The following is a 57,671-nucleotide window of genomic DNA, read 5'->3' as shown; positions in this document are numbered from 1 at the left end:
GCTTAAAGGCGGGGGTGCCTGTGGCCAATCCGTCCAGGGTACACGCTACGGTGCCTGCAAGCCGACTAGATGCGATACACAGCATCCGCGGCAAGATCGATATTCACGGAGCTGCGGAGACCATCGTCCGGGAAGTGAAGCTGGAAGCTTATGATGCGTCAGGCAAGCTGCTGGAGGATGTGGCGATCAGTCCGTCGATCGTCAGCGTAGAGGTTCCAATCACGCCGCCGATACGCTCTGTGCCGCTGCAAGTGAGCTATATCGGCCGACCGCCGCAGGGGCTCAGCGTTGCCGGTGTCAGTCAGGACGTTGAATTCGTCACGATCACCGGACCGCAGGAAGTGATCGATGCCATCGATTTCTATGAAGGGGTCGTGGTGGACCTGTCGCGGATTACAGCGGACCAGACGCTGACCCTCGAGATTCCGCTGATGAATCAGATCACGAGTGTAGAACCTAGAGAGGTCCGCGTCGCCATCGATGTGGAACCGACGGTGCAGCGCACCTTCGAGGCGGTGCCGATCCGGTTGTTCGGGGAACAGGGTGATTATGAGATAGCGATCACTTCTCCGGAGAGCGGAACGATCTCGCTCACCGTTGAGGGGGCGGAGGCGCTCGTCAGCCGTTTGACAGCAGGAGATGTGCAAGTGATCCTGGATGTCAGCAATATCGCGCCGGGAAGCTATGTACTGCCTCTGAGAGTGAATCTCCCGCGTTTTATCGAATTGGCAGCAGCTGATGATCTGCGGGTGAGCGTCACGGTAACGGAGGCTTCTGAGCAAACTTCCGGTCCTGTTCATGAAGAACCTGAATCGGTTGTTACGAAGCCTGAGCAGCCGCCGGAGGATAGACGGACCGACGATCCAGACAGCGATCGAGGCGGGAACCAGGACACCGGGAATCAGCCCAGTGAAGAGACGACTGATGATGAAAGGACGGCAGGTGAGCCGAGAAGCACGGCCAACACCGGCTGACTTGCCGCATACAAGCACAGAGCCCCCGTTCTGAGCATAGATAATATCTATACTTACGCATGATATGAAGACTAGACTTTAACGCAGAGGAGAGCGAAATATGGGGAAGTATTTCGGCACTGACGGCGTGCGCGGCGTCGCAAACCAAGAACTAACACCTGAATTGGCTTATCGAATAGGCCGCTGCGGAGGTTATGTATTAACGAGGCGGGCAGAGAAACCCACGGTGCTGATCGGCATGGATACCCGCATCTCCGGTCCTATGCTGGAGGCGGCATTAACAGCGGGGCTGCTCTCGATCGGTGCGCACGTCGTCCGCCTGGGGGTCGTAACCACTCCTTGCGTCGCCTATCTGACGCGCGTGATGAGGGCTGATGCAGGGGTCATGATCTCAGCTTCCCATAATCCAGTGGAGGACAATGGGATCAAAATTTTCGGCAGCGATGGATTTAAACTGTCCGATGAAACAGAGTTCGAGATTGAGCGCCTGCTGGATGAGGAAGAAGATCAGCTGCCTCGCCCGATCGGCGCCGGCCTCGGTACGGTGACCAATCATGAACATGCCAAGTTTCGATATCTGGAATATCTGAAGACAACGGTGAAGCATTCCTTCAAAGGCACGAAGATCGTCATGGACTGTGCGAACGGCGCTGCATATGAATTAGCGCCGCTGGTCTTCAGAGAATTAGGCGCTGAGGTCATCACGATTCATCATGAGCCCGATGGACTGAACATCAACCTGAACTGCGGCAGCACGCATCCGGAGCAGCTTAAGCAGGAAGTGCTGCGTCATAAGGCGGACTTCGGACTATCCTATGACGGGGATGCGGACCGGCTCATCGCCGTCGATGAGATGGGCGAAGAGGTCGATGGGGATTACATCTTGAGCATATGCGGCGCGGCTATGGATCGGGAAGGCCGCTTAAAGCATCGTACGATCGTGTCCACCGTGATGAGTAACCTCGGATTCTACAAAGCCCTCGAAGGTCTGGGGATCAGATCTGCTCAGACGGCCGTCGGCGACCGATATGTGATGGAAGAGATGCGAAAAGGCGGTTATAATCTCGGCGGCGAGCAATCGGGGCATGTGATCTTCTTGGACTACAGCACGACAGGAGACGGCATCTTGACGTCCCTGCAGCTGGCTGATACCATCATTGGCTCCGGCAAGCCGCTCAGTGAGTTGAAGAAGGTGATGACCAAATATCCGCAAGTTCTGGTGAACGTGCGCGTGGCGGATAAGAGCAAGTACGAAGGCAATGAAAGAATCGCGAAAGCCGTCCAACAAGCGGAAGCTAAGTTAGAAGGCAACGGACGCGTGCTGGTCCGGCCTTCGGGGACGGAGTCGCTCATTCGCGTCATGGTCGAGGGACCGGAGAAGGAATTGATCGAACAGTATGCGAATGAGATCGCCGAAGTGATTCGCGAAGAGCTGCAATAGCAATAGATTGACGGATTCGATGTTGATGGGAGGACGCCTCTCAAACACGGCACAGCTGATGTTTGAGGGGCGTCTTAATTTGTTTGAGGATGGAGTATGACTATAAATGACAGTTGCGAAAGTTCCCGGCTAAGCATAAAATGGGAATGACTAAAGAATAGAAAGGAGGATCGCAGAAACTTCATTCTTAAGCGCCAGAACTTATGACGGGCTTCGCCTATTAAGCAGACTGTGTAGATCGCACGGATCTAGAGAGCCTGAAGCAGCGCGGACGATCGGACGGTGGAAGCCGCGCTTCATAAGTTGACGAGGTGAAGGTGTTCGGATGTTTCGGCGGGGACCTTCCAGCCCAGGCATCGGGCTGTGAGTTAGAGACCAAAACGGCAGGGCGACTTGCCGGCCAAAGCTCTGACAGATGCAGAGATCTGTGTATGTAGATCGATGAATCGATAGAACCAGCATGCATGAATGGGACGGAACATGCTGGGCGCCGTTTAAAGACATAGAATATAGAATTAGGGGGAAATGAGAGTCGGAAACCGTCAGAAACGGTTAATAGAGATTAGATTAGATCGGAGGCTGCGGGTCACCTGCTCACGATAAGGTGACCCAGCTTTATCATTGCGAGATCGGTTGAACGGATTCTATGGTTTAAGCGGCTTACTGCAACTTAATCAACAGCAACTTAATCAACAGAAATCTTCAAAATGTTTATTGTTAATATGGTTATGAAAAAAAGCATCCAGATCGGATGCCTGGTTTCGTGTTGTCAATTTAGCATATAGGAGTTGGAGGGATTCAATCGATGTGCGGCATCATAGGATATATCGGTCATCGCAATGCGCAAGACATTCTATTGAACGGTCTCAGGAAGCTGGAATATCGCGGCTATGACTCAACAGGGATCGCAGTGGTTACGGATCAGGGCATGCAAGTGGAGAAAGCACAGGGGCGATTAGCGGTCCTGGAAGGCAGACTGCGATCACGGCCGCTGCATGGACGGATCGGGATCGGCCATACGCGCTGGGCAACCCATGGCGGACCTTCGGAGGTGAATGCTCATCCGCATAAGGACAGGGAGGGGAAGATCTCGGTTGTGCATAACGGCATCATCGAGAATTATCTCCCGCTTAAGGAAGAGCTGCAGTCAAAGGGGTACTCCTTCGTCTCGGAGACGGATACGGAAGTGATCGCCCATCTGCTTGCGGATCTGTATGACGGGGATATCGTGTCGACGGTACGCCGTGCGGTGAAACGGATGCGCGGCGCCTATGCACTGGCGGTATTGTGCAGTGAAGAACCGGATAAGCTGATCGCTGTGCGCTTAGCGAGTCCGCTGATCATCGGCATCGGTCGAGGGGAAAATTTTATCGGTTCCGATATTCCAGCGATTCTCGAATATACGCGGGATGTGTATATTCTGAACGACGGTGAGATGGCGGTGCTGACGAATGACGGTGTCGATTTGATGACGATCGAGGGGAATCTAATTACCCGGGAAATGGTTTATGTCGACTGGGATGTGCAAACGGCAGAAAAGGCCGGATATGATCATTTTATGTTGAAGGAAATCCATGAACAGCCGAAGGCATATCGCGATACGATGGGTGCAAGAATCAACGAATCCGATTCACGAGTGATTCTCGATGAGGTACGCCTGACCGCGGAGCAGCTGCGCAGGATTCAGCATATCCAGATCGTCGCTTGCGGAACGGCTTATCATGCGGGATTGGTCGGCAGGCAGGTGATGGAACAGATGGTGCGGGTCCCGACGACGGTAGAAGTGGCTTCGGAATATCGCTACCGCAATCCGATTATCAATGAGCATACGCTCGTCATCGTCGTCAGCCAATCGGGGGAGACGGCGGATACGCTGGCTGCGCTGCGGGAAGCGAAGCGGCAGGGCGCCCGCGTGATCGCCATTACGAATGTTGTCGGCAGTTCGGCGGCCCGGGAAGCGGACGATTGTATCATCACCTGGGCAGGGCCGGAGATCGCCGTCGCTTCGACGAAGGCCTATACTACTCAGCTCATCGTCTTCTATCTGCTGGGGATGCACTTCGCACAGCTGATGGGGACGATGGACCGCTCCAGCATCGTTGAGATCCTGAAGCATATGCGGCAACTGCCTGAGCAGGTACAAGCACTCCTCGACCAGTCGGAGCGGGTCAGAGCGACCGCTGAGCGGCTCGCAGAGCATGAGCATCTGTTCTACATCGGGCGGGGTCTGGACTATGCCGCAGCGCAGGAGGGGTCGCTGAAACTGAAGGAGATCTCTTATATTCATTCTGAAGCCTATGCCGCCGGTGAGATGAAGCACGGCACACTAGCGCTGATCGAGCAGGGGACGCCGGTCATCGCTTTGGCGACACAGACCGAGGTGATGGAGAAGACGATCAGCAATATCATCGAGGTGCGCGCTCGCGGGGCTTACGTGATCGGCATCGCTGCTCAAGGCAACGAGGAGCTGGAGAAGTCCGTGGATGAGGTATTCTATATCCCGCGAACGCTCGATCTCTTGACGCCTGCCCTGGCTATTGTGCCGCTGCAGCTGTTGGCGTACTATGCAGCGCTGGCAAGAGGCAACGATGTGGATAAACCGCGCAATCTGGCGAAGAGCGTGACGGTGGAGTGAGGTTGAGGCAAAACGGATCTTATAATCCCCGTCTTATCCACGTTAAATAAATCCTATAGAGGGAAAATATAAAATGTTCAAGAAGCCGAGGAGTGTCAGGAGTGATCCTTGATTACCTGCTCGGCTTCTTTTTTTCGTTTTCCTGCAAATGTATGCGAGAAATGGGTGAATTTGATCCATGGTAAAGATTAAAAACTGATATACATCGTTTGGAACGGGTCCTGTAATATATTCCTTTTTTATTTGCGATCGTTTCTGTTGCCATTTCAATATATTCTATTCTCTCCTTCTGTCATATACTTTTTCCATTAAACATGACTTGAGCAACATATTATTTATTCAATGCAGGATTCTTATATCCTTACTGTCTCAGCTGCGAGGGGGTTCTTATATAAAACTTGAAAATAAACATTTTATTTAATAAAATTAAAATAAAGTTGAATATTATTAAATATAATGTTATCATTTGTTTAACAATATAAAAGGGTGGGAGGCATATGGACAACAATCATATACCAAACTGGATTTTATCTTTGGACAGCGAGGATCTAGAATTTATCAAAAACTTTGTTCTTAATTCAGGTTCTTTGAAAGAAATTGCAAAACTTTATGGAGTCTCTTATCCAACCGTTAGGTTAAGGCTGGATCGTTTAATCGAGAAAATTAAAATCAATGATTCGATGGAAAACGAGGAATTTATTAAGTTTATCAGACGTTTGGCCATTGATGATCGAATCAGTATGGAAGATGCAAAATTGATCATAGAAAAATATAAAAATGAAAGGGTTGAGAAGTAAAATGGATCTTGGTTTTTATGGCGTTTTTATTGCTGCAGGTGTGTTGGGTGCACAATATTTCTTCTCAACAAGGAACCATGCACTTTGGGGAGCGATTATTCCTGCGGCCTATGCAGTCTTCATAACTTGGCTGTTTGTCACAAACCAAATCGATCATGTCATGAAATATGTGCTGATTCTACTGCTGGGACTTCTTTTTCTGTTGGGAGAATGGAAGAGCGGGCGAACCTATCTTCGTGAGAAAAGAAAAAAAGAGCTGGATAAAATGAGAGCCATGGATATGAACTAACATTAAGGTGCGCACAAAAGAGCGATGGCAGGCGTATGCCTTGTCATTCGCTTTTTGTTTCCGGCTTTTGATTCATAACGGCACGCCGCTCGTCGATGCATTTATGATCAAGCATAAGCCAAGGTCCATCTCGGTGCCGGCGGTTGGCGAGGTGCAGATTCGCGGCATTAGGGACGGCGGCGGAGGCGGCATTAGCTATGCGGTATGGTACGAATTGAACGGGACGGTACTTCAACGCCGCGCCGTTAGGTGAACATAATACCTATACGTTGATTAGGGAATAGCTTGCGGGATTCATCATGATCTGAACGAAACTGCATGCGAGCAGGATGCAGGAGGGCTTCATTCCTTATACCCTCGGGCAGGTGTTTAATCGACCCATTTTACCAAAAAATGGATGGGTCTATGTCCTTTACTTCTATTCACACGCAGAGCACGTGTGAATTTTATTTTTGCTAAAGGAAGTGAAGGCATGACCAAATTGTAAAATGAACTCTAGTACCAATTTGTCTCCTCCTGCATCATCAAAAAATTAAAACATCTTGGAGAAAGGAGCGGCCATTCGGTTCACATCGACCCAATGGAACAAGGACCCTTATGTCATCGGTACTCGCCGTAGAGTATGATCACGCATTGGTCCAGTTCATGCAAGGAAAATTTCAGCACACTGCGGGCAAAACGGACGACGCGTGCCGCTGGTGACGCTCAAGTCTTTGCTAAAACCTGCGGCTTTGGCGACGCTTGAACCTGACCGTGATTACGCCTTTTGCCCTAACCCGTGAAAAGTGATGATCAAGGCGATCATTTTGTTTCTGGCGGCAGGATTGGCGGAAATCGGTGGCGGGTATCTGGTTTGGCTATGGCTGAGGGAATCCAAACCGATATGGGTCGGCGTGCTGGGAGGGATAATCCTTGTGCTGTACGGGATCATTCCCACCCTGCAAAGCTTCCCGAACTTTGGCCGAGTATATGCCGCCTACGGCGGGGTCTTTATTATTTTGGCGGTCTTCTGGGGATGGTTCGTGGACAGGAAAACGCCCGATCTCTACGACTGGATCGGAGCGGTGATTTGCCTGGCGGGAGTTTCCGTCATGTTGTGGGGTCCGCGGTCTTGATCCGAAGGGAACAATTCGCATTTCCAAACAAGTTTATTTTGTATAACCATATAGTTATATGGTAAATTTATTATGAAGGAAGGTGAAAGGATGTGGACATCGTAAAATTGGCGGAGATGCTGAAAGCGTTGGCCGATCCCACCCGTTTGAAAATGCTCGCAATACTCCAGCATCGGGATTGTTGCGTATGCGAATTCGTTCCTGTGTTCAAGATCTCCCAGCCAGCGGTTTCCAAACATTTAAGCCGATTGAAAACGGCGGGGTTAGTCAAGGAGAGCCGCAAAGGGCAATGGGTGTTTTACTCTCTGAACCGTGAAGTTCTTGAACAGGTTGGATTGGCGTTGAGGCAGTTGCCCGACATGTCGGATGAATTGAAAGAGCTAGAAAAACAGGGACTATTGGTTAATGTTTGCTGTGAATAAGAAGGAGTGTATCACATGGGCAGTCAAAACATCAAAAGGTTGTCGTTTCTGGATCGGTATTTAACGGTGTGGATTTTTCTGGCCATGGTTGTTGGCATCGGTTGCGGCTACCTGTTTCCCAACATGGTGGACAACTTGAATGCTTTACAGGTCGGCACCACCTCCATTCCCATTGCCATCGGTTTGATCCTGATGATGTACCCGCCGCTGGCGAAAGTGCGATACGAGGAACTGGGCCATGTGTTCCGCAACGTGAAAGTGCTGGGTTTGTCCCTGGTGCAGAACTGGGTCATCGGGCCGCTCCTCATGTTCGTGTTGGCGATCATTTTCCTGCGGGGCTATCCCGAGTACATGGTTGGCTTGATTCTGATCGGTCTTGCCCGTTGCATCGCCATGGTCATCGTCTGGAACGATCTTTCCAAAGGGGACACTGAGTATGCGGCGGGCCTGGTTGCGTTCAATTCCATCTTTCAGGTTTTGTTTTATTCGTTCTACGCGTTCGTGTTCGTCACGATTTTGCCGCAGTGGCTCGGATTGGAAAGCATGGTCATCGAGATCACGATGGCCGAGGTCGCCAAAAGCGTGTTTATCTACCTGGGCATTCCCTTCCTTGCGGGGATGATCACCCGATATGCACTGGTGAAAACAAAGGGGAAAGCATGGTACGAGCGGGTGTTCATTCCGAAGATCAGCCCGCTCACCTTGGTCGCCCTGCTGTTCACCATCGTGGTCATGTTCTCCCTCAAAGGGGAGGTCATCCTTGAGTTGCCCATGGATGTGCTCAGGGTCGCGATCCCGCTTCTCATCTACTTTGTCGTCATGTTTGTGGTATCGTTTCTGCTCAGCAAAAAAGCGGGAGCAGGCTACCCCGTCTGCACGACGCTTTCCTTTACCGCCGCCGGCAACAATTTTGAACTGGCAATTGCAGTGGCAGTCGGGGTGTTCGGCATTCATTCGGGAGTGGCTTTTGTGGCGGTCATCGGCCCGCTGGTGGAAGTGCCCGTAATGCTGGCTTTGGTGAAGCTGTCGCTCTATTTCCAACGCAAATTTTTTTCCACGCAAGGAGGCTGACGAAATGGCGGAGAAACCGATCATCTATTTCCTTTGCACAGGCAATTCCTGCCGCAGTCAAATGGCGGAAGGGTTCGGGAAAAAATATCTCGGTGACCGTTTTGATGTGTACAGTGCTGGAATCGAGGCCCACGGTCTCAATCCGTATGCCGTTCGGGTCATGCGGGAGGTGGGCATCGACATCTCCAATCAGACATCCGATGTGATCGATCCCGAGCTGTTAAACAAAGCGGATTATGTGATTACGCTCTGTGGCGATGCCAACGACCGATGCCCGATGACACCTCCGCACGTGACACGCTGGCATTGGGGCTTTGACGATCCTGCCAAGGCAACGGGGACGGAGGAAGAAAAACTGGCGGTATTCCGCCGCGTGCGGGACGAGATTGGCGAACGAATCAAGCGGTTTCGCGACACGGGAGAATAGATACCAGAATACAGGCTGTTGGGATTGATTTTCGATGAAATAGGGAATATGATAGTGTCAACGCGAAATAGGCGATGGAGTTCGCCATAACCGCCTGACGGCTGATGACTCCTACCGATACGAGTGTATGGGTAGGGGTCTGTTTTTTTATCCAGCATTTCGGGAGGAATCAGCATGTCATATTTTTTGGTCGGAATTGCGGGGATCATCGGCACTTTGCTTCGGTATGTTTTAGGATTGTGGGTTCAACAATTGGTTCCGCAAACCTCGTTTCCCGTTGGCACGTTGGCGGTCAATCTGGTCGGTTGTTTCGCCCTGGGATGGTTTTTCCAATGGGTCATGGACAAAAACCGCATTTCACCTCGTGTTCGCACCAGCATCAGCACGGGTTTGATCGGCTCCTTTACCACGTTTTCGACGTTCAGTGTGGAAACCGTCCAATTGTTCCGTCAGGGACTATGGGGGAGCGGGATTGCGTATGTAGGGATAAGTATGATCGGCGGATTGTGTCTGGTTTGGATGGGAACGGCGGTTGCCGACAGGAGAAGGGAGAGGGTTCGACATGGCTGAGATCGGTTGGATAGCGGCGGGCGGCTTTTTGGGAGCGATGGCTCGTTACGCGATGGTTGCATTTGTTTCCGCCCGTTGGCCGACCAGGTTGCCTCTTGGAACGCTGTTGATGAATCTGATCGGTTCCTTTTTGCTCGGATGGATCGCAAGCAGTGGATTAAATGAACAGATAGCGTTTTTTCTGGGAACGGGATTCATGGGGGCGTTTACGACGTTCTCCACGTTCAAGCTGGAGAGCGTGAACCTGTTTCGATGGGGCGAAGGGAAAACAAGCCTTCTGTACATGGGGATGACGTACCTTCTCGGCATCGGAGCGGCATGGCTGGGATTTGGTGTGGGAATGTGACTTATTGACACATGAAAAATGGAGACCATTTGGCGGAGTTGGTCCGACAGGTGGGAAAGGTCTAAGCTGTTCAGGTTTCATGGCGACGAATGGCCACCGCTTTTTGTGGGTTTCTCCTCCTCACGATGCTTCCGTTTGCCCATGGATGTGCCCTTGTCACGCCTTACTGGGCAATTGCATAAAATAGTCGCAGATTCCGTTAATTCCAATCGAAGGAGAGTGAACACGGGATTGAATCCTTATTACGCCCACCAGTATTACAGCACACAGTGGTTCTATCCCATGCCCTCTTACTGTCCCCCACATCATGACTGGAGGAACTGGCATCCGTATGTTTGTGGTTATTCCAACAACTTGCTGAATGACGGGAACCCTCAAATCGAATTGAAAGATTATGGCGGAAAACCGTTCGTTGTCGATATTGAGAGGGCCGCCAAGCAAAATAAAAATTACCGAACCGCATTATGGACAGGAAAACATTTGCAAGTGACTTTGATGAGCATCGAGGTAGGAGGAGATATCGGATTAGAAGTTCATCCTGATGTTGACCAGTTTATCCGTATTGAACAAGGACAGGGACTTGTGCGAATGGGGGAACGAAAAGACCGTCTGGATTTTGAAAGAAGAGTGTCCGAAGATGACGCGATCATGATTCCAGCTGGGACGTGGCATAATGTAACCAATACAGGGCATGTTCCCTTGAAGCTGTATTCCATTTATGCTCCGCCCGAGCATCCGTTTGGCACGGTTCACAGGACGAAAGCCGAGGCCATGGCTGTTCATCGGTGATGGACAGCGTCGTTCTGATACCAAAGCACAAAAAAGCTGACGTGAACCCACGTGTTTGTCGCAGATCACCCGAACTGGGTTGTTCTGCGGCTTTTTGCTTTAAAACAGGATAGAGATGGAAGAAGCTCCGTTTGCATCAAAACCTTGCTACAGAGGCTTCTTCGATGAAACAGGGGAATGTCAGCGAATGCCTGTGACATAGATTTGCCCGATTACCTTTCGCCTTGCCCCTCTAAAATAAAAAAGATGATTCCTTCCAAAACACAGTTCCGAGACAGTTTCAAAATCAGTTTGGATAGAGCACCATTCGTTCTCACAAGCGATGGTCTTGGAGAGGGCTAGTGAGGTTCTAGGAAAAACTCTACAAGAGGCGTTTCATTAGCACGTTATGTTGACGGCTATAGGGAAAAACCTTTCACAACCGAAGCGAAAGCATTTATTCATAAAGAAATTGGGTTGCTCGACGAGTTGAATGTCAACGATAATTCCGATGCGAACGAGATCATCGGATATTTTAAAGAAATCAACGATTTAATTACGGAGGGCAGGAGTCTAGGAGAACGATCGAAAGGTGCTGTAAAATTGATTAAGGAAAAAGTTGTGAAGATGGCTGTTGAGCAGGATTTGCTGAAGATGATTGATTTGTAGACTATGGCGATAAGGATGTATGAAAATATATTTTTATTCGCTTTTTCCGATTGGGAATATTGATAACCAGTAGTTTTTTAAGTAAAATTCAAATTAGTGCAGGATAAATTCAGACAATTTTCGACAATCGTTTTTGGGTATGAAAGCACAATGAAAAGAAGTCACCGATTTGTATTCAATTGATTACATCCACCAATTATTACGGCAACTTACTTTACTGTATGTTCTATGCATTGCAACAAAGGAGGTAGCCCATCATGAAGCTTAACGTGAAAAATGTTAATCTAGAAAGAATATTTTTAGCCATGTTTCTGATCGTGGGAACAATCCCTGCTTTAGTAAGCAATTTTTTTGACTTGTTTATAATCGAATTTGTCTTTGTTATTTCTTTGCCTCTCATTGGTTTTTTTATTTTGAGGAAAATCGTGGTACGACCCATCAAGGAATTGATTGCCCGATCTCAGGCTGTGTTAGAAGGAGATTTAACAGAAGAAATCGCCGTTAAAGCAATCGGTGAAATTGGGGTACTTGGAAACACAGTTAACGAAATGACCAGAAGTTTACGAAATATGGCGATCAAAATAAAAAACGATGCGAAGAATTTAACAGAGGTGGCCATCTCATTATCGGCAGCGGCAAATCAATCGGAAAAGGCTATCCAAGAGCTTGCCGCAACCTTGGAGGAAGCTTCAGCAAGCACCCAGGAGCAAAACGCGAACACAGAAGAACTCCAGGCCACGTTTGAAGAAATGGGGGCAGCGATTGAGGAAATTTCGGCTTCGGCAGAACAAGCAAGTTCTGTTGCCAACAAAGCGATTCAAACTTCGCAAGATGGCGTCGACGCGGTTGAAAATGTGGTCCAACGTTTAGTTTTGGTGGATGAAAATACAGAAATAATGAAAGGGGTCATCTCAAAACTTGAGGAAAGTTCGCAACAAATATCCAAGATGGTGCAATTGATAACGCATATAGCGGAACAAACGAATCTGCTAGCCTTAAATGCGACTATTGAAGCCGCCAGGGCTGGCGAATATGGAAGAGGCTTTTCCGTTGTAGCAAATGAAATTCGAAAGCTGGCAGATGAAAGTGCAGATGCGGCCAAGGGCATTATTCAAATCGTGAATAATAACCTGAAAGAAACGCAACAAGCAGTGAACAGCGTGATTAAAGTGAAAGAGGAGATAATGATAAGTCGAGAATTGGCGGATAAAGCGAAAAGTGCTTTGTCTGTCATCATGACAGTACCCTTGAAATTAATCAAAATTCGGCAAGCATTGCATCCGCAGTCGAGCAACAATCTGTTGCGATTCAAGCCATGATGCAAGCCATAGAGACAATTGCGTCTGCCGCCCAGCAGATTGCCAGCGGATCGCAACAGGCAAGTGCAACAATAGAAGAACAATTAGCCACGGCTAACCTGATCAATGAATCGTCATCGAGCCTTCAAAACCTGGCAGAAGAGTTGGAAAAACTAATTGGTACTTTTAAAACTGAGTGAATCAATAAGATCGATTTGGATCAAGAGGAGGTATTGCAAGACTCCTCTTTTTCTTTTTGCTCGAATGGTATACTGGAAATAAAGAGAACAAGGTAATTGTTTGATGTCGAATCCAAACCATCATGACAATCTGCTGGGCAAAAAGAAGGATACGTATGCCAGATGTGCGGTTCCTGAGTATTGGGTTGCGGATCCATTTGAAAAAGCGATTAGGAAGTATGTACTGGTTGGTGGGACCTATCAGGAAACAGACAACTCGCGGTTGTTTCCCGACCTGCAGGTACAGTTGCTTGATAGTGATAAGGGTTGAAGGTTGTACAGGGATGAAATTAAGCACGCACAAGTGCCTCTGCAAGAAAAGAAACAGGACATTCCCCGCAAGGAATGCCCTGTCCGATGTTTCATCGTAAACAGAAGGGCAACCCTTGGCCTATTCCCCTTTAGAATTATGAAAGTGGTTCATAAAACCCGCATATGATTTATGAAAAGATCAGGCATCCAGGAACTCAACCTAAACGAAAAGAGGGGTCTCGCCATTGTATGACAAGGAAATCACGCCACAAGATATAGAAAAAATATTAAAACTTTATGCAAGTTTAAAGGAATTAGTGGGTGCGGATCAAATTGACGGAAGATTGCAAGAATTGACCCATGAACTACTTCAAACACTGTTTGAGACAGGTTTTCTGATGGTGTTTAACTGGCATGAGTGGCTTGACAGGAATGAAGTTTTTAAGGATTTAAACAAGGATATTCACGAAGAGATCGAGTCTGCGGATTTGGAAACCTTACGAAGGTTGATGACTTGCTACGTAAGAGGCGACAGATTTAACGAAGGATTGTTGGAGCGTATTGTAGCGGACGGCAAACTGCAATGCATTCTCGAAAGATTGCAGGAGATAAGAGATCAGTTGGAAGAAAGCAAGTAACCAGCCAATTGTTCACATATTCACAAGTTCATTTGAAAGAAAAAATCATGCCCATTCTGAAGAGTTTGCAAGAAGGCATTGTCATTTGGACAGCTCTTCGGTTTGACAAACAACATTTGTCGGCGGTGAAAGCATTTCTAAAGGAGAACCCGCATAAATACATCAATTTTATGGATTGGAGTTACATCCTGACGCGATGCAGGAGCTTGAAATATTGGATGAAATCGAAGCATTGGATATATGGCCGAATTTATGGCGAATTAACAAGATTGTGCAGCCGCTGAAACTGGTTTATCGGTATGAGCAAATGCCCAGCATGCACGTCGGGAGAGTGTATGTGGGCGAATATCGTTATGATTTTAATCGCATTGAGGTGTGAAAAGTGCCTGATGGAGTTTTCGCGAAAGCACCTTGCCTATTTCCCGAACGTACATATAAGCAAGAAACATTTGGCACACAGTTTGACGATTAGTCTGGGTGCGGGCATCAGCGGTGCAGTTTATCAGCTCTCATGCCGAAATCAGCAAGGCAAGGCGTTTGTGGGTATTCACTTTGATCAAAGTCGTGAGGACATGTATCGAAGTTTTTGCCTTCACAAGTCCCTCATCACGAAAAAAGTGCATCCAAACATCGTGATGGAGAACCGCTCACTCAGGGTATACTTCGAACTCTACGCGTATTTGTTTGACACGATGGCGGAAATCAAGGATGTGCTGGAGAAATTCATCCAATTTTTCTCGCCATACTTGGATGGTTCGGTTGAGAGGCTTCCAGAGGATTTGCCTGGCGAGGCTGGGGAAGAGAGAAACAATAAAGGCTTGCAGGGAAAAGTCGTTGAAGGAATCATGCAAATCGACAAAGAATGGTTGAGGTCTTCGATGATTGATCCAAGATTGGCAGAGATCTTGTTGGAAGAAGTCACGGATGAAAGGGAGTTTTTAGCCAAATAGGAACGATTATCGGAGTATCTAATCCACCGTTTCAAAACCCTTCTAAACCCGTCCATTAAACCGCCTTTGTGGCGGTTTTGTTGTGACTCTAGGGCGAAGGAAAAAGTTTGTAAAAAATAATTCTGTTGGGAGAATGGAAGAGCGGGCGGACCTATCTTCGAGAGAAAAGAAAAAAAGAGCTGGATAAAATGAGAGCCATGGATATGAACGTTCATTAAGGGGAGCAAATGAGAGCGATGGCAGGCGTATGCCTTGTCATTCGCTTTTTTGTTCCCGTTTTTGTCGATAGAGGATTTATCAATATTTCGTTGAATTAGAACCAATAGTTAATCGCTGACGGGCTTGTGCGAGTGTTAAAATGCAGCATAAGGTTACCGGATAAATCGCTGCAGCTGGCGTTTATGCACTGTCCGGTTTAGCCATCACGATGAATATCTGCAAGGAGATTAAAACATGGATTGGAGAAAACTGCTTAAAATTCTATTTCCCGAATACCAGATTATCCAAACAGCAAAGGAGCAGAGTTTCTACGTCAAACCAGAAAAAGGGAAAAACTAGAAACCAACGACATCTGGGTGCCGTCATAGCCTTCAGCAGGTAAAGCAATACGTGTTTGAACTCGAATAGAAGCGGACGATCTTGATGGTTCCTGCCGATGTAATGTGTATGGGCAGGAGTTTGTTTTTATATAGGAGTGACTTTCATGAACTATGTATGGATCGGCATAGCGGGGATCGCTTGTTAGCAGCAGGATTCATGGGCCGATTTCTTTGTTATTGGGAACAGGGTTTATGGGCGCTTTTACGACGTTTTCTACGTTTAAGATGGAGAACTTCAATATGATAAATTCGGGTGAAGGAAAAACAAGTGTGATCTATATGGGATTGTCGTATCTATTAGGTATAGGATCTGCTTGGCTTGGATTTTATATTGGGATATGAATGGAAGATGAAAAGCTGCGGAGTGATTCATTTAGAATCAAACCGCAGCTTACCTTTGGATAACCTTTGGATAACCTTGGCCATCGAAAGCGCGGTACATGTCTTGTCATCGCATCGAAGATGCCGCTCCATTGGACTTCTGACAATGAGTCGACGGGCGGATCGTGTTTCAGAGCAAGGTCTCTTCTCAGCATGGGCATCTGCATCATTCCTTGAACTGCATGGAACGGGTGGAAGTTTACAATGCCTATCAAAGCCGCTATAATATTGGAGGGCATGATCAATCGAATAGCCTGATTGGAATTAAGGAGGAGTCTGTCAAATCAGGCTCCTTTTTGCATTTTTTGGGTTTTGGGTTGATAGGAGGGGGGATGCATTTTAACAGATTTAGCAGGGGTATAGAACATGAAAGATGACGACTATATGATTTACAGCGACAGCATGCAAGATGATTTAATTTTTAGATGATGCAGGAGGAGACAAATTGGTACTAGAGTTCATTATACAATTGATTTTGGTCTTATTTGCAGTAAAAGTTGCCGGAGATCTCAGCGTTCGCTTAGGTCAGCCTTCCGTATTAGGCAAGATCATCATCGGGATCATCATCGGCCCTGCGGTGCTGGGTTGGGTGCAGGGTTCGGATGTCTTTGATGTCTTCAGCCAGATTGGGGTTCTGCTGCTGATGTTCTTGGCAGGCTTGGAGACGGATCTCAAAGATCTCAATCAGAACATGAAGGCAGCCGTACTAATTGCTGTCGGCGGGGTTCTTATGCCGATTGTTTTAACTTATGCTGCGGCTCAGTTCTTCGATTTCACGACGGCCGAAGCGATCTTCATGGGTTTGCTGCTGTCAGCTACCTCTGTCAGCATCTCCGTACAGACGCTGAGAGAGCTTGGCTGGCTGAATACGAAGGAAGGCTCTGCATTGCTGGGAGCAGCCGTGCTGGACGATATCTTAGTCGTGATCTTGATCGCCATAGCGATGAGTGTCTTCGGCACAGGAACGGAAGCGGACACCAACATCGGGCTGATGCTTGCTATGATGGCGGGATTCTTCTTTGTTCTATTTGGAGTATCCAGATGGCTTGTACCGGTGTTTATTAAGATCTTCTCGAAGCTCAAAGTGACGGCAGCAGTTCTCAGCGGGGGCTTGATCATCGCCTTTGGTCTGGCTTACTTCGCGGAGTCTCTCGGTGTAGCCGGGATCATCGGTACATTCTTCGCTGGGATCGCCATTGGGCAGACGAAGTTCAGAGAAGAGATCGAACACAAGGTGGATCCTATCGCCAATGGGATCTTCGTTCCTTTCTTCTTCGTCAGTATCGGTCTGGCCGTATCCTTTGAAGGGATCGGCTATCAAGCGGGATTCCTTATTGTATTCTCGTTGATCGCTGTCCTGTCCAAATTCATCGGCAGCGGATTGGGTGCTAAGCTGTCAGGCTTTAATAACCGTTCTTCCATGGGCATCGGTTCGGGGATGGTATCACGGGGCGAAGTTGCCTTGATCTTGGCTGCGATGGGCCTGGAGAGCGGATTGCTGCACCCGGAATACTACACTTCGGCGATCATCGTGGTGATCTTAACGACCGTTGTTACCCCGCCGATGCTGAAGGTGTTCTTCGGGGTACGGAAGGAGAGAAGTACATCCCAGGCTTAGGTTGTATATCGCTGAACGGCTGGTGCATGGGTGATGCAGCGGCAGGCGCGGCAGGCGTAAGGTAGAAGGTAGAAGCTAGAAGGCGTAAGAATGTATTTGGGTAAGGCAGATTCATGGGGGTCAGGAGGCGAAAAAGGATGCATTTGGCGGCAGTCAGGAACAAGATCCGCTCTCTTAGTGAATCGGAAGCCAAGAGCATACTTATGCTGATCGCAGCGAATGTGGATATGGTGTGCAGCGGGGATGGCGGTATGACCAGCGAACAGTGCTTGGAAGAGATCCACGGGATCTTCGAGCGGCTGCCGGAATTCGCGCGTATACCCGAAGTTGATCATCAGACGGGGGATTGATGGGAAGTTTGGCGTGCGGATTCATGCGATTATGAGGATAGCATTGGCCGGCAGCTGCTGGGGTGTGCGGCATTTTATACGATTTTTAGGACAAAGAGCGCCCGGGTGACGGCCAATCCGATGGAGTTATCCCGATTTTAGGATAAAATCAATGAATCGGACGTTTGCCCTTCCGGTTTTATCCTAAATCTCGGACAAAAACCCGATTATTAAACTGAAGCGCGAGGTTTTGAGCTATTTTTCGTACAAAAACAGTACTCAGTTGTGTCGCATCGCTTCTAACGCATCACTTCCGTCGAAACACCCGCATCGTATCGTATACTCCAATTGCAAACTTGATCCCGCAGCGCCAGTTATACAGCCTTCAACACATTGCGATGCGACAAACGGCGCCATGTCAGCCATGATGAGCAATACAAAGAAGCCGCCCCAGGGGCGGCTTTCATTATTCTTCGATCGGGCAGTGCATCATCGCTTCGGCTTCGTACCAGGGGACGGAGAAGCTTTGGCCCTTGGTGCAGAAGATTGAGGAGGAGGTATACTCCGGATCGGCATCCTTGTCATAACCTATGCGAGCGATGACCTCCACTTCGTTATGGCAGCGCTCATAACCAGCGTAAGCCATGCTGATCCGTCCCTTGCCCTTGGTGAGGGAAGCGAGAGTCGTCCCGTAGTCCATGAAGGTTGCCACAGGCACGACGGCATGGATGATCGCCTGGTCACCTTCCGTGATCGGCGGTTCGAAGCGGCCGCTGGCCGCTTGGATATCGCTCAGCACCCGTCCCATGTGATCGAGCTGGACTTGAATCTTCACTTCATAAACTGGTTCCAGCAGGATGTTGCGCGCCTTCTCCAATCCTTGGCGGAGCGCTCGGAAGGTAGCCTCGCGGAAATCCCCGCCATGGGTATGTTTGTTATGGGCACGGCCCTTTACGAGGGTGATCTTCACATCGGTCAAAGGGGAACCGGTAAGCAGACCGTGATGCTCCCGTTCAAAGATATGTTGCTTGACCAAGTTCTGCATGCCGACGGGCAGGTCATCGGGGCGGCATTCGTTTGCGAAGGTAATCCCGCTGTTCCTGGGTGCCGGCTCGATCCGCAGATGTACCTCTGCATAGTGGCGCAGCGGTTCGAAGTGACCGTATCCCATGACCGGCTGTTCGATCGTCTCCCGGTAGAGGATCTCCGGGGGCTCGAAGTCCACTTGCAGCCGGAAACGGTCGGCGACGATATGTTTCAGCACTTCCAACTGAATCTTCCCCATCACATGGATATGGATCTGCTGCAATCGTTCTTCCCAAGTAACATGCAGCGAGGGATCTTCTGCATCCAGCATGCGAAAGAGCGCATAGACTTCCTTCATATTTACTCCGGGTTCCGCGACAACCTTAGAACGCAAGGTCGGGACCAGTTCGAATGAAGCCTGTTCACGGCAGGTGCCAACGCCGTCGCCGACGCGGACGGCCGTCAGCCCGGTCACGGCAAACAATTCACCGGCAGTGACGCGGTCAACTTGCTGCACCTGATGACCGTTGACCTTGCGAATCTGGGTTACTTTTTCCATGATCCCATCCCCATAGGGGAGATCGTCCCGCACATGGAGCGCGCCGCTGATCGCTTTGATATAGGTGAGGCGTACGCCTTGTTCATCATGGCGGATCTTATAGACCCTTCCGGCGAAGGGCTGGCTCTCATCATATTCGGTCTCGGTAAGCAAGGTGAACAGGTCGAGGAACTCCCGCACACCGAGATCATGCAGAGCAGAGCCGCTTAAGCACGGCACCACGCGGCCGCCCCGGACCATCTGGCGCAGTTTCGTCAGCCACAGATCGGCATGATATCCCTGCTCCATATAGTGCTCCAGCAGCTCCTCATCCCGTTCGGCGAGGAATTCGATCACTTCTTCCGGCATCTGCCCTTCAGCGACTCCTGACAGATCACATACATCAGCGGTCAGATGGGTGCGAATCTCTTCAAGCACCCGTGCAGCGTCGGCACCGGTGCGGTCCATTTTGTTGATGAAGATAAATGCCGGCACCCGGTGCTTCCGCAGAAGCCGCCACACCGTCTCCGTATGCCCTTCGATGCCCTCCACTCCGCTGATGATCACGACGGCATAATCCATGACTTGAACGGCTCGCTCCATCTCCGGCGAGAAGTCTACGTGGCCCGGAGTATCGATGAGATAGTAGGTATCGTCCCCGATGGTGAAGAAGGCTTGATCGGAGAAAATCGTAATGCCTCGCTGCTTCTCTAACTCATGACTGTCCAAGAAAGCATCCTGATGGTCAACACGGCCGCGCCGCTTAATGCTGCGTGTATGATACAGCAGCGCTTCGGAGAACGTCGTCTTCCCCGCATCGACATGAGCCAAGATCCCAAAGGTGATGTTCATCTGAGTAAACTCCTATCCCTGAATGTCAATCAGATGTTTCTTTCATTATATCATCAGACCCAATGATGGAGTCCACGATGGGGATAATGAATGATGCAACATCATGGGACTATGTTGGGAACAAAAAAAGAGTTGATCCTCACGCTGCGTGATACCCTATAGTAGACAGCGAAGGGAGGTACACGAACCGATGCACGTAAAAGAAGCGGCTGAACTAGCCGGCATCAGTGTGCGGACGCTCCATTACTACGATGAGATCGGTTTACTTATCCCGGACGAGGTCACCGAAGCCGGTTACCGGGTATACTCGGAGCGCAATCTGGAAACCTTGCAAGAGATCTTGTTCTTCAGGGAACTCGGCTTCTCATTGAAGCAGATCAAAGAGATCATGAGCGATCCAGCCTATGACCGGCAGGCGGCGCTGGAGCTGCATCGGAAGATGCTGATCGAGAAGCGGGATCGGCTTGACCAATTGATCACAACCATCGACAAAACGATCCAACATATGAAAGGGGAAATCAAGATGACTGTTGAAGAAAAATTCCAAGGCTTCGACTTCAGCCGCAATCCTTATGAACAGGAAGCGCGGGAGCGGTGGGGCGATCAGGCAGTGGATGAATCGAAAGCGAAACTCGGCAAGATGTCAGAGGCGGAGATGAAGGCTCTGCAGGACGAGATCCATGCGATCTACTCGAAGCTGGCTCAGCTGCGTCACGGATCGCCGGAATCGGAGGAAGCACAGGCGGCGATCGAGGAGTGGTACCGAGCGTTGAACCGGTTCGGACACTATTCCCTGGAAGCGTTCAAAGGACTCGGACAGCTGTATGTCGACGATGAGCGGTTCACGAAGAATATCGACCAGTTCGGGGAAGGACTCGCCGCATTCATGCGCGACGCGATGGCGGTGTATGCGGATCGCCGTATGGAAAGTTGATGGAACAGAGCATGGGAAGCATGGTGCATATGAAGCAAATTGTATAGGGAGCAAGTGCATGAGGATCAAGATGCACAGGAATCCAAGATGCAGGGATTAATGATACGCGAACAAAAGATAGGGGGCTTGCCATCGAGGCAGGCCCCTTATTAAGTATGTTCATCTATTCATCCAAATGCTTAATGATCTTAGCCGGGTTGCCGCCAACGACGATGTTGTCTGGAACATCCTTCGTCACCACGGCGCCGGAAGCGATGACCACATTGTTCCCGATGCGCACACCGGGGTTGATGATCGCCTTCCCGCCGATCCACACGTTATGGCCGATGGTGACGGGTTTGCCGTATTCGGCGCCGGAGATTCTCGCATGCGCATCCAACGGGTGAGCGGTTAACCATAGTATAATAAATAATAGTAGTTAAAGTAGTTCAGGAGGAGATGTTAAAGGGAGATTTTACTTTAAATAAAAATTAACAAGGTTTATAATTTGTAGTACTTAAAGTGTTTAAAGAGGGGGGCGCGTGTGAGGGTTCAAAGGATAGAAGTGGAGAATAAGCCGAATCCATTGTATTTATTACTAGATAAAGAATACCAGCTAATTGAACCAGTAATGAAATTTATTAAATACTTAGATAACACTGGTAAGTCTCCAAATACCATTAAAGCATACTGCTATCATTTAAAGTTGCTGTATGAGTTCATGGAACAGAGAGGCGTTATTCTTAATGATATTAACTTTGAGTTGTTAGCAGACTTCGTAGGTTGGTTGAGATATCCAACAGCAAATAATGTAATTGATCTTCAGTCAAAAGAAGCCATAAGAGAAGAAACGACAGTGAATACAATTTTAAATGCCGTTATGAGTTTTCTTGATTATTTAAGTAGATTAGGAGAATTTAAATCAATTGATGTATTTAAACAAGCAAAGGGAAGAAACTTCAAAGGATTTTTACATCATGTTAATAAGGGTAGATACCAAAAGAATGTCTTAAAGTTAAGGGTTAAAAAGAAACAGATAAGAACATTGACAGCAGAGGAAGTTAAGCAAATTATTGACGCTTGTCATACGAAGAAATGACAAGTGGTTATATGAAGAAGCGATTTGGGATAACAATTTATCTAATAATTATTTTATATGGTTTCATACCTTTGAAGATGAAATCAATCATAGAGGACAAATTAGGATATTAAGAAAGATGCTTCCTCTTAACTTAAATTGAATGGTAATACATTGTTATTTTTCAACTATTGGGTGTAATAATTCAAGAAAAATTTATGCTTATTTTGTTACGTTGTTGGACTAAATGATAGATTATTTACTTTCTAATAAGGCTATTGTAATAAAACTTCAATAATACTAAAATTAGTTTGTATTGGCAAAGGGTGAGAGGTATGAATACTAATTCTGTATCAATTAGAAAGATGAAACATACTGATTATGAGGTAATGACTCAATGGCTAAGTACTAAAGAAGTTTTAGAGTTTTATGGAGATGTGAATTCTCCATTTACATTGCAACAAGTTAAGGATAAATACGAACCAAGAATAAATGGTGACATACCTGTAATTCCTTATATTGTTGAATTAGAAAGCACTCCGATTGGTTTTATGCAACAATATAAATTAAATGAGGAAAAACACCAAGAATTTGGATACTCTACAAATTTAACTGTATATGGAATTGATCAATTTATTGGTTTTCCTAACCTCTTTAATAAAGGTATTGGAACAAAAATGATAAGAATATTTATTGAATATATTTCTCAAGACAAAGATGTAGATATAATTATTGTAGATCCTGTAGTTTCCAATATTAGGGCAATAAGGTGTTACGAAAAATGTGGATTCAAAAAGGTGAAAAAAATTAGCGACGGTACAAGTTGGTTAATGGAATATAGAATTAGCCAGAGATAATCTTTTTCTTGTTCTACTATCGGGTGCTTTAGTTAAATATCAATGAATAAAAATCAGCCTGTATCTTATGTTACTATTAAGTAATTTAAGATACAGGTTTTACTATTTTTTGAAATAATTACCTTTCACTTCAAATACATGTATTCAAAGTGAAAGTATTGATTTAAATGATTCTTTTGTAATTTACTCTTGATAAGATCCGCCGTGTAGATGTGGACGCCCGGCCCCAGCAAGCAGTTGTCGCCGATGCGAATCTCGCAGACATCGAGCATCACGCAGTCAAAGTTCGCATAGAAATTCTCGCCGACATGGATGTTATAGCCGTAATCACAGCGGAAGTCCGGTTCGATGTAATAATGTTTCCCGGTAGATCCCAGGAGTTCTTGCAGCAGTTCCTTTCGCTTCGCATCTTCGGTTTCAAAGGTCTGATTGTACAGCCTCGTCAAGCGGCGGGCACGCAGTCGATCTTGAACTAATTCCGGATCAGCCGCGATGTAGAGTTCGCCGCTCAGCATTTTCTCCTTCTCTGTTTTGTTCGTCATCGTTCGATTCCTTCCTTGTGCAGTGTAGTATCTGATCCTTAATAACTTATACCCTGTTTATACTCCCAATTGTAAAGCAATTCTCACCAAGCTGCCATGTTCTGACGCTTCTTGATCCTGCTTCTTTTCCTAAAGTTGTCACAGTTGTGTCGAAACCAAGGTGGACGTATCCTGTCGATTGAGTTATGTTATTGTTATTTTGATATCATAAATGTTAGATGGAGAGTGAATTCATGGGGGCATATGTCCTCAAGCCGCTGCAACGACGGATGTACCGAGGAAGCAATGAAGTGCTGGTATGCAAACATAATACATCATGGCTAACTAAAGGCAGGTATGAACGATGATGAAATTGGATCGTGATCTGATCAGCTTGTTGTTAGAGCATGGACTTCAAGAGGACCTATTCCAGGGGAACTTCGGATTAGAGAAGGAGCATATCCGCGTCGATGCGGAGGGAAGGATCGCGCGAACGCCTCATCCCGCAGTCTTCGGAAATCGCTTGGAGCATCCTTATATTCGAACAGACTTCGCAGAAAGTCAGATCGAGTTGATTACGCCCGCCCTGCCCAGCATCGAAGAAGCCTATCAATTTCTGGGCGCACTGCATGATCTGGTAGCACTTGAGTTGAAAGATGAATATCTGTGGCCGAGCAGCAATCCGCCGATCTTGCCGGCGGATGAAGAGATTCACATCGCTGCGATGAAGGACCTTGTCGAAGATGGCTATCGACAGCATCTTGCTGCAAGGTATGGGAAGAGGAAGCAGCTGCTGAGCGGGATTCATTATAATTTTTCCTTCCGAGAGGAATTTCTAAAGCGGCTCTATGAAGGAAGCGGGGAGACGTACAGCTATCAGGAATTCATAAATAACCTCTACTTGAGAATCGCCCGCAATACCTTAAAACACCGCTGGCTGCTGATCTATCTGACCGGTGCGAGCCCGGTCTTTCATAAGACTTATCTGGAGCGATGCGTTGAACTGAACGAACGGATCAGTGAAGACAGTTATTCCTTCCCGAAGATGAACTCGCTGCGCAACAGTGTATACGGCTATCGGAATCACAAGCCGCTGTATGTATCCCTTGAATCGCTGGAAGCCTACGTACAGGATCTCTTCGCATTGGTAAAGTCGGGTGAACTCATCGATGTCAGAGAGTATTACAGCTGCGTGAGGCTGAAGACCGTGCGCGGGCATGATCTCCGTTCTTTGCTGCAAGAAGGCGTCGATTATCTGGAACTGCGCATGATCGACCTGAATCCCCTCGATAAGTATGGGATCAGCCTGGAGATGATGCAGCTTATTCATCTGTTCTTGGTCAGCATGATGTTACTGGAGGACGATTCTTTGGATCGGAATGAGCAGCAGCTTGCCGATCTCAATCATGACAGCTTGGTGATGAATGGCATCATGGGAACGTGGTACGGAGCAGAGGGGGAGCAGGCGGTTCTGCAGGATAAGGCGCTGGAACTGTTGGAGGGGATGGATAGGCTGCTGCAGATAATTCGGCCCCGTGAGGAGGAGAGACTTCGCCGCTTGCTCTCACAAGCAAGGCTCACGGTCCAACAACCTGAGCAGAGTATCGCCGAGGTCCTAAGATCCCAGATGCAGGAAACCCCTTATGCTGATTATCATATGGAGCTGGCCAAGCAATATGCGGAACAAAGCAGGTCGAGGAGCTACAATCTCAGCGGTTATGAAGATCTCGAGTTGTCGACGCAACTGCTCCTCAAGGCGGCGATCAAGCGGGGCATCAGCATCGACATCCTGGATCGCCGGGATAACTTCGTCATGCTGCGCAAAGGGGACCGAATCGAATATGTGAAGCAGGCGACCAAGACCTCCCTTGACTCCTACAGCACGGTACTGATGATGGAGAATAAGGTGGTTACTAAGAAGGTGCTGGGCAGGCAGGGGATCCGGGTGCCCGCAGGTCAGGAATACCGCAGTATCGACGAGGCCGCAGCCGACTATGGGAAGTATCGGGGAAGGCCGATCGTGATCAAACCCAAGTCAACCAACTTCGGCATTGGCATCACGATATTCAAGGATGAATATTCGGCGGATGATTACCGGAAGGCCTTGGAACTTGCCTTCGAATATGATGCCTCGGTGCTGTTGGAGGAGTACATCGCCGGCAAGGAATACCGCTTCCTCGTCATGGGCGGGGAAGTGGTCGGCGTGCTGCACCGCGTGCCCGCAAATGTGACAGGTGACGGCAAGCACACCATCGCTGAGCTGATCGATCAGAAGAACCGCGATCCGCGGCGGGGAACCGGGCATCGCACGCCGCTGGAACGCATTCAGCTTGGAGAGGTGGAGCGGATGTTCCTGCAGCAGCAGGGCAGGACGCCGGAGGATGTGCCGGCGGCAGGAGAAGTCGTCTACTTGCGGGAGAACTCCAATATCAGCACCGGCGGGGACAGCATCGATTATACCGATGAGATGCCTAGCAGCTACAAGGAGATCGCAGTCCGAGCCGTTGAGGCAGTCGGGGCGGTGTTCTGCGGCGTGGATATGATTATCGAAGACATCGCCAAGGATGCGAATGAGCGGAATTATTGCATTATTGAATTGAATTTTAATCCGGCGATTCATATGCATTGTTATCCATACAAGGGCAAGAATCGGCGGGCCGAGGAGAGAATCCTTGATCTGTTGTTTGGCTGACCGCTTGTGCAGCGGATGTAAGAATAACGAATGAAGAAGGGGCTGTCCAGTAAGTCAGCGAATACTGACTGTTGGACAGCCCCATGTGCATTTTGAGCAGTGCCTTGCCTGCAGTATTGTGTTGAGTCGTCAATAATTGTCGTCCCAGTACTTTGCTTGGTCGGTTCTGCGCTGAGTCGTCAATATTTGTTGTCTCGGGGTTCTGCAAGGTGAATTGCGAGCTGAGTCAACAATAAGTGTCGTCTCGGGGGTTTGCATGACGCAGTTCTGCGCTGAGTCGTCAATATTTGTTGTCTCAGTACTTTACCTGCACAGTTCCGTGCTGAGTCAATATGATTTGTCGTTTCGCACGCTAGTCCCGCCTCCACGCACCTTGAATCAACAATATTTGGTGTCTCACCTACCGAATCGCATCAAACGCATGCTAAAACGATCGTTTCTGTCGTCTCACCCACCGGATCGGCTTGTCATCTGTTTTCTTGGTCGTCTGCTTCTTTGCTTACATATTCATTGGGCACCTCGCCGCCGAAGGGGTTATTGTTCTTATAAGGGCTGAGGCGTCCGTTGCGGTATTCCCCGCCGTGCACCTCGCTTTGGCGTTGATCATTGTTGTCCGTATGGTCATGTTGATTGCGGTTATAGTTCGCGTTATTGTTTGCGTTGTAATTCGTGTTGTCGGCCATACCGAGCTGTCATCCTTTCCTGTAGATCATATCCTTACAAGAATGTGCCGGCGAGGGTTGTTTTATGCATGATTGCATAGCCTTGCTGCATGCTCACTCATGATCGGCTGATCCATGGGTTGGTTCATCGGCGGGTACGGCGTCGGCAGCGTCCAGCGCTTCTTTCTCGGCTCTAGTTAATTTCTTGTAGACGAGTTCGTAGGAATGGTCGATCATGCTCTTAAGTTCCTCTTCAGAGATGGTGCCGTCGATGTGGATGGTGTTCCAATGTGTCTTGTTCAGATAATAGCCGGGTTTGACGGCGGGATATTGCTGGCGCAGGCTCTCCGCAAGGAAGGGATCGCACTTCAAGCTGATGAAGGCGACACCGTTTGAGATGCCGAGCAGGGCGAACATCTTCGAGCCCACCTTGATGACGAGCGGCTGAGGACCGAAGGGATGGTCGGGGCGTGCTCCTTTTTTGGCCAGGCAGTATTCTTTTAAAGCGGTTAAGACAGCTATATGCATGGGTTTCCCCTCCATGACAAGATGAATCCCCGAATACCAAATTGAAGGCATTCAGGTATAGTATACCATTTCGTCTCGCGAAAGCCATCCTTGAATACCATCCTTTGGTGGGATTGATTGACAGGAATTGTGCAGCATGCTAAGATAATAATCAAACAATTGTTAGATTATTAATTTGATGACGGATGGAATAGAGATGGTGCGGGAATCGCGGTTGTTTACATGGTTGTGACGGTTATTGCAACGCTTATAACGAGGGTGATGCACGTGGCAGAGGCCATGGAGAGAATAGATACGTGTGAGATTTTCTGCTATAACGCGGATCAGGTGAAGCGGGTGAGGGAGCGGCAGGCCGAGCATGACTTTCAAGAGATGGCGCAGATGTTCAAGGCGTTATCCGATGAGACACGGCTTAAGGCGGCTTATGCGCTGTGTGTCGAAGATGAGCTGTGCGTATGTGATATAGCCAACATCATCGGATCCACGATGGCTACAGCCTCTCATCACTTGCGGCTGCTGCGCAATATGGGTATCGCTAAGTTCCGCAAGGAAGGCAAGCTCGTTTTCTATTCTTTAAGGGATGAACGGATGAAGCCTTTGATCCAACTGGCGAGCGAGTATCAGAAGGATGTGGTTAAATGACGGATTTTAGACAGCCTTCAGGAGCAAAAGCCGTATACCGTGTAGAAGGGTTTAGCTGCGCGAATTGTGCGGGCAAGTTCGAGCGCAATGTCAAACAGCTTCCCGGCGTGCGGGATGCGAAGGTGAATTTCGCTGCGGCGAAGATCACCGTTATCGGCCAAGCGACGATCGAAGAACTAGAGAAGGCCGGTGAGTTTGAGAAGTTGAAGGTGATCCCGGAGAGGCCGCTTAGGGGCTCAGGAGAGGCAGCACCGACTGTGCAGGAGTTCTCGCAGCAACCTTTCTATAAGAGGCATGCCGCGCTGCTGGTGTCGGCTTTGTTCATCGTGCTCGGCTATGTCTCGTTCTTCACATTGGGGGAGCGCCATCTGCTGACCGTCACTGCTTATCTGTTGGCGATCCTGATCGGCGGCTATTCCTTGTTCAAGACAGGGCTTCAGAATTTGCTGCGCCTGGACTTTGACATGAGGACCTTGATGACCGTCGCCATCATCGGCGCTGCGATCATCGGCGAATGGGCGGAGGGGGCCGTTGTTGTCATCCTGTTCGCGATCAGCGAAGCGCTGGAGCGCTACTCGATGGACAGGGCGCGCCGCTCGATTCGCTCGCTGATGGACATCGCGCCTAAGGAAGCATTGGTGCGGCGGGACGGACAGGAGCAGGTGATGCGCGTCGAAGAGATCGCCGCTGGTGATGTTATCATCGTCAAGCCAGGGGAGAAGATCGCCATGGACGGGGTCGTCATCGGCGGTCATTCGACGGTGGATCAAGCGCCGATTACCGGCGAATCGGTGCCCGTTGAGAAGGCGGCGGGGGATGAGGTGTACGCCGGCACATTGAACGGGGAAGGCTCTTTAGAGATCAAGGTTACGAAACTGGTCGAAGATACGACGATCGCGAAGATCATCCATCTGGTAGAAGAGGCGCAGGCGGAGCGGGCGCCGGCACAGGCCTTCGTCGACCGCTTCGCAAAGGTGTATACGCCGATCATCATGGCCATCGCAGCATTCGTCGCCGTGGTGCCGCCTCTGATCGACGGCAGATGGGAGATGTGGGTGTACCAGGGGTTGTCCGTGCTGGTGGTCGGCTGCCCATGTGCGCTGGTCATCTCCACGCCGATCTCGATCGTCTCCGCGATCGGCAACGCCGCAAGGCACGGCGTGCTCTTCAAAGGGGGCATCTACCTGGAGGAGATGGGAAGGCTTAAAGCGATCGCCTTCGATAAGACGGGAACGCTGACCAAGGGGGTTCCAGCGGTCACCGACGTTGTGATGTTCGGTGATGGGGATGAACGGCAGCTGCTGACGGATGTTGCTGCTCTGGAATATCGCTCGCAGCATCCCATTGCCGCCGCGATTGTCCGCGAAGCGGAGCAGCAAGGACTTCCTTACCAGGAGACAGAGGCTTTGCATTTCAGCTCCCATACGGGATTGGGGATCGAAGGTGTGGTTGGCGGACGCAGATATCTTATCGGCCGCGTGAAGCTGTTCCGCGAGATGGGGATAGAGCTGGGTGAGGAACATCTTGCCGTTGTGGGCAAATTGCAGGCGGAGGGCAAGACTGTCGTCCTCGCAGGTACGAATCAGCGAATCTTGGCAGCGATCGCCGTCGCTGATGAGGTTAGGGAATCCAGCCAAGCGGTGATCCGCGAGCTGCATCAACTGGGCGTCGATAAGACCGTGATGCTAACGGGGGACAACCCGGTGACCGCACAAGCGATCGCTGGACAGCTGGGTGTTGCCGAGGTGCGGGCGGAACTGATGCCCCAGGAGAAGCTGGAATATATCGAACAATTGAAGAGAGAATATCAACGCGCAGCGATGGTAGGCGACGGAGTGAACGATGCACCCGCTCTGGCGGCTGCTTCCGTCGGCATCGCCATGGGCGGAGCGGGTACGGACACGGCGCTTGAGACCGCACATGTGGCGCTGATGGCCGATGATCTGAGCAAGCTGCCCTTTGCGATCCGTTTGAGCCGCCGTACTTTGCGGATCATTAAGCAGAACATCTCCTTCTCGCTGGGAATCAAACTCCTCGCTCTGCTCTTAGTCATCCCCGGCTGGCTCACGCTCTGGATCGCCATTGCCAGCGATATGGGAGCTGCCCTGCTGGTGGCGTTGAACGGGATGCGCTTGATGAAGGTTCGGGCCGAGAGAGAGTAGGCGGGAGGAATAAGCGGTCTGCTTCGGTGTCGGAATATGAATGTCCGGAGGATGAAGGGGCGAGAGGAAGGTATAAGAAAATCCTGTCGGCAATTGAAGTGATCTTCGCCTCGGCCCGGCCGATCAAGGATATGCTGCCCGTACTCGATAAGCGGTTCCAGCGATGCCCCTGGATCGGGGGGAACGGCTCGCTGATCGCGGTTGATGGACAGATCAAGTACCGGCATGCGTTCTCCGATGCGATGCGGTCGCAGTTTATGCATCTTATCCAAGAACAGGAAGTGACTTATCTCATCGACGGCGATTGGGATTATGCCTACACCGGCCCGCCGGATCATCCGATCTTGCTGAACGTGAACGGGGCTCGGGCAGCGAGGAATGTTCCCGTGGAGGCGCTTCGTTCCATCGTGATGCCTATGATCTCGCGATGTTCGAGCATGCGAAGCATTCCGTGATGAACGGTGAGCATGAGCTGCTCGCCCCTGCTGCGAAGGAACGCATCCCGCTGAACAGCGATACAGAGTTGAAGATCGCGCAGCGGATCAGGCAGCTGGCAGAACAGTATACCGCATGAATACGCCTGTATTGGCAGTGCAAGAAGCTTGTAAGCCATCCTCAATGGCTGGTGCCGGGAGGATGGCTTACTTATTGGTCAGGTATTCATGGACGGATGGTTACCCTTGTGCCTACAGGCGCCATCGCGGACAGCTGCAGGACATCTTCATTGTACATGCGGATACAGCCGGCGGATACTTCGTGGCCGATCGAGGAAGGATCATTCGTCCCATGGATGCCGTAATGGGGCTTAGACAATCCCATCCACAGCACGCCGAAAGGGCCCCCCGGGTTTTCCTGTTTGTTCACGATCGTAAACTCCCCCACCGGTGTCTGAGAGACCATCCTCCCGATGCCGACGGGAAAAGCGCGCACTACAGTATCTCCTTCCAGTACATATAACTGACGATCGGACAGATCCACGATGATGCGGTATCTCGGCAATGCGATCAACTCCTTCCGCTATTACCATATGTCAGAAGCGGAACAGGGGATTGATGGAATCGCCCGGACGGCGGATGGGTTGGGCGAAGAAGATTGCAGGATTACAGGAGGCTTATTGTGCATGTGGAATGCTTGTCTGGCATTCTGTACCTGGTCATATTAGAATAAAATTAAAGCGCTTCAATCGTCGAAAGTTGCGAATAATGGGGAGAAGCAAGCGAATGGGGATGCTGGTAAAGAAGTGGACAGCGAGGAATACGCTGCGCAAGCAGATCTTCCTCGGCTTCATGCTCGCGATGGTCATCGTCTTATCCGCGGTGGGCGTGTTCGTCTATCACCAAGTCTCGAATATGCTGCTGGACAATGCGGAGCGGCATATTCAGCAGACGGCAGCGCAGGCGATGGGGAAACTGGAGGTGCTGCTCAATCAGGTGAGCACCTTCACGACCCAGGTCGTGACGAATGCGGTGGTGCAGGATGCCTTCGAGCAGGAAGCCGACGGCCGCCGGCTCAGCTTCGAAGGAAGGCAGACGCTGCAGCAGGTCGTTCGCAGTATTGAGGCTTATATGAGCGGGGTTCGCTCGGTGGAGCTGTATACCGAGGATTATCGAAGGTTAATGCCGTTAACGGATGATCAACTGGACAGCAGGGTTCCCAAAGCGTGGATTCGCCGGGTGGATGAAGCGAAGGGTCAGCTCGTCTGGCTGGATCTTGATCCTCGCTATCCCGATGTCGTGCTGGCCATGCGCAGAGTGCGTTTGATGGACCGCTCTTTCTCCTACTCGGGTTATGTGCTCGTGCAGATGGAGAAGCGGTATTTTCAACTGAAGGATGTGGAGATGGCAGGAGATTACGGAGGCAGGGAATATATGGCGTTGATGAATGAACAGGGACAGGTCATCACGGCGGACTTTCCGCTTAGCGATGACGAAGCCCGTCGGTTGCTTAGCGAACAGGAGACGATCTCCTTAGCGGACGGAGAGTACTTGGCCGTCAGGCAGCGATCGCCGGCAACGGGATGGAACATCGTCATCCTGACCCCCGTTGCGTATTCGACGGAGAGCTTGTCAGTGCTGCGCACGGTGGTGATCGTGTCTGTCGTCGTGGGAACGGTGATCTTCTTCATCGTCACCTATATCTTATCCGGCATGATCTCCCGTCCCATCCTGGATCTGATCAAAGCGATGCGGACGGCGAGATTCGGAGCGCTGCGGCAGATCTCCGTCTCCTCTTCGATGATGGAGATTAACGAGCTTAACTATACATACAATGAAATGGTTCGTTCGCTGAAGGAATTGAACGAGAAGGTGTATCAGAAGGAAATCCTGCAAAGCCGAACGGAATTGAAAGCGCTGCAAGCGCAGATCAATCCTCATTTTCTGTTCAATACCTTGGAGGCTTTCTACTGGGCTTTGGAAGACAAGGGAGAGGAAGAACTGGCGAAGATCGTCGTCGCGATGTCCGGCCTGTTCCGCTATGTGATCAGCCGCAAGGACGAGGATGTGTGGGTGACAATCGGCGATGAGCTGGATCATGCGGAGCGCTATCTGACAATTATGAAGATGCGCATGATGGATAAGCTCAGCTGGCAGATCGAAGTCGATGAGCCGATCCGGCGGGTGCCGATCCCGAAGCTGCTTATCCAGCCTCTGGTCGAGAACGCCATCCTGCACGGTGTGGAGCAGCGGCTGGAACCGGGAACCGTCATCTTGCGGGTGAAGGCGGATCAGCGTCCGGGATGTTCGAGGATCGAGGTGCTCGATGATGGACCGGGCATGGATGAAGAAGCGATTAAGCGGCTGGATGAGGCAATGGATAGAGGGGCGCTGAGCGATCAGCCGGGCAAAGGGACGGGCATGGGCCTGGTGAATGTGGAACGGCGATTGAAGCTGTACTACGGCTCGTCAACGGACGGGCTGACCATTCAGAGTCAGCCGGGCAAGGGAACGAAGGTCGCCTTTGTCATACCGAATCAGAGAGGAGGGGGAACGGATGAGGACGATTCTGATCGTGGATGATGAACCGAGGACGAGGGAGGGTGTGCGGCGGGTGCTGGAAGCTTGGTCGGCCGGACGCCATCGCATCTTGACCGCGGCCCATGCCATGGAAGCCCGCCGCTGGCTGCAGGAAGAAGGGCTGCAGATCAACGTGCTGATCACTGACATCCGCATGCCGAGAATCAGCGGCCTTGATCTGATCGAGGAAGCTGTTCACATGCCGCATCCGCCCGTCGTCATCCTGATCTCCGGTTATGCGGAGTTTGAGTATGCACAGAAGGCACTTAAGTTTGGCGTGATCGAGTATTTGCTGAAACCTCTGGACAAGGAGAAATTGCTTCAGGCGGTGGACGAAGCATTGGAAGAAGATGCGGAGAGATCGCGGATCGAGCTGATGGACCGGCTCATTGATCGCAAATTGATGGAGACTGCGGTTGACGAGCAAACCTATAACCCTGCGGTACAGGAAGTGGTTCGTTATGTGGAAGAGCATCTGCATGAGCCGCTGCATTTGAAGGATCTCGCAGAACATCTGCATATGAATGCAAGCTACCTCAGTGCGTTATTCAAGGAGCAGACGGGTCTGACCTTCTCGGAGTATCTCATGCGCAGGCGGGTGCAGCGGGCGAAGGAACTGCTCTCCAGCACGCAGATGACGATTCAGGAGATTGCCGATGCGACGGGGTACCAGACGGACAAATATTTCGTGAAAGTGTTCCGTTCATTGGAAGGGATCAGTCCAGGCCAATATCGGAAGCAATTGGCTCAAATCGACAGCCATATCGAATGAGAAGTTGTTGGATTGTAATGAGATATACTCAATGAAGCACTAAGAATGGGGCAATACGAAGGGCAGCATCCAACATGTTGCAGCCCAGGGGCAGAATACTCGGGCTAAAATCCAAAAAAAGTGGTATGAATCCTAATCTCCGTTACCTTATAGCGCCGCCGGCACGCTGATATGATGAATATGATCCCGATCTCTCGGGATTCACAAGTATCATAAGGGGGATGTAAGCGTGTACAAGAAGAGGAGAACACTCATACTCTTGCTGTCGTTATGTCTCATGCTGCTTGTAGCAGTTGGATGCGCCGGCGGCAAAAACAACACGGCTGCTGATGGAAATGGAGGCAATGATCCCGGACCTGCGCCCGTGAACAACGAAGGGGGCTCGCAGCCGGAAGAAGTGACGATTACGTTCATGCATCTGTGGCCGGAAGGCATCTCAGCGGGACAGAACCGCATCGTTAATCAGATCATCTCAGAATACGAGAGTCTGAATCCTCATGTGACGATCAAACCGGACGTTCTGGAGAACGAGCAGTATAAGAACAAGCTCAAGATTCTGTCCACATCCAATGAACTGCCGGATGTTGGAGTTACTTGGGCTGCGGGCTTCCTGGCGCCTTACGTAGAAGGTGAGCTCTTCACGCCGCTGGATGATCTGCTCGACAGCGGGCTGAGAGACAAGTTCGTAGCTGGTACGACGGAAGCGTACGCTATCGACGGGAAGACATATGCTCTGCCTTTGGAGTTCAATATTGCTCCGATCTATTACAACAAGGCGATCTTCGAACAATATGAACTGGAAGTACCTAAGACTTATGCGGAATTTAAGCAAATCGTCGAGACGTTAACGAGCAATGGCATCGCTCCGATCGCGCTCGGCAACAAGGATCGCTGGACGGGTTCTCTTTGGTACATGTATCTGGCTGACCGTTATGCCGGCCAAGAAACCTTGGCGAAGGCGATCTTGGGCGAGGCTTCCTTCATGGATGAAGGGTTGCTGCAAGCAGCCCGCGAAGTGCAAGCGCTGGTTGACAGCGAGGCCTTCGTCAGAGGCTTCAACGGACTGTCCAATGAGGAAGCGAAGTCTGAGTTCTTGAACAGCACGGCAGCGATGTATCTGATGGGATCTTGGGATCTGCCGAACTTCACGACCAATACGGATATTCCTCAGGAGTTCCGCGACAGCGTCGGTTTCTTCAAGTTCCCTGTGGTTGAAGGCGGAAAAGGGGATATTGACAGCTGGGTCGGCGGACCGGGTGTTGGTCTGTTCGTAGCGGAGAACTCGCCGGTCAAGGAAGAGGCGAAGAAGTTCGTGCAGTTCTTCATCGAGAAGTGGGGCGAACAATCGGTAACCGGCGCAGGTGTCATCCCGGCGACGAAAGTCGATACTTCTTCCCTCGATCTGCCGCAGCTGTATCTTGATCTGTTCAATGAGATGAACAATGCCAGCAGCATCACGCTGTTCGCAGACGTACAGATGGATCCGGCAGCAGCAGAAGTGCACCTGACCCAGATTCAGGCGCTGTTCGGCAAGGCCGTCACCCCGGAAGAATTCTCCGCAGCGCATGATGAAGCTGTACAGATTGAAGAAGTTCCGGAAGAATAAAGCTGGTTAAGGTTATTCACGCCCAGGTTAATTGATACAGTCTCCTCATAAGTTCTAGAAGTGAGGCTTATCCGGTGTCTGTCTCGGATAGGCCTCTCATCCTTCATGGCTCCACGTACTTGAGAGAAGGGGTTGTAGAAGCGAAATGGATCGAGTCATGTCCAACAAATGGGTGATCGCAGCCTATGTGCTGCCTGCGCTGCTGTTAATTCTCGTTGTTGTCTACATTCCGATCATCTTGACGGGATACTTTGGGCTGCATGAATGGAACGGCATCGGCGCGATGAAGTTCATCGGCCTGGAACAGTACAAGACACTGATCCAAGACGGGAAGTTCTGGGACAGTGCCTTGCATTCCTTCTTGCTCGCGGTGTTTTCCACTCTGAGTCTGATCCTCTATATGATCGTGGCGATGGTATTGGCATCGCGCATCAAGGGGGCCAACACGTTCCGCAAGATCTATCTCATCCCGATGCTGCTGTCCTCTGTTGCAATCGCACAGCTGTGGTTGAAAGTCTATCATCCCACGAACGGGATCCTGAACAGCTTACTCGTCTCGCTGGGGGTCCCCAATCCGCCTGCATGGCTCTCTGACAGTTCCATCGTGCTCTATGCCATCTTCATTCCGATTCTGTGGCAGTATGCGGGCTTTTATATTCTGATCTACTATGCTGCCCTTAAGAATATTCCGGAGACCTTGATTGAAGCGGCGCGGATCGACGGCGCGAATGCTTTGCAGATCGCATGGAAGATCAAACTGCCGCTGGTCATGGAAGTGTTCAAGGTGACGATCGTTCTAGCGGTGATCGGTTCGCTCAAATATTTTGATCTGATCTATATCATGACGGGCGGGGGACCGAACGGTGCCAGTGAAGTGATGGCTTCTTATATGTATCGCATCGCCTTTAATATCTATGACTTCGGATATGCCAGCGCTGTAGGCTTCTTCTTGCTGGTGATCAGCCTGGTCGCGACTTTCATCATTCGGAAATTAACGGCGACGAAGGAGAAGATTGAATATGCTTAAGGCTATGCTGCAGACGATGGTATCCGCCGAAGGGACTGTACAGCAAGGGAGGCTGCGGCCGCAGCAGGAAGGTGATAAGAAGAATATCTTGGACCGGATCGGGTATCTATGTTTATATCTGATCTTGATCCTGGCAGCGGCTTTTCAGATCTTCCCCTTGGTGTGGCTGTTCTTCTTCTCATTAAAGAGCAATCATGAGGTTTTCCACCTGCCGCCGCTGGCCTTGCCGACGAATCCGCGTTGGGAGAACTACGTCAAGGTATGGAATGTTGGGAAGATCGATGTGTACTTTATGAACAGTGTGATCGTCACCGTCAGCGCAACGGTCGCCACGCTGATCTTGGGAAGTCTGGTTACCTATGCGATCACCAGAATGCGCTGGCGGGGAAGTTCCTTCGTCCTGGGCTTGTTCATGGTGGCGATGATGATCCCGGTGCATTCGACGCTGATCCCGCTGTTCAGCATGTACAACCAGGCGGGGCTGATCGATCGTCATCTATCGTTGATCATCTCTTATATTGCTTTCAATATGCCGGTGACGATCATGATCCTGCTTGGATTCTATTATGCGCTGCCGAGGGAGATCGAGGAAGCGGCGGTCATCGATGGCTGCTCAGTGAATCGCATGTTCTTCCGCATCATCCTGCCGATGACGACCTCGGTGCTGATGACGACGGCAATTATCAATATGATCTATAACTGGAATGAGTTCATCTTCGTTAACACCTTCATCAGCACGAACGAGCTCAAGACCCTTACCGTTGGTGTCCAGAACTTCATCGGACAGTATATGACGGACTGGGGTGCGATCGGCGCGACGCTGATGATCAGCGTACTGCCCGTGCTCGTCGCCTATCTCTTCCTCAGCGACCGCATCGTCGAAGGGATTGCGGCCGGCTCGATTAAAGGATGACGGCAGAGCCATCAGCGCTCAGTTGGCGTTTGTTTAGTCGGAGTTTGGGGAACAGTTGACGGCAAGATAGGTTAGTGATGTATCAGAGACGGATGGCGATCCGTCTCTTTTTGCTGTGAACCTAGGTTTGAATCTGGGAGAAATTTCAGAAGGGAATTTGATTGATTAGGAAAACTTTTACTAGAAATTTATGATATATTAGAGAGGGATTTTTGCGGAATATGTTCATGAATCGGACAAAATCCAGGGATATATTCGAACCAAGGTGAATAAAGCGAATATAGAGGTATCAATATCAGGAGTTAGGAGTCGGAAACCATGAACTTTATTGAATTGATCAAAGCAGTGATTCTGGGATTTGTTGAAGGGATGACGGAATTTGCTCCGGTGTCATCCACAGGTCATATGATCCTCGTCGATGATATGTGGCTGAAATCAGAGGAGTTTCTGGGCAAATACCCAGCCAATACGTTCAAGGTCGTCATCCAGTTGGGGTCCATCCTGGCAGTCGTCGTCGTGTTCTGGAGACGGTTCATCGATCTCTTAGGTTTGAATCGGTTGTTTAAGAGCAGCGCCGGAGTTCATGTTCAAAGTGATGGATCTCAGAGCAGTCAAGGCAGGCTGAAGTTAACCCATGTGATCGTCGGTCTCTTGCCGGCTGGCGTGTTGGGTGTACTTTTTGAAGATTATATCGATGAATACCTGTTCACGACGGAGACGGTTCTCATCGGTTTGTTGGCCGGAGCGGTATTCATGATCGCTTCTGATCTCTTCCGTCCGCAGCAGCCGAAGATTGAATCGGTGGATCAGATGACGTATAAGCAAGCGCTCATCGTCGGACTTGTCCAATGCTTATCCCTGTGGCCGGGCTTCTCCCGCTCGGGCGCGACGATCTCCGGCGGTGTCCTGTTCGGCATGAGCCACCGCTCAGCATCGGATTTTACTTTCATCATGGCGGTGCCGATCATGGCGGGCGCCAGTTTCTTGTCCCTGGTGAAGAATTGGCAGTATTTCAGCATGGACGCGCTGCCATTTTTTATCGTTGGGTTTATCAGCGCCTTTGTCTTCGCCCTGTTGTCCATCCGCTTCTTCCTGAAGCTGATCAACCGGATTAAGTTGATTCCCTTTGCGATTTATCGCATCGTGTTGGTCGCCGTCATTTTCATCTTCTTGTATTTCTGATGGAGGATCGATTCGGCAGGCAAGAGATTGTTCATCACCATCCCGCCAGGGATGGTTTTTTACTGGATGCTGCGATGTTAATACGGATCTTACAGCACCGGGGGTCTTATCGCTGGGAAGAGAAGCGGTTCGCTGCGGGAGTTGTTTTCTACAAATAATAAATTATTTGGACAAAGTGGCAAGTTAAGTAATTTTGATCACGGTGGTTCTATGGCGGATCACTATAATGATGGGGGAGGAGGGGTTGCATATGGAGAAACGAGTCATAGCATGCGTATTGGGGATGTTGATCATCCTGGCGGGATGCGCCGGCGGGACACATGCGAACGACCTTGGGCATCAGAACCATGCAGACAATTCAAGCCATGCGGGGAACACAGACCATGCTGACAATGGAGCCCTTACAGACAACACAAGCAATACAGCTAATCCATCAGGTACAGAAAGCGAAGATGAGGCCGGGGATCCTTTTCGTCTTAGTGAACAGCCCTTTATAGGGGATGAGGATGCGCCTGTTACCGTCATCGAGTTTTCGGATTTTAAATGCCCGTATTGTGCGATTTGGTCGAATGAGTATATGGATGAATTCGTAGAGGAGTTTGTGGAGACGGGCAAAGCGAAGTATTACTTCGTCAACTTCCCGTTCTTGGCGGATGATTCGTTTACGTTGGCAGCGGCGGGAGAGGTGATTGCAGAACAGGGATCGGAGTATTTTTTTGCTTACAAAAAAGCACTCTTAGCCAGACAAGGCGAGAAAGGCACGGAATGGGGGACGACGGAATGGATCGCGGCGATTATCGAAGACCACTTGGACGGCATCGATGCGGACAGCGTCATACAGTCGCTGGACGATGATCGTATTGCGGCTAAATTGGCTGCAGATATCGATATTGGGGTTCAGGCAGGGATCAGGGCTGTGCCGAGCTTCGTGCTGAATGGTGAAATCGTCCATATGAAAGAGTTCACGGATCTGGCGAAAGCAGTCAGGGATATCATCGATTAAGCAGGATATAAGGAGTAAGCATGGTTAATCAAGGTGGAGTCAAGCTGGCGCATCGCGTCTGTTCCGCGTTATGAAAGAGGCGGATCCAAAGAAGCGTGCGCCAGCTTGCTTCTTTGGATCCTGGATAAGGGGTGTCGAACCAGAAGGTGGACTGAGTGCTTAAAATCCGCTCTGCAACTGACGTTTCTCCGCGAGCAGGCGTTGGAATTCCTGTTCGAGCTCCTCTGATGGCTCCAGGCTAAGCCGGCTCAACACATCGGAGATCTTCGTCTCCAGCAGGAGCAGCTGCTGCTTGCGGTCCAGTTCGGCCGGCTGCGGCTGGGATTGCAGCGCAGATGTCTGATACTGCGCGTATGTGCCGTCGAAGAGCCGCAGCGTGCCATCTTCGAACAGTAGAAGCCGGTTCGCGAGATGCTCGACGAAGCGCCGATCGTGGGAGACGAACAGGACGGTGCCTTCGTAATCCTTAAGCAGCTGTTCAAGGGCTTCGATCGTCTCGATATCGAGGAAATTGGTCGGCTCGTCAAGCACCAGAACGTTCACATCGCTGACGAAGATCTTGGCGAGGGCGACCTTGACCCGTTCGCCGCCGCTCAGCACGCCGACGGGTTTGTACACGGCTTCGCGGAAGAAGTGCAGACGGGCGAGCACCGTGCGGATCAGCGTTTCATCCTGAGAAGAGGTGTCGCGAACATTGTCCAAGATAGACCGGTGCTCATCCAGGATGTCGATGTTCTGGCTGAAATAGCCGAACCGGACAGATGGAGAGACGTAGATCCGGTCATTCGGTTGTATCAGCGTCTTGATCAACGTGGTCTTGCCGCAGCCGTTCGGTCCAAGGATGGCGAGTTTGTCGCCGCTGTGGATGTGGAAGCTGACCGGCTGCCACAGCGTGCGCTCGCCGACGGAACCTGCAAGCTGCTCGATGCGCATGATCACATTGCCGTGCGGCAGGTCTTCGCCATGCAGGATATTCATCTTGATCGGCGGCAGTTCGATGCGCTTCTCGACCTTTTCGAGTTTTTCCAAGCGGCTTTCCAGGGCTTTGGCCGTTTGCTGCAGTTTTTTCTGTTTTTTGGCGAAGTAAGGCTTGGCGCCGGTGATCTTCGCCTCGGAACTGCTGACGTTGCGCGGTTTTTTGGTGGCACGCGCGGCTTTATCTTTCTTTTTGCGGATGGCGAGTTCGAGGCGTTTTTTCTCTTGGATATATTGTTCGTAAGCTTGATCCTGCTGCCGCAGCTGCAGATCCCGCTGGGCTGCAAAGTCGGAATAGTTCCCTTTGTACGTATGCAGTTTCCCATCACGAATCTCCCAGATCGAGGTGCAGAGCGCATCCAGGAATGTGCGATCATGGGAGATCAGGATGAAGGCGCCTTGATAGTCCTTGAGTCTCTTCTCCAACCAATCGAGATGCGAGGTATCGAGATTCGTCGTCGGTTCGTCCGCAAGCAATAGTTCGGGTTCCTGCATCAATGCTTGCAGAATCGCTTCCTGCGTCTTCTCGCCGCCGCTTCGCGGATCATCCTGGGTGAGGCTGTGCAATTGCGGGATGAGCTCGCATCGGGCACGGCGGGTGATCGTCCCTTCATCGGGCTGGCGCAAGCCGGCCAGCGTTTCGATTAGGGTCGTCTTGCCGGAACCGTTGCGCCCTACGAGGCCAATCCTGGCTCCCGGCTCTATATATAATCGCGGGATATCGATCAGGAGTCTGACCTGAATATATAACTTGATCTGTTGTGCTTCGATCAGCATGTATCATCACTTCCTTACAGGGAATTGCCGTAATCATGGATGTTCATTCGTACAGGACATCTTGTAGAATCTGTTCATGGGAACGGGGCGGGAGTACGGTTCTGCAAGGATGGAGAGAAGCAGTGGAAGTGATGATGTGAGTATGCGATATTCGGATGCCGCTCTTATCTATGGAAAAAGCGCCCCCTAATCCGAATATCAGAATAGGAGACGCTTAAGAGAGCAGCGTGATCATACACAGCCGCACACTGATCTTCAGCCGTTCAAGGATGATCTGTTCACACCATCAGATCTCACTAATCCTATTCTGAGAACCGTATGAAGGCATGACGGACTGAGCCAGGCGGGAATGGCAGCTATTCACAATGGTGATTCAGAGGAATCCCTCACCTGAGGAGGTTCCCGCAGATCCATTGTTTCACCTGGTCATGTCTCATGGAGGAGCCTGATGCCCCGGGCCCATGAAGCCTTCGATCTTCGGTTGCTGCGAAATAGGATTAGTTATGCATGGCTTTCAAACATTCACCCTTTCTTCGAATTACCTTCACCTTAAACGATGACAGAGGATTTGTCAAATCGAATATGCAGCGGGTTGCGTTATCCTGCCTGCCGGAAGCTTATTGAATCTCCAGCTTCAAGGCGTCGATGATGTTCTCCTTCTTCAGCTTGGAACTAGCGTGCAGCATGGTCAAGAAGACGATGATGAATACCGCTGCCACGCAGATGCCGACCTCCAGCCAAGGAATGGCGTAGTTAAAGCTGAACGCCGTCGAGATTGATCGATACATCATGATGCTGATCAAGATTCCGACCGGGAGGCCGTACAGCAAGGCCTTGATCCCATAGAACAGGCATTCATAGTTCAACATGCGGTTAAATCCCTGCGGCGTCATTCCGATCGACTTCAACATCGCAAACTCGCGTCGGCGAAGCGCGACGTTCGTACTGATCGTGTTGAAGATATTCGTCACGCCGATCAGAGCGATCAAGGATACGAAGCCGTAGAGGAAGATCGCGATGATCGTGTTTGAACGTTTCGTATTCTCATTGATCTCTATAAAGTCTAAGACGCTTAGATAAGAGCCGGGATTGATCCTGGCAGCAAGGGCTTCAACTTCCTTGACCCAAAGGCTGCGCTCCACACCTTCATCAAGATCCAGATACATGGTTGCTTGCGCAGCCAGCTTCTGGTCCGATTCATGGATCTGACTGAGGAGGTGATCATAGACTTCATCGGAGACGACGATCGTCACATGACCGAGTCCTCCCGGTTGGACGGCATAGGGCTGCTTGTCAGTTACCATGCCGATCTCCAGATCAAGTTCCATGAGATCGTCTGTGCGATCGTCCTCCATAGGTTCGCCGCTGAGCGGCTCTTCGCGGATGGTGAAACGATGTCCCGCGGTGATGTTGAGCGGCTGGAACTCCTTCAGCACCGGATACTGGATCTTGGAGCGATTGAACAGGATCCCCCGCGGCGCGTCAGGATCTTGATAGGCAGCAAGGTCAAGGCCTAATTGCTCTGCGTAATCCCGGAAAGGCTGCTTGCCCATCGAGACGATATAAGCGTGCAGCTGGTTCTGGTCATGCGCATCATCATAGATCAACGATTGGGTCTCTGCATCGGATGATCCAAGAATCTCATCGCGGAGATCACTTGCAAGGATGGATTCATCCACTCCATCGATGAGTCTTACGTAGAGCAGGCGGACCGAAGCGAATCGGGACACGCCGTCCATCGCCGCGACTTGCTGGTGAAACTCCCTTTGTTCCTCAGGTTCGACCTCATCCTGCAGCAAAGCCATCTCATAACCAAGGTCGGAATAGTACAACGCAGTGCTTTCGAAACCAAGGTTCATAAAAGATGAGATCGAAAGGTACAGGACGATGCTGATAAACAGAGAGAATACCGTGGTGCGGTACCGCTTGCGATGACGCTTGAGATTCTTGAGCGCAAGTTCCCCTTCAATCCCAAACAGCCAGCGGGATAAGCGGGAGGTACGCAGTTTCTTGCCCTTGATGTTGATATCCGTGGTGAGCCGGATCGCATCGATCGGCGAGATACGGGCAGCACGCTGCGCCGGAATATAGGCGGACAAGAAGATCGTCAGCGCCATGATGATGATGGAGATGATCACCGTTTCCGGCATCACGATCAGGCGCAGGAAGACATCCCCGCTGGAATGGATCATCCCCTCGGACAGCTGATTGATCACTTCGAGGGTCACGTCGATGCCGGCAATGCCCGATAAGATGCCGAGCGGTATGCCGATCAGTGCAAGGGCGAAGGCTTCCATGAAGACCATGCGTCGGATCTGCCGGCTGGCGGCGCCGACGCTTAACAGCATGCCGAACTGCTTCTTGCGCTCGCTGACCGAGATCGCAAAGGCGTTGTAGATCACCGAGATGGATCCAACCATGATGAGCAGGATGAGGATCGCTCCAACGGTTATGAACAGGTCCTTGATAACCTCATTGTTGGAGATCCCCATCCAGCGGAGCAATTCATTGTTGTAGGAAACCTTCCGGGCTTCCGATACTTCTGCCAGTGCCGCGGCCGTGTCATAGATCTTCCGGGGCTGTTTGGCAGTAATCGCTGCATTGACAAGATCCTCAGCTGCCAGGGCGTTCTCGTCCAGATAGATGATCGCCGTATATCCCGGGAATCTGTAGGAATAGAGGTTGGGTTGTTTGATCATCCCGGTTACCGTATAGGTTTCAGTCATCTGAATGTCCAAGGTTTCGCTGGGCGATAGAGCCTCATCCAGCAGGATCGCCCCTTGATCAGTCCGCCGGCCGATCGCAAGCTGCAGCTGATCGCCGACCCGGATCTCCACGCCGCCGTTGTAGAACACATCCTCTGAGACGACGATCTCGCCGGCTTGCTGAGGAAAGCGTCCTTCGGTTAATCTCACCGGCAGATGCTCAAAGGCAGCCGCATCGAAGGCTTCGATGCGCAGATAGGGTTTGTTCGGATTGTGTGAACCTTCGAGATGCGCCACGCCGATATGCCGGAACAGCATGTATTCATCGGTATTGGCATGTTCGGCGATGTATCGGAGGCTGTCCCTTCTCACGTCATGCAGTACAGCATGATGGCTGCCATCGGTGATGTGCGCAGTTCGGATGAGCGCATCTTGGAAACTCGCAACTAAGGTTGCCACGCCGCAGATCATCGCACCGGAGAGGATGATGCCGATGATCGTCACGATTGTCCGCTTGCGGTTCAGTTTCAGATTGCGAAGCGTCAGCTGCCAGAGCACATTCATGAGCGAATCACCTCATCCTTCATGATGCGCCCGTCCTGAATGGTGATCACGCGATCTGCCTGCAGGGCAATATTCGGGTCATGGGTGATCACGATCAGGGTTTGGTTGAATTGTTTGTTGGAGTATTTGAGCAGATCGATGATCTCGCGGGAATTCTTACTGTCGAGATTCCCCGTCGGTTCATCGGCAAGGACGATCGCCGGCTGGTTGATCAGCGCCCGGCCGATCGACACCCGCTGCTGCTGTCCGCCGGACAATTGATTCGGCAGATGACGGGTGCGTTCAGCAAGTCCCAGCGTATCGATGATGCTGTGCAGCCGCTGTTTGTCGACTTTTCGGTGATCGAGCAGAAGGGGCAGGGTGATGTTCTCCTCCACGTTCAAGATCGGGATGAGATTGTAGAACTGATAGATCAGCCCGATCTGCCGCCGCCGGAAAATCGCAAGCTGCGATTCATTCAAGGAATAAATATCCGTGCCGTCGATGAACACTTTGCCGCTGGTCGGCCGATCAACACCGCCGATGATGTGCAGCAGGGTGGACTTACCCGACCCGGATGCACCGACGATGGCGACAAACTCCCCCTTCTCCACGCTGAAGGATATATCATTCAGCGCCTTCACCTGGGATTCCCCTTTGCCGTAGATTTTGGTCAGGTTATGGACTTCCAGTATGGCCATCATGTGTTCACTCCTATGTCATTCATCTCGTCCCCATCAGCGGGTCGTCAGCTCCTATCTTATCCGTGCAAGATGACGGCACTGTGACAGGCAAGGTGACAATATTGTCACTTAACGCTGGATGGCGGGGCGGGAAGGCGGCGGCACGCAGGGCGCGGCATCGCGAAGTTCCGTTAGATTCGCTGTTTGTAGAAGGTGATGGTAAAAGTTGTGCCTTCGCCGGCTTCGCTGCTGACGGTGATGTCGCCGCTTTGCTGCTGGATGATCGCGTGGGCCATAGCCAGGCCGATTCCGATGCTGTCATCGCGGGCATTGCTGCCTTTGTAGAAGCGGTTAAAAATATAGGGCAGATCTTTGGCGGGGATGCCTTCTCCGTTATCGGCAATCGTCAGCCGATCGTAGATCGGATTGGTTTCCCACGAGATGTGGATACGGCCTTGTTCCGGCGTGTGTTCGATGCAGTTTTTTAGGATATTAACCAAAGCCTCCGTCGTCCATCCCTTGTCGCACTGAATCTTCACATGCGGATCGCCGCTGATGACCACCTGGTGTTGTTTGAGTTCCAGCGGGAGGTTGAGGGACTCAAGCGCGCTCTGGACCAGTTGATTTACAGGATGAAGGCGGCGTTCCAAGGTGATCGTACCGGCATCGAGTTTGGCCAATTTCAGCAGGGAGGCGGTGAGCCACTCCATGCGATCCAGCTGCGAACGGATGCGCTCCAGGAACTGCTTGCGCATCTCCGGCGCCGGCTCCTCCATGAGCAGATCGGTCATCACGGAGAGGGAGGTCAGCGGGGTCTTCAACTGGTGGGAGATATCGGCGATCGAATCGGAGAGGGCCAGCTTCTCGCGTTTGAGAACGGCTGCTTGTTCCTTGAGCATGGTGGTGATCGTGTAGATCTGATTCTTCAGGATGCTGAATTCGCCTTCCCCGTTATCACGGATATCCATCGTCCTCTGGCCGTTGGCGACTAAACCGGCGTAATCATGCAGTTCGGCAACGATCCGGTAACGCCGGCGGAGGAAGAGGTAGAAGATCGTGATCAGCGTGACGAACAGCAGGATGACAAGCGACAGGATCAGCCAAGCCTGATCGCGGGCATAATCCTGCAGGTGATGCGTGTTGTACAGCAAGGCATCCGCATCATAGCCGTAGCGGGCAAGCAAGGCTCGTCCGGCTTGGAGAGCGGCAGGATCCACTTCGTCCAGCTGATGCAGGATGCTCCGTTCCGCTTCCGGGAATTGTTCGACAAGGGTGCCGATGATCGCCGCTTGGTAATCCAGGATCGGCTGCATATGGTGCTGCAGGCTCAGGTTGGCGGCAGCGGCTGCAAGTAGGATGAAAAGGATGAAGACCAGAACCAAACCCTGCGTTAATCTGAGGACTTCTGGATTACGCAAGAGGTGCATGCGGTTCACCTGCCTCTGCCTTGTAGCCCAAACCGCGTACGGTGTGGATGAGCTTCGGATGCTGCGGATGATCTTCGATCTTATCTCTTAAGCGTTTGATGTATACCGTTAATGTGTTGTCATTTACAAATTCTCCGCCAAGATCCCACAGCTGTTCGAGGATCTGGCTGCGGGTCAGCACTTGTCCCATATGACTGGCAAGGGTAAGCAGCAATTTGTATTCCATCGCTGTCAGCATCACGTCTTCGCCGCGCTTCGTGACGCGTGCTTGGTCTGGATAGATCGAGACATCGCCAAGCACATAGATCGCCGGCCGACGGGGGTCCTGCGGCTGACTGCGGCGGAGGACGCTCTTGATGCGAGAGATGAGCTCGCGGACGCGGAAGGGCTTGGTTACATAATCATCTGCGCCCATATCCAGCCCCATGACGACATTGACTTCATCATCGCGGGCGGTAAGGAAGATGATGGGCGTATCACCCTTGCTGCGAATAGCGCGGCATAGATCGAAGCCCGTGCCGTCCGGCAGAGATATATCCAGAAGCACCAGGCTGTAGTCGATGCTGCGGATCGTCTCCATAGCTGTCGCCATATCATAGCGGACATCGACATCGAAGCCTTCCTGCTGCAGGCTGTATTCGATGCCCATGGCGATCGTCTTGTCATCTTCGACGACTAAGATTCGTTGATTCATATCGACACCTCACAGTGGTAGGGACGTACCCAGAACTAACCAGGCTTATTATATACCAATCAAAAGAGGATATCTTCAGCGCATTTCACAATACTGATGCTGCTGAGGATATCCTTTTAGCCAAAAAGTACCGACCGTACATCCGATCAGATGTCACTGTCGATATCTTCGTATATGCGGAGTTCGCGGCCGGCAAGTTTCTTGATTCGTTCTATGCAACCTTCAGCGGTTGGGGCCGTCGCCGTCTTGCCATTGACATAGGCGAAGGGCCGCAGTGCGCATAACTCGCAATTGTTTAAGCACTCTTCGTACATCACCGCGATTTCCGGATGCTCGGCTTCAAATTGCTCAAGCGCCGGCGTGTTCACGGCATTGCGGCTGCAGACTTCTACGATCACCAAACCGAGATTCAAGATGATCCCTCTCCTTGTGCCGCCGTTTGGCCGGTTGGCTTGCGTTTGATATGGTAGACGCATTTCTGATCGCCCTCTGCCAAACAGTCGCTGCGAGTCACTTCCGCATCGAGTAAGGATTCGAATAAGTTCTGTTCACAGGCGCAGGCATGGTTGTATCTGCCGGCGACTTGGAAGATTGGACAGTTGTATTCCGTAAGGATATATTCATCTTCGCCGGTGGCTTGCCACTGTACCATGTAGCCGTTCTCGTTCTGAATCTCGGAGAGTTCGGCGACTCGCTCCTTCAGCGTCTTCCCCGTGATCTTCTCCCGGTAACGCTGAAGAAGCGACTGCTGCCGAAGTTCGAACAGCCGATTCACCGTGGCGATCCCGGCATCCTGCTCTAATTCCGAGAGGAGGTCGAGGGCGATCGTGTGGTAGTTCTTCGGGAAGAAATCCTCCGCTTGTTCCGTCAACCGGTAGACTGCGGCGGGCCGTCCCATCGGCTGGCGAACGGTGGTCGATTCAATCAAGTTATCCCGCTCTAAGGTCGCGATATGACGACGCACGGCCATGCTTGTGATGCCGAGCTGTTCGCTGAGATCCTTCGCACTCAGTTCACCGTGGATCTTGAGCAAGTGCATGATCCTGTTACGGGTCGACATCTCTGTCTCATGCATAGGATCACCCCCTGTCTTCAAAAATAATCAAAACGCCGTCTGCAAACATCGGCTGATATGCTTGCACGGTCTTACTTATGCTTGGTACCTTATGTTGTCTGCATACTGTTCCTCAGCGGTTCATCAGCTGCTGATGGTCATGGTCTTCACAAGCTGTCGAGCAGTATCCGTGTTTGGTTTCCAAACAGTCATCGCAGACGAGATGCTGATGGTGGCAGGTGTCATCCGCACCGTCCAAGACGACCACATCCTCACGCTGCAGCCACGCATAGAACTCGCTTGGCCGCAGGCGTCCGCCCCCGTCGCGGTTCGGATCCAGCGGTCTATCGTAACGCAGTGTGACCAATTCCTTGCGATAACGGACGAACATTTTCTTAAACGCATGCGCATCGCTTGCATCGATCTTGAACACGATATCCTGAAACAGCGGATTGCTGCGCAGATCACGCATATACTGCTCCGTCTGTTCGATGCTTCCCGACAGTGTGCCGTTAATCCCTTCGTCCGCGATCAAGATGCGGCCCTTGATTCCGAGTTCTTTGCAGTAAGCCAGATGCTCTGCTGCGAAGCGCTCGGCATCGGGGATCAGGATATATTTGTAAAACAAAAGGACTCTAAAATTAGTCATAGGTGTCAATTACCTTTCTATAAGGTGTGGGATCGGATATACGCATGCGGTTCATTTAAAAATAGCGGAAGAAAAAGACGATCTTTCTCCTCCGCCCGCCGTATATCGAGATATTTAATTAACAATTAGTTTATCGGATAATCCCTACTTAGTCAACATAAAGGTTTATTAAGTAGAACAATGTGGAAGAACAGGATCTTGATTATACTGTAATTATGATATATGCTAACTTTATGTAATCTAATTGCGTTATAACTAGATGATGGGGATGTTGAGCAAGGGGTTTATCCTAAAATTAGGATAAATAGACGCTGCAATCAGGGTGATTTCTGCATTTTGACCAAAAATTAGGATAAAAGTGAAGAAAAGTTGGCGTTAACGGCGAGTTTTATACGAAATTTCGGATATCATCGCTCAGCAGCAGGTATGGTTTGAAGTTTTTATCCTAAATATCGGTTAAAACTTGCTGCCGGCAGGCAGACGGAGTAACAGTTAACAGCAGGCATAAAATGCATAAAGGTGGGTTCTATCCATGACGAAAATACATCCGAACATCGAAATGGGCGAAGTGAAGCTGCGGGTCAGCCAGCTGGAGCGTTCGATCGCATTCTATGAGGAGATCATCGGCATGCGCGTGCTCAGCCGCGGCGAAGGAATGGCGGAATTAGGGGCAGAAGAGGGCAAGACGCTGCTTGTGTTGGAGCAGATTCCGGATCCGTCGGTGAAGCGGCCGAGAAGAACGACGGGACTCTACCATTTTGCCGTGCTGCTGCCGACGCGGCGGGATCTGGGCGTCTTCCTGAAGCAGGTGATGGACAAGGGCATCGAGATCGGACAAGCGGATCACGCGGTTAGTGAAGCCTTATACATCTCGGATCCTGATGACCACGGGATCGAGATCTATCGGGACCGACCTCGCATCGAGTGGGAGTATCAGCCGAACGGGTATATTCATATGGTGACGGAACCGATTGATTGGCGCGGCTTGCTGCATGAAGCAGAAGGACACGAGTGGCATGGGCTTCCGGCTGGCACGAAGATCGGCCATGTGCATCTGCATGTGAATGATCTGAATGCGGCGAAGCGGTTCTACTGCGATCAGCTGGGCTTCGATATGATGTTGGACGGTTCGAGCGGCTGGGGCGCCTTGTTCATCGCTGCGGGCGGTTATCACCATCATCTCGGGCTGAATATCTGGGCCGGCGCGGGTGCGCCCAGACCGCCTGCAGGAAGTCCGGCTCTTGACTATTACACGATCCTGCTGCCCGATGAGACCGCTCTGCAGTCTCTGCTGGATCAGCTTCACCGCGCAGGGGTGGAGTGGTCGGAAGCGGCGGACGGCTGGTATCTGGAAGATCCGGCCGGCAATCGCATCAGGCTGAATGTGATGAATGCCGCCTAATGAGTCTGAGTGATGTTTGAAGGGCCTTCGTAAAGAACGGAGGTCTTTTTTTGTTGGATGGAAGGAGGAAGGGGCGGAGGTTAAAGGTTATTCGCAAGGGATTCCCCAAAAAGCTGTGCGAATTTTAACGATTAACCATAAAATTTGCAACAAAAAATGTACGATTTTCAGTGAATATGATAAATTATTGTGTATAATGTACTATGATAGAAAAACGATAAGACGAGGAAAAGAAGCAGGCTGAGGATAAGGAGAGAAATGACGCGATTCATTGTAGTATGATGATTCATTCAGATTCATTGGCTTGATGCCGGCTAAGTACTTCCAAGGAGAAGTACGCAGCTGATTGTGAAAAAATGAACAATTTTCCTAAGAATCGCATCTCTTCCCTGTCCGGCGATGTCTCTCAGAGCTAAAGAAGGAGGATCAGTCAGAATGGAAAACACAAAGAACCCCGAGCCAAAAAACTCGGAAGCAGCAGCTCAATCGGCGGGGAAAACGCTGCAACAAGATCTGCTTGAACAATTGATGAAGCCGGAAGTGCAATCTTCGCTGCAGACCTTGGTTGAACAATTGCCTAAGATCACCGAGATGATGACCACGATGACCAAAACCTACGATCTGCTGCAGACGGTTGCCAATGACCGCATCCTGCTCGACGATATGAAGGGCGGTTTCATGCAAGTCTTGAATCCGGTCAAGGACAAGGTGAAACATTATGCATCGGCTGCCATAGAGGCCGGAGACCGTGCGAAGAGCGATACCAGAACCATCGGTCTCTTCGATCTGGTCAAGATGCTGAAGGATCCGCAGGTCCAGAAGATGTTCCGTTTCCTGCAAGCATACATGAACGTGCTGTCCGAACGGGAACAACAACGCTAAGATTGAGGTGAACATAAGGATGAAAAAAATCTTAATCCTCGGCGGCGGCTACGGCGGATTGTTGACCGCTCTGACTGCACGCCGTTATCTGACGCCGGAACAAGCAGAGATTACATTAGTCAACCGATATTCGACGCACCAGATCATCACGGAACTGCATCGCCTCGCTGTAGGCAACCTGCATGAGAAAGCGGTGGCCCTGCCGCTTCATAAATTGCTCGAAGGAACCGATGTAGGCATCCGCGTGGACACGGTATCCGAGATCATCCCGGATGAGAAAGAGGTTAAACTGGCCAACGGCATGACCCTGACTTACGATTATCTGGTCATCGCGCTGGGCAGCGAGACGGCTTTTTTCGGCATCCCTGGACTGCAGGAGAACAGCTTCGTACTCAAATCCGTCGACGATGCCAAACGCATCCATCAGCATATCCTTCAGTCGATCGCGCGTTACGCCAAGACGAAGAACCCAGCGGACGCAACCTTCGTCATCGGCGGCGGCGGCTTAACAGGTATCGAATTGGTCGGCGAGATGGCCGATATGCTGCCAGAGCTGTGCGCCCAACATGGCATTGATTTTAATGAGGTGAAGCTTTATTGCGTAGAGGCCATGCCGACGATTCTGCGGGGCTTCCCGGAAGATCTGGTCGAGCGGGCGAAGACAAGCCTCGAAGCACGGGGAGTACGCTTCATACTCGGTCAGCCGATCACCGAGGTTGATGGGAATAAGGTTTCGCTCAAAGACGGTCAGATCATCGAAGCCGGAACCGTCGTATGGACAGGCGGTGTGCAGGGCAACAGCGTGGTTGCAAACAGCGGCATCGAGGTAAACCGCGGCCGGGCAACGGTGACACCGCACCTGCGATCAACGTCGCATCCGGAGATTTTCCTGGCGGGGGACAGTGCAGTCGTCATGAATCCGGAAGGCGTGCCTTATCCGCCGACGGCGCAGCTGGCTTGGCAGATGGGGGAGGCCGTCGGATATAACCTGTCCGCGGTGATCAAAGGCGGAGTGCTGAAGGAGTTCCAGCCGGTGTTCTCCGGAACGCTGGGCAGCTTGGGCCGCAAGGACGCCATCGGCACCATCGGCGCCAGCGGTCTTAAGCTAAAGGGCACGCCTGCTGCTCTGATGAAAGAAGCGAGCAATATCCGCTATCTGTCGCAGATTCGGGGCTTGTTCGCCCTGGCTTATTGATCACACATTGACCTTGTCAGCGGCGCGGGAGCCTGGCTGTGATTGCTAAGGATGGCTCGGGTTGCGGCGGGAATATTAAGCTTCAAGGGGTGAAGCGGTATGCGCGTCATAAGAGTCAGTCCTTCCGGGAATTGCAGCGTCAGGCTTCCAGGAAGGACGAAGTAATCACGCCGAAGGCGGAGAAGATGAGGAAACTTCCGCCCAGTTTGAATAAGATCAATAAGAATATCACCGACGACTGGTAAGGATAACCGGTTGCGTGGAACGCTTCGGGGATGATATTGACCCGTAGCAAGCCCTTCGATACAATCGATTGGGGTACAGCCCAGGGGGTTAAGGCTCCCTGGGTTTCGTATATTCGTATATTCGTGTGTTCGTGTATTTCGTGTATTTCGTGTATGGACAAATGCTGCTTTGCCTTGCGAAATCTTGGATTTGCTGAGATATGAGCAACAATCATAGGTGAAAAGGAGAAACGAACGATGCATCAGACCTATACACTGCGGGAGAAAATCCGGTTATTCCTGAAGTTGTTATGGCCGATCCTCATCACGCAGGTCAGCTACAATGCGATGACCGTCGTGGATACGATGATGACGGGGCGTGCAGGTACAGCTCAGCAGGCGGGGGTGGCCGTTGGATTTAACCTGTGGATGCCCATATCGATCGGGCTTGGCGGGATCATCCTAGCGATCTCGCCGATCATCGGGCAGCTGCTGGGAAGTGGAGAGCGCGAGAAGATCTCCCAGGCCGTCACGCAGGGCCTCTATGTCTCTCTGTTGATCAGCGTAGTTCTGATCACGGCGGGGGTTTTCTTCCTCGATCCGGTTCTCGGACTCATCGATATCGACGATCCCGAAGTGTATCATGTCGCTAAGCATTATTTGATTGCCATAGGATTTGGCATCATCCCTTACTTCGCCTCGCAGGTGCTGCGATATTTTTTTGATGCACAAGGGTATACGGGGATTACGATGAAGATCATCCTGCTCATCGGTCTGCCGCTCAATGTCGTCCTTAACTATCTGCTCATCTTCGGCAAGCTTGGACTGCCCAGGTTAGGCGGAATCGGTGCCGGTGCGGCGACGGCGGTGACTTATTGGGTGATCCTCTTCGTCAGCATCCTGCTGGCGGCGCGGCTGGAAGTCTTCCGGTCGTATCAGCTGTTCCGCAGATGGTATCGGCCGTCCCTCACAGCATGGTGGGAGCAGATTCGCATCGGCGTGCCGATAGGTTTATCGATCTTCTTCGAGGCAAGCATCTTCTCTCTGATGACCCTGCTCGTCGCTTCGATGTTCGATACAGTCACGCTGGCAGCGCACCAAGTCGCGATGAGCTTCTCATCGCTGATGTTCATGATGCCGCTCAGCATCTCGATGACGCTGACGATCGTCGTCGCCTATGAGGTGGGCAGCAGGCGTTATGACGATGCGAGGCAGTATTCGGTGCTGGGCGTTCTAGGCGCCCTGGGGATCATGTCGATCGGCGCGATGCTCTTGTTCTTCTTCCGCGAGCCGATCGCTTATATCTACAATAATGACCGTCGGGTCATCGAACTGGCGGCTCAGTTCTTCCTGTTCGCTATGATCTACCAGTTGTCGGATGCTTCTCAAGCATCTCTGCAGGGAATCTTAAGGGGTTATAAGGATGTCACCGTGCCGTTCATCACGGCATTGATCGCCTATTGGCTGATCGGCATCCCCTCGGGATATTGGCTGGCGCAGTCCACAGGACTTGGTCCTTACGGATTCTGGATCGGCATTACGATTGGACTGACCTGTGCTGCCATTGGCTTCTTCATCCGTTTGAGGTTGGTGCAGCGCAGGGTCAAACAGGTCCAAATCGCGCATGCGGAGGTTTAAGCTGCTGCAGCTCAGTGGTTGATTTATCGAGCAGCGGGGAAGCATCTCATGCCAGAGGAAGAGATGGAATGTGCGGAGCAGTTGTGAAGGATTAGGCAAAGAGTCTGTTATGCAGGAGTGGAGGTTGCGGGGAGAATGGCTCAGCGAATGCTGAGTCATGATTTACATACAGATCATAATAAAGGGAGAGGAACGAGCAAGTGCGCAGATCTGGCAGGCAACAATCGTTACGCAGATTGACGGCGGACTCTTCAGCCGTGAATGGCTCGCATACAGAGAAGCCTATAGAACATCCTATAGAGAATCCGATTCTTCCCTCTGACTCTGCTGCGGCTCAGGCAGAGCTCAGCCCTTCCGGTCAGCTGCCGCTGGAACGGCTCACCTTCTGGGGTGGGGTGAAGGACTGTATCCCGACGCTGCTGGGATACCTTAGCATCGGCTTCGCTGCGGGAGTGGTCGGTGCGGCCGAGGGGCTGAGCGTTCTGGAGATCGGGCTGATGTCCGTGTTCCTGTATGCGGGCTCGGCGCAGTTCATCGTCGCCGGCATGATGAGTGCGGGCAGTTCGATCTTATCCATCATCGTCACCGTGTTCTTCGTCAATCTGCGCCATCTTCTGCTCAGCGCGGCGTTAGCTCCGATGTTCCGGCAGTATTCAGCGAAGAAGAATTTCATCCTGGGCGCCCAGTTGACCGACGAGACCTTCGGCGTAGCGATTAACCGTTTGACCCCGAATACGACCCATCGCGACCAGTGGATGCTGGGCATGAATATCACAGCGCAGATCAACTGGGTCTTGGCGACGCTGGTCGGCGCCTGGTTCGGCACCTGGATCCCGAATCCGCAGCAATTTGGGCTGGGCTTTGCCCTGCCGGCGATGTTCGCCGGGCTGGTTGTGCAGTCCCTGATCCACCGTAAGAAATTCAGAACGGACTTGATCGTTGCCGGCAGCACGATCGTCTACTTCGTCCTTGCCTTCCTCTGGCTGCCGGGCCATATCGCGGTGATCGCGGCGGCAGTGGCTGCGGCGATTACTGGGATGGTGGTGGAACGATGACGCTCAGCGAAGGATTCCTCTGGCTGCTGATCGGGGTCTCGCTCGTCACCTTGCTGCCCCGCGTGCTGCCGATGGTGCTGATCACGAAGTTCGGCATGCCGGAGTGGCTGCTGCGGTTCTTGCAATACGTGCCGATCGCGGTCATGACGGCGCTGCTGGTGCAGGCGGTGTTAACGGAAGGGGAGAGCTTCATTCCGCTGATGGAGAACGTGAATCTGCTCGCCCTTATTCCGACCCTCATCGTTGCGATCGCAACGAGAAGTCTATTGTTCACGGTGATCACAGGTATCGGCGCGATGTTCCTGCTGCAGCTGTTTGGTTTGTGATTGGAGTTGTATAAAGCCAGGCCCCCTCCTTGGAGGGGACCTGGAATCTAGGACGGGTCGCTTTTTTGTTCCTCTGAGGCTTCAGGGGATTTATTTTTGGCTGTACTAAGTGCTCTGGCGCGTGCTTGTCGTTTCCTCTGCCGTTTCTGGATGAACTGTTTGATCTCCTGGTCCGTCACCTCATTGCGCTGCAATTGGATATGATCCAGCAGCCGGATCATGAGTCTCGCCGTATTGATCGCGTCGTCGATCCCGCGGTGCGCCAGCCCCACGGGTTCGATGCCGGCCAGCTCTAAGGCGTTCTGCAGGCCTAACTGATTGCGATTGTCTTCTCGCAGCACAGCGCCGATCTGCTTCTGAATATCATTGTAATTGATGAGCCACTTCAAGTTGACCTTCTTGCGGATGCATTCATCGATGAGGTGAATGCGGTCATCCTTGCCCCAGGAACATAAGTAATAGTCCTCGCCCAGCCATTCGACGAACCGCTTGATGCCGACGCGGAAGGGCACAGCGGACAACATGTCTTGTTTGCTCATATTGATGAAGCTGCGCGTGCTCTTGGCGATGTAACCTTTGCGCGGCGCGATATAGATCTGAAATTGATCGATGATCTCCCTCGAGGAAAGATCGACTTTGCAAGCCCCGATCTCCACGATCTCCGAAGGTTGTCCTTTGCGGAATCGTTTCACCAATTCTAGATCGAATACGACGGCGTTCACGCGTGATCATTCCTTTCTGCATCTAGCTTGCCATAGTCGCTGCCAAAACAACCGTCATCCCATCATTCGTGGGCATAATACATGTAAGAAGCTTAAGAAGCCTGTCATCCGGCGGGATTCCTGTGCTGCCGTCACCGCTGCTATGCCGCGGCATCCCGCATGGGAACGATCCTCCGGCTCAGAAGCAGAAGGTTCAAACTAAACGATAATAAAAATAAAGCTATGTGTCGAGCCTTTTATGCATATTGATCGGACAAAATCCTGACAGGGCTGGCTTCATATCTGGCATCATGCTGCCGGGTGAGTGGATGAGGGGTTTGGCATGCCGTTATCTCAGGAGGATATGGACAGATGGAAGAGATCATCGCGGCGGAGATTGCCCGCTGGATTCCAGATCTAATCGCATATATATTCTCTAATATATTGACTTTGACTATTCTGGCTGCTGCAATCGCACTGATCGTGGTCATATGGCAGCGCTGATCGTGAAGCGGCGCTGGACGAGGCGCATGCTCACCGAGGGACAAGCGTTTGCGGCGGATGCTAAGGGGAGGCTTGAGCGGCTTCTGACATCGGAACGCTTCCGAGATCTCGAGCTGGGATTGGCTGAGGGGCAGGCGGAGAAGTCTTTGCGTGCATTGCAGCAGGAAGCTTTTGAACTTCGCCGGGAAGTTGAAGCACTCATGCAGCGGCCGTGAGGCAGCGGAGGGAAGCAGCGATCCATGAGATCGCCGCGATCTTCGCTGCCCTGGAAGCGAAGCTGCGGCGGGGGGAAAAGGCGGATCTCCGGCAGGCGGCGGCGCAGATCGAGCGGATCATAGAACAGGCGGCAGACCTTCTGTAGAAGGACTGCCGCCTGTTGGCGTTATTCGTTATTTCCATTTGCCGCCGCCGCCTCGTGAAC

Annotated in this window: 58 protein-coding genes, 5 pseudogenes and 1 riboswitch (1 of these 64 running past the window's edge); of the genes and pseudogenes, 48 read left to right on the top strand and 15 right to left on the bottom strand. The window is 51.1% G+C overall.

The genetic code is table 11. The features are described from left to right. The 24 genes and pseudogenes from PRECH8_RS12745 to PRECH8_RS12630 form a co-directional block, all read left to right on the top strand. Positions 1–974, top strand: the 3' portion of a protein-coding gene (locus tag PRECH8_RS12745; protein ID WP_200967481.1) for a CdaR family protein. Its footprint begins 454 nt before the window's first position; 974 of the gene's 1,428 nt are visible here — the last part of the coding sequence; the start codon falls outside the window, past its left edge; the stop codon is at positions 972–974. A gap of 100 nt (positions 975–1,074) precedes the next feature. Then, on the top strand, positions 1,075–2,415 hold the full coding sequence (glmM, locus tag PRECH8_RS12740) for a phosphoglucosamine mutase (RefSeq protein WP_200967480.1): 1,341 nt from the start codon (positions 1,075–1,077) through the stop codon (positions 2,413–2,415). Between the two features lie 805 nt (positions 2,416–3,220). Further along, positions 3,221–5,050 (top strand): glutamine--fructose-6-phosphate transaminase (isomerizing), encoded by a 1,830-nt coding sequence (gene glmS, locus PRECH8_RS12735; protein ID WP_200967479.1) that lies wholly within the window; start codon positions 3,221–3,223, stop codon positions 5,048–5,050. A gap of 497 nt (positions 5,051–5,547) precedes the next feature. Further along, entirely contained in the window at positions 5,548–5,847 is a 300-nt protein-coding gene (locus PRECH8_RS12730; RefSeq protein ID WP_200967478.1) for a DUF2089 family protein, read from the top strand. Continuing rightward, positions 5,828–6,136 (top strand): hypothetical protein, encoded by a 309-nt coding sequence (locus PRECH8_RS12725; RefSeq protein WP_242457573.1) that lies wholly within the window; start codon positions 5,828–5,830, stop codon positions 6,134–6,136. The genes PRECH8_RS12730 and PRECH8_RS12725 overlap by 20 nt, the downstream gene beginning before the upstream one ends. A gap of 103 nt (positions 6,137–6,239) precedes the next feature. Continuing rightward, entirely contained in the window at positions 6,240–6,389 is a 150-nt protein-coding gene (locus PRECH8_RS12720) for a hypothetical protein (RefSeq protein ID WP_200967477.1), read from the top strand. Between the two features lie 379 nt (positions 6,390–6,768). Beyond that, a pseudogene (locus PRECH8_RS14560) lies at positions 6,769–6,915 on the top strand (hypothetical protein); the annotation flags it as partial. 9 nt (positions 6,916–6,924) lie between these two features. After that, a complete protein-coding gene (locus tag PRECH8_RS12710) occupies positions 6,925–7,251 on the top strand; it encodes a YnfA family protein (RefSeq protein ID WP_028107378.1) in 327 nt (108 codons plus the stop codon). A gap of 92 nt (positions 7,252–7,343) precedes the next feature. Further along, on the top strand, positions 7,344–7,673 hold the full coding sequence (locus PRECH8_RS12705) for an ArsR/SmtB family transcription factor (protein WP_200967476.1): 330 nt from the start codon (positions 7,344–7,346) through the stop codon (positions 7,671–7,673). Between the two features lie 30 nt (positions 7,674–7,703). Continuing rightward, positions 7,704–8,744 carry an ACR3 family arsenite efflux transporter gene (gene arsB / locus PRECH8_RS12700; protein ID WP_200967488.1) on the top strand — a complete coding sequence of 347 codons (1,041 nt, stop codon included), beginning with the start codon at positions 7,704–7,706 and terminating at the stop codon, positions 8,742–8,744. Between the two features lie 4 nt (positions 8,745–8,748). Beyond that, positions 8,749–9,171, top strand: coding sequence for an arsenate reductase (thioredoxin) (gene arsC / locus PRECH8_RS12695; RefSeq protein WP_028107376.1), 423 nt, complete (start codon positions 8,749–8,751; stop codon positions 9,169–9,171). Positions 9,172–9,232: 61 nt separating this feature from the next. After that, a riboswitch (Fluoride riboswitch) is annotated at positions 9,233–9,292 on the top strand. Between the two features lie 53 nt (positions 9,293–9,345). Then, the gene (gene crcB, locus PRECH8_RS12690; protein WP_028107375.1) at positions 9,346–9,741 is read left to right on the top strand and encodes a fluoride efflux transporter CrcB; all 396 of its coding nucleotides are present in this window, start codon (positions 9,346–9,348) and stop codon (positions 9,739–9,741) included. Continuing rightward, on the top strand, positions 9,734–10,087 hold the full coding sequence (locus PRECH8_RS12685) for a fluoride efflux transporter FluC (RefSeq protein ID WP_200967475.1): 354 nt from the start codon (positions 9,734–9,736) through the stop codon (positions 10,085–10,087). Before crcB ends, PRECH8_RS12685 begins: the two co-directional genes overlap by 8 nt. Positions 10,088–10,318: 231 nt before the next feature. Next, complete coding sequence (locus tag PRECH8_RS12680; protein ID WP_200967474.1) at positions 10,319–10,876, top strand: cupin domain-containing protein; 558 nt, start codon at positions 10,319–10,321, stop codon at positions 10,874–10,876. Positions 10,877–11,344: 468 nt separating this feature from the next. After that, entirely contained in the window at positions 11,345–11,524 is a 180-nt protein-coding gene (locus PRECH8_RS12675) for a hypothetical protein (RefSeq protein WP_200967473.1), read from the top strand. A gap of 257 nt (positions 11,525–11,781) precedes the next feature. Beyond that, positions 11,782–12,843, top strand: coding sequence for a methyl-accepting chemotaxis protein (locus tag PRECH8_RS12670; RefSeq protein WP_200967472.1), 1,062 nt, complete (start codon positions 11,782–11,784; stop codon positions 12,841–12,843). Next, positions 12,840–13,022, top strand: a complete 183-nt coding sequence (locus PRECH8_RS12665; protein ID WP_207161801.1) for a hypothetical protein — start codon at positions 12,840–12,842, stop codon at positions 13,020–13,022. The genes PRECH8_RS12670 and PRECH8_RS12665 overlap by 4 nt, the downstream gene beginning before the upstream one ends. 103 nt (positions 13,023–13,125) lie before the next feature. After that, positions 13,126–13,332, top strand: a complete 207-nt coding sequence (locus PRECH8_RS12660; RefSeq protein WP_200967470.1) for a Uma2 family endonuclease — start codon at positions 13,126–13,128, stop codon at positions 13,330–13,332. 226 nt (positions 13,333–13,558) lie between these two features. Further along, a complete protein-coding gene (locus PRECH8_RS12655; RefSeq protein WP_200967469.1) occupies positions 13,559–13,951 on the top strand; it encodes a DUF6508 domain-containing protein in 393 nt (130 codons plus the stop codon). 196 nt (positions 13,952–14,147) lie between these two features. Next, a complete protein-coding gene (locus tag PRECH8_RS12650; protein WP_200967468.1) occupies positions 14,148–14,330 on the top strand; it encodes a hypothetical protein in 183 nt (60 codons plus the stop codon). A gap of 82 nt (positions 14,331–14,412) precedes the next feature. Then, entirely contained in the window at positions 14,413–14,901 is a 489-nt protein-coding gene (locus PRECH8_RS12645) for a hypothetical protein (protein WP_200967467.1), read from the top strand. A gap of 752 nt (positions 14,902–15,653) precedes the next feature. Next, a complete protein-coding gene (locus PRECH8_RS12640; RefSeq protein WP_200967487.1) occupies positions 15,654–15,842 on the top strand; it encodes a fluoride efflux transporter FluC in 189 nt (62 codons plus the stop codon). Positions 15,843–16,326: 484 nt separating this feature from the next. Next, on the top strand, positions 16,327–17,499 hold the full coding sequence (locus PRECH8_RS12635; protein ID WP_200967466.1) for a cation:proton antiporter: 1,173 nt from the start codon (positions 16,327–16,329) through the stop codon (positions 17,497–17,499). Positions 17,500–17,636: 137 nt separating this feature from the next. Continuing rightward, positions 17,637–17,849 carry a hypothetical protein gene (locus tag PRECH8_RS12630; RefSeq protein ID WP_200967465.1) on the top strand — a complete coding sequence of 71 codons (213 nt, stop codon included), beginning with the start codon at positions 17,637–17,639 and terminating at the stop codon, positions 17,847–17,849. A gap of 445 nt (positions 17,850–18,294) precedes the next feature. Here the strand turns inward: PRECH8_RS12630 and PRECH8_RS12625 are convergent, their stop codons facing one another. Beyond that, positions 18,295–20,244, bottom strand: coding sequence for an elongation factor G (locus PRECH8_RS12625; protein ID WP_200967464.1), 1,950 nt, complete (start codon positions 20,242–20,244; stop codon positions 18,295–18,297). Positions 20,245–20,434: 190 nt separating this feature from the next. Between PRECH8_RS12625 and PRECH8_RS12620 the strand changes: the two genes are divergently transcribed. Beyond that, positions 20,435–21,178, top strand: coding sequence for a MerR family transcriptional regulator (locus tag PRECH8_RS12620; RefSeq protein ID WP_200967463.1), 744 nt, complete (start codon positions 20,435–20,437; stop codon positions 21,176–21,178). 163 nt (positions 21,179–21,341) lie between these two features. On the opposite strand, the pseudogene PRECH8_RS12615 reads toward PRECH8_RS12620, so the two are convergent. Next, positions 21,342–21,506 (bottom strand): annotated as a pseudogene (locus PRECH8_RS12615) (DapH/DapD/GlmU-related protein); the annotation flags it as partial. 195 nt (positions 21,507–21,701) lie between these two features. Here PRECH8_RS12615 and PRECH8_RS12610 point away from each other — a divergent pair. Beyond that, a pseudogene (locus PRECH8_RS12610) lies at positions 21,702–22,253 on the top strand (site-specific integrase); the annotation flags it as partial. A gap of 317 nt (positions 22,254–22,570) precedes the next feature. Beyond that, positions 22,571–23,092 (top strand): GNAT family N-acetyltransferase, encoded by a 522-nt coding sequence (locus PRECH8_RS12605; protein WP_200967462.1) that lies wholly within the window; start codon positions 22,571–22,573, stop codon positions 23,090–23,092. Positions 23,093–23,292: 200 nt separating this feature from the next. On the opposite strand, the pseudogene PRECH8_RS12600 reads toward PRECH8_RS12605, so the two are convergent. Next, positions 23,293–23,634 (bottom strand): annotated as a pseudogene (locus PRECH8_RS12600) (maltose acetyltransferase domain-containing protein); the annotation flags it as partial. Positions 23,635–23,977: 343 nt separating this feature from the next. Between PRECH8_RS12600 and gshAB the strand changes: the two are divergent. Beyond that, a complete protein-coding gene (gene gshAB / locus PRECH8_RS12595) occupies positions 23,978–26,305 on the top strand; it encodes a bifunctional glutamate--cysteine ligase GshA/glutathione synthetase GshB (RefSeq protein WP_200967460.1) in 2,328 nt (775 codons plus the stop codon). Positions 26,306–26,772: 467 nt separating this feature from the next. Here gshAB and PRECH8_RS12590 read toward each other — a convergent pair whose 3' ends face one another. Together PRECH8_RS12590 and PRECH8_RS12585 are read right to left on the bottom strand one after the other, a co-directional pair. Then, positions 26,773–26,988, bottom strand: a complete 216-nt coding sequence (locus tag PRECH8_RS12590; RefSeq protein WP_200967490.1) for a hypothetical protein — start codon at positions 26,986–26,988, stop codon at positions 26,773–26,775. Between the two features lie 93 nt (positions 26,989–27,081). After that, positions 27,082–27,495: an MmcQ/YjbR family DNA-binding protein gene (locus PRECH8_RS12585; RefSeq protein ID WP_200967459.1), complete on the bottom strand. Its 414-nt coding sequence runs from the start codon at positions 27,493–27,495 to the stop codon at positions 27,082–27,084. Positions 27,496–27,774: 279 nt separating this feature from the next. On the opposite strand from PRECH8_RS12585, the gene PRECH8_RS12580 reads away from it, so the two are divergent. Genes PRECH8_RS12580 through PRECH8_RS12570 form a run of 3 tightly spaced genes read left to right on the top strand, consistent with a single transcriptional unit; the run spans position 27,775 to position 30,754 of the window. Then, positions 27,775–28,137, top strand: coding sequence for an ArsR/SmtB family transcription factor (locus PRECH8_RS12580; RefSeq protein WP_200967486.1), 363 nt, complete (start codon positions 27,775–27,777; stop codon positions 28,135–28,137). After that, positions 28,134–30,299, top strand: coding sequence for a heavy metal translocating P-type ATPase (locus tag PRECH8_RS12575; protein ID WP_200967458.1), 2,166 nt, complete (start codon positions 28,134–28,136; stop codon positions 30,297–30,299). Before PRECH8_RS12580 ends, PRECH8_RS12575 begins: the two co-directional genes overlap by 4 nt. Before the next feature lie 26 nt (positions 30,300–30,325). Continuing rightward, positions 30,326–30,754 (top strand): HAD hydrolase family protein, encoded by a 429-nt coding sequence (locus tag PRECH8_RS12570; RefSeq protein ID WP_200967457.1) that lies wholly within the window; start codon positions 30,326–30,328, stop codon positions 30,752–30,754. Positions 30,755–30,959: 205 nt separating this feature from the next. On the opposite strand, the gene PRECH8_RS12565 is transcribed toward PRECH8_RS12570, so the two are convergent. Then, positions 30,960–31,298 carry a L,D-transpeptidase gene (locus PRECH8_RS12565; RefSeq protein ID WP_200967456.1) on the bottom strand — a complete coding sequence of 113 codons (339 nt, stop codon included), beginning with the start codon at positions 31,296–31,298 and terminating at the stop codon, positions 30,960–30,962. A 221-nt stretch (positions 31,299–31,519) separates the two neighbouring features. Here PRECH8_RS12565 and PRECH8_RS12560 point away from each other — a divergent pair, with 221 nt between their 5' ends. From PRECH8_RS12560 to PRECH8_RS12530, 7 genes are all read left to right on the top strand, one after another. Continuing rightward, positions 31,520–33,316: a cache domain-containing sensor histidine kinase gene (locus tag PRECH8_RS12560; RefSeq protein ID WP_242457572.1), complete on the top strand. Its 1,797-nt coding sequence runs from the start codon at positions 31,520–31,522 to the stop codon at positions 33,314–33,316. Continuing rightward, complete coding sequence (locus PRECH8_RS12555; protein WP_200967455.1) at positions 33,291–34,085, top strand: response regulator transcription factor; 795 nt, start codon at positions 33,291–33,293, stop codon at positions 34,083–34,085. The genes PRECH8_RS12560 and PRECH8_RS12555 overlap by 26 nt, the downstream gene beginning before the upstream one ends. 229 nt (positions 34,086–34,314) lie before the next feature. Beyond that, a complete protein-coding gene (locus tag PRECH8_RS12550) occupies positions 34,315–35,691 on the top strand; it encodes an extracellular solute-binding protein (RefSeq protein WP_200967454.1) in 1,377 nt (458 codons plus the stop codon). A gap of 145 nt (positions 35,692–35,836) precedes the next feature. Continuing rightward, positions 35,837–36,718 (top strand): carbohydrate ABC transporter permease, encoded by an 882-nt coding sequence (locus PRECH8_RS12545; protein ID WP_200967453.1) that lies wholly within the window; start codon positions 35,837–35,839, stop codon positions 36,716–36,718. Between the two features lie 16 nt (positions 36,719–36,734). Beyond that, positions 36,735–37,631: a carbohydrate ABC transporter permease gene (locus PRECH8_RS12540; RefSeq protein WP_200967484.1), complete on the top strand. Its 897-nt coding sequence runs from the start codon at positions 36,735–36,737 to the stop codon at positions 37,629–37,631. 318 nt (positions 37,632–37,949) lie between these two features. Next, positions 37,950–38,813, top strand: coding sequence for an undecaprenyl-diphosphate phosphatase (locus tag PRECH8_RS12535; RefSeq protein WP_200967452.1), 864 nt, complete (start codon positions 37,950–37,952; stop codon positions 38,811–38,813). Positions 38,814–39,063: 250 nt separating this feature from the next. After that, positions 39,064–39,816, top strand: coding sequence for a thioredoxin domain-containing protein (locus tag PRECH8_RS12530; protein WP_200967451.1), 753 nt, complete (start codon positions 39,064–39,066; stop codon positions 39,814–39,816). A gap of 159 nt (positions 39,817–39,975) precedes the next feature. Here the strand turns inward: PRECH8_RS12530 and PRECH8_RS12525 are convergent, their stop codons facing one another. The 8 genes and pseudogenes from PRECH8_RS12525 to PRECH8_RS12490 all read right to left on the bottom strand — a co-directional run. Next, entirely contained in the window at positions 39,976–41,568 is a 1,593-nt protein-coding gene (locus PRECH8_RS12525; protein ID WP_200967450.1) for a Vga family ABC-F type ribosomal protection protein, read from the bottom strand. 617 nt (positions 41,569–42,185) lie between these two features. Next, complete coding sequence (locus PRECH8_RS12520; protein ID WP_200967449.1) at positions 42,186–44,837, bottom strand: ABC transporter permease; 2,652 nt, start codon at positions 44,835–44,837, stop codon at positions 42,186–42,188. Then, complete coding sequence (locus PRECH8_RS12515; protein ID WP_200967448.1) at positions 44,834–45,517, bottom strand: ABC transporter ATP-binding protein; 684 nt, start codon at positions 45,515–45,517, stop codon at positions 44,834–44,836. Before PRECH8_RS12515 ends, PRECH8_RS12520 begins: the two co-directional genes overlap by 4 nt. 173 nt (positions 45,518–45,690) lie before the next feature. Beyond that, positions 45,691–46,926 (bottom strand): sensor histidine kinase, encoded by a 1,236-nt coding sequence (locus tag PRECH8_RS12510; protein WP_200967447.1) that lies wholly within the window; start codon positions 46,924–46,926, stop codon positions 45,691–45,693. Continuing rightward, positions 46,910–47,620: a response regulator transcription factor gene (locus PRECH8_RS12505; protein ID WP_200967446.1), complete on the bottom strand. Its 711-nt coding sequence runs from the start codon at positions 47,618–47,620 to the stop codon at positions 46,910–46,912. The genes PRECH8_RS12510 and PRECH8_RS12505 overlap by 17 nt, the downstream gene beginning before the upstream one ends. A 146-nt stretch (positions 47,621–47,766) precedes the next feature. Beyond that, entirely contained in the window at positions 47,767–48,033 is a 267-nt protein-coding gene (locus PRECH8_RS12500; RefSeq protein ID WP_200967445.1) for a YuzB family protein, read from the bottom strand. Beyond that, positions 48,030–48,695 (bottom strand): helix-turn-helix transcriptional regulator, encoded by a 666-nt coding sequence (locus tag PRECH8_RS12495; RefSeq protein WP_200967444.1) that lies wholly within the window; start codon positions 48,693–48,695, stop codon positions 48,030–48,032. The genes PRECH8_RS12500 and PRECH8_RS12495 overlap by 4 nt, the downstream gene beginning before the upstream one ends. Positions 48,696–48,915: 220 nt before the next feature. Then, positions 48,916–49,323: pseudogene (locus PRECH8_RS12490) on the bottom strand (rhodanese-like domain-containing protein); the annotation flags it as partial. A gap of 532 nt (positions 49,324–49,855) precedes the next feature. On the opposite strand from PRECH8_RS12490, the gene PRECH8_RS12485 reads away from it, so the two are divergent. The 7 genes from PRECH8_RS12485 to PRECH8_RS12455 all read left to right on the top strand — a co-directional run bounded on the left by PRECH8_RS12485 (position 49,856) and on the right by PRECH8_RS12455 (position 56,045). Further along, positions 49,856–50,725, top strand: coding sequence for a VOC family protein (locus tag PRECH8_RS12485; RefSeq protein ID WP_200967442.1), 870 nt, complete (start codon positions 49,856–49,858; stop codon positions 50,723–50,725). A 435-nt stretch (positions 50,726–51,160) separates the two neighbouring features. Continuing rightward, on the top strand, positions 51,161–51,607 hold the full coding sequence (locus PRECH8_RS12480) for a helical membrane plugin domain-containing protein (protein WP_200967441.1): 447 nt from the start codon (positions 51,161–51,163) through the stop codon (positions 51,605–51,607). A gap of 19 nt (positions 51,608–51,626) precedes the next feature. Then, positions 51,627–52,802 (top strand): NAD(P)/FAD-dependent oxidoreductase, encoded by a 1,176-nt coding sequence (locus PRECH8_RS12475; protein WP_200967440.1) that lies wholly within the window; start codon positions 51,627–51,629, stop codon positions 52,800–52,802. 38 nt (positions 52,803–52,840) lie between these two features. Then, positions 52,841–53,047 (top strand): hypothetical protein, encoded by a 207-nt coding sequence (locus PRECH8_RS12470; protein ID WP_200967439.1) that lies wholly within the window; start codon positions 52,841–52,843, stop codon positions 53,045–53,047. A 237-nt stretch (positions 53,048–53,284) separates the two neighbouring features. Then, positions 53,285–54,664 (top strand): MATE family efflux transporter, encoded by a 1,380-nt coding sequence (locus PRECH8_RS12465; protein WP_200967438.1) that lies wholly within the window; start codon positions 53,285–53,287, stop codon positions 54,662–54,664. A gap of 362 nt (positions 54,665–55,026) precedes the next feature. Next, complete coding sequence (locus PRECH8_RS12460) at positions 55,027–55,719, top strand: AzlC family ABC transporter permease (protein ID WP_200967483.1); 693 nt, start codon at positions 55,027–55,029, stop codon at positions 55,717–55,719. Then, positions 55,716–56,045: an AzlD domain-containing protein gene (locus PRECH8_RS12455; RefSeq protein WP_200967437.1), complete on the top strand. Its 330-nt coding sequence runs from the start codon at positions 55,716–55,718 to the stop codon at positions 56,043–56,045. The genes PRECH8_RS12460 and PRECH8_RS12455 overlap by 4 nt, the downstream gene beginning before the upstream one ends. A 47-nt stretch (positions 56,046–56,092) precedes the next feature. Here the strand turns inward: PRECH8_RS12455 and PRECH8_RS12450 are convergent, their stop codons facing one another. Further along, on the bottom strand, positions 56,093–56,767 hold the full coding sequence (locus PRECH8_RS12450; protein ID WP_200967436.1) for a 3'-5' exonuclease: 675 nt from the start codon (positions 56,765–56,767) through the stop codon (positions 56,093–56,095). A 351-nt stretch (positions 56,768–57,118) separates the two neighbouring features. Between PRECH8_RS12450 and PRECH8_RS14655 the strand changes: the two genes are divergently transcribed. From PRECH8_RS14655 to PRECH8_RS12440, 3 genes are read left to right on the top strand one after another with little or no spacing between them, the layout of a single operon-like run. Then, positions 57,119–57,250: a hypothetical protein gene (locus PRECH8_RS14655; protein ID WP_276569117.1), complete on the top strand. Its 132-nt coding sequence runs from the start codon at positions 57,119–57,121 to the stop codon at positions 57,248–57,250. Next, the gene (locus PRECH8_RS12445) at positions 57,238–57,465 is read left to right on the top strand and encodes a hypothetical protein (RefSeq protein WP_200967435.1); all 228 of its coding nucleotides are present in this window, start codon (positions 57,238–57,240) and stop codon (positions 57,463–57,465) included. Before PRECH8_RS14655 ends, PRECH8_RS12445 begins: the two co-directional genes overlap by 13 nt. Further along, positions 57,462–57,611, top strand: coding sequence for a hypothetical protein (locus tag PRECH8_RS12440; RefSeq protein WP_200967434.1), 150 nt, complete (start codon positions 57,462–57,464; stop codon positions 57,609–57,611). The genes PRECH8_RS12445 and PRECH8_RS12440 overlap by 4 nt, the downstream gene beginning before the upstream one ends. Positions 57,612–57,671: the final 60 nt, after the last annotated feature.

The sequence above is a fragment of the Insulibacter thermoxylanivorax genome (assembly GCF_015472005.1).
In the GTDB taxonomy this organism is placed as follows: domain Bacteria; phylum Bacillota; class Bacilli; order Paenibacillales; family DA-C8; genus Insulibacter; species Insulibacter thermoxylanivorax.
This window is presented reverse-complemented; position numbering and strand designations above follow the sequence as displayed.

Coding starts and splice junctions, on each gene's coding strand:
- PRECH8_RS12620 (WP_200967463.1), top strand. CDS start 20,435: ATGCACGTAAAAGAAGCGGCTGAACTAGCCGGCATCAGTGTGCGGACG.
- PRECH8_RS12575 (WP_200967458.1), top strand. CDS start 28,134: ATGACGGATTTTAGACAGCCTTCAGGAGCAAAAGCCGTATACCGTGTA.
- PRECH8_RS12560 (WP_242457572.1), top strand. CDS start 31,520: ATGGGGATGCTGGTAAAGAAGTGGACAGCGAGGAATACGCTGCGCAAG.
- PRECH8_RS12480 (WP_200967441.1), top strand. CDS start 51,161: ATGGAAAACACAAAGAACCCCGAGCCAAAAAACTCGGAAGCAGCAGCT.
- PRECH8_RS12445 (WP_200967435.1), top strand. CDS start 57,238: ATGGCAGCGCTGATCGTGAAGCGGCGCTGGACGAGGCGCATGCTCACC.
- glmM (WP_200967480.1), top strand. CDS start 1,075: ATGGGGAAGTATTTCGGCACTGACGGCGTGCGCGGCGTCGCAAACCAA.
- PRECH8_RS12505 (WP_200967446.1), bottom strand. CDS start 47,620: ATGAATCAACGAATCTTAGTCGTCGAAGATGACAAGACGATCGCCATG.
- PRECH8_RS12710 (WP_028107378.1), top strand. CDS start 6,925: ATGATCAAGGCGATCATTTTGTTTCTGGCGGCAGGATTGGCGGAAATC.
- PRECH8_RS12725 (WP_242457573.1), top strand. CDS start 5,828: ATGAAAGGGTTGAGAAGTAAAATGGATCTTGGTTTTTATGGCGTTTTT.
- PRECH8_RS12670 (WP_200967472.1), top strand. CDS start 11,782: ATGAAGCTTAACGTGAAAAATGTTAATCTAGAAAGAATATTTTTAGCC.
- PRECH8_RS12585 (WP_200967459.1), bottom strand. CDS start 27,495: ATGCATATAGCTGTCTTAACCGCTTTAAAAGAATACTGCCTGGCCAAA.
- PRECH8_RS12625 (WP_200967464.1), bottom strand. CDS start 20,244: ATGAACATCACCTTTGGGATCTTGGCTCATGTCGATGCGGGGAAGACG.
- gshAB (WP_200967460.1), top strand. CDS start 23,978: ATGATGAAATTGGATCGTGATCTGATCAGCTTGTTGTTAGAGCATGGA.
- PRECH8_RS12685 (WP_200967475.1), top strand. CDS start 9,734: ATGGCTGAGATCGGTTGGATAGCGGCGGGCGGCTTTTTGGGAGCGATG.
- PRECH8_RS12455 (WP_200967437.1), top strand. CDS start 55,716: ATGACGCTCAGCGAAGGATTCCTCTGGCTGCTGATCGGGGTCTCGCTC.
- PRECH8_RS12520 (WP_200967449.1), bottom strand. CDS start 44,837: ATGAATGTGCTCTGGCAGCTGACGCTTCGCAATCTGAAACTGAACCGC.
- PRECH8_RS12510 (WP_200967447.1), bottom strand. CDS start 46,926: ATGCACCTCTTGCGTAATCCAGAAGTCCTCAGATTAACGCAGGGTTTG.
- PRECH8_RS12475 (WP_200967440.1), top strand. CDS start 51,627: ATGAAAAAAATCTTAATCCTCGGCGGCGGCTACGGCGGATTGTTGACC.
- arsC (WP_028107376.1), top strand. CDS start 8,749: ATGGCGGAGAAACCGATCATCTATTTCCTTTGCACAGGCAATTCCTGC.
- glmS (WP_200967479.1), top strand. CDS start 3,221: ATGTGCGGCATCATAGGATATATCGGTCATCGCAATGCGCAAGACATT.
- PRECH8_RS12650 (WP_200967468.1), top strand. CDS start 14,148: ATGCAGGAGCTTGAAATATTGGATGAAATCGAAGCATTGGATATATGG.
- PRECH8_RS12720 (WP_200967477.1), top strand. CDS start 6,240: ATGATCAAGCATAAGCCAAGGTCCATCTCGGTGCCGGCGGTTGGCGAG.
- PRECH8_RS12580 (WP_200967486.1), top strand. CDS start 27,775: ATGGAGAGAATAGATACGTGTGAGATTTTCTGCTATAACGCGGATCAG.
- PRECH8_RS12465 (WP_200967438.1), top strand. CDS start 53,285: ATGCATCAGACCTATACACTGCGGGAGAAAATCCGGTTATTCCTGAAG.
- PRECH8_RS12495 (WP_200967444.1), bottom strand. CDS start 48,695: ATGCATGAGACAGAGATGTCGACCCGTAACAGGATCATGCACTTGCTC.
- PRECH8_RS12530 (WP_200967451.1), top strand. CDS start 39,064: ATGGAGAAACGAGTCATAGCATGCGTATTGGGGATGTTGATCATCCTG.
- PRECH8_RS12730 (WP_200967478.1), top strand. CDS start 5,548: ATGGACAACAATCATATACCAAACTGGATTTTATCTTTGGACAGCGAG.
- PRECH8_RS12605 (WP_200967462.1), top strand. CDS start 22,571: ATGAATACTAATTCTGTATCAATTAGAAAGATGAAACATACTGATTAT.
- PRECH8_RS12515 (WP_200967448.1), bottom strand. CDS start 45,517: ATGGCCATACTGGAAGTCCATAACCTGACCAAAATCTACGGCAAAGGG.
- PRECH8_RS12630 (WP_200967465.1), top strand. CDS start 17,637: ATGCATTTGGCGGCAGTCAGGAACAAGATCCGCTCTCTTAGTGAATCG.
- PRECH8_RS12660 (WP_200967470.1), top strand. CDS start 13,126: ATGTCGAATCCAAACCATCATGACAATCTGCTGGGCAAAAAGAAGGAT.
- PRECH8_RS14655 (WP_276569117.1), top strand. CDS start 57,119: ATGGAAGAGATCATCGCGGCGGAGATTGCCCGCTGGATTCCAGATCTA.
- PRECH8_RS12485 (WP_200967442.1), top strand. CDS start 49,856: ATGACGAAAATACATCCGAACATCGAAATGGGCGAAGTGAAGCTGCGG.
- PRECH8_RS12590 (WP_200967490.1), bottom strand. CDS start 26,988: ATGGCCGACAACACGAATTACAACGCAAACAATAACGCGAACTATAAC.
- PRECH8_RS12540 (WP_200967484.1), top strand. CDS start 36,735: ATGGTATCCGCCGAAGGGACTGTACAGCAAGGGAGGCTGCGGCCGCAG.
- PRECH8_RS12665 (WP_207161801.1), top strand. CDS start 12,840: ATGATGCAAGCCATAGAGACAATTGCGTCTGCCGCCCAGCAGATTGCC.
- crcB (WP_028107375.1), top strand. CDS start 9,346: ATGTCATATTTTTTGGTCGGAATTGCGGGGATCATCGGCACTTTGCTT.
- PRECH8_RS12525 (WP_200967450.1), bottom strand. CDS start 41,568: ATGCTGATCGAAGCACAACAGATCAAGTTATATATTCAGGTCAGACTC.
- PRECH8_RS12555 (WP_200967455.1), top strand. CDS start 33,291: ATGAGGACGATTCTGATCGTGGATGATGAACCGAGGACGAGGGAGGGT.
- PRECH8_RS12535 (WP_200967452.1), top strand. CDS start 37,950: ATGAACTTTATTGAATTGATCAAAGCAGTGATTCTGGGATTTGTTGAA.
- PRECH8_RS12545 (WP_200967453.1), top strand. CDS start 35,837: ATGGATCGAGTCATGTCCAACAAATGGGTGATCGCAGCCTATGTGCTG.